General features: G+C 43.0%; 36 protein-coding genes (2 of these 36 cut by a window edge). 16 read left to right on the forward strand and 20 right to left on the reverse strand.

Annotated features, from left to right (window positions below; translation table 11 throughout):
* The 4 genes from L4D76_RS09715 to L4D76_RS09730 all read right to left on the reverse strand — a co-directional run.
* Nucleotides 1-1220, reverse strand: the 5' portion of a protein-coding gene (locus L4D76_RS09715; RefSeq protein ID WP_428440706.1) for an efflux RND transporter periplasmic adaptor subunit. It extends 94 nt beyond the left edge of the window; the window shows 1220 of its 1314 coding nt (coding positions 1-1220); the start codon lies at nucleotides 1218-1220; its stop codon lies off the left edge, out of view.
* A 1-nt stretch (nucleotide 1221) separates the two neighbouring features.
* A complete protein-coding gene (locus L4D76_RS09720; RefSeq protein ID WP_428440707.1) occupies nucleotides 1222-2640 on the reverse strand; it encodes an efflux transporter outer membrane subunit in 1419 nt (472 codons plus the stop codon).
* A gap of 290 nt (nucleotides 2641-2930) precedes the next feature.
* On the reverse strand, nucleotides 2931-4235 hold the full coding sequence (locus L4D76_RS09725; RefSeq protein WP_428440708.1) for a hypothetical protein: 1305 nt from the start codon (nucleotides 4233-4235) through the stop codon (nucleotides 2931-2933).
* Nucleotides 4236-4497: 262 nt separating this feature from the next.
* The gene (locus tag L4D76_RS09730) at nucleotides 4498-5457 is read right to left on the reverse strand and encodes a hypothetical protein (RefSeq protein WP_428440709.1); all 960 of its coding nucleotides are present in this window, start codon (nucleotides 5455-5457) and stop codon (nucleotides 4498-4500) included.
* Nucleotides 5458-6384: 927 nt separating this feature from the next.
* Here L4D76_RS09730 and L4D76_RS09735 point away from each other — a divergent pair.
* From L4D76_RS09735 to L4D76_RS09765, 7 genes are all read left to right on the forward strand, one after another.
* The gene (locus L4D76_RS09735) at nucleotides 6385-6726 is read left to right on the forward strand and encodes a hypothetical protein (protein ID WP_428440710.1); all 342 of its coding nucleotides are present in this window, start codon (nucleotides 6385-6387) and stop codon (nucleotides 6724-6726) included.
* A 40-nt stretch (nucleotides 6727-6766) separates the two neighbouring features.
* Nucleotides 6767-8329 carry a putative glycoside hydrolase gene (locus tag L4D76_RS09740; RefSeq protein WP_428440711.1) on the forward strand — a complete coding sequence of 521 codons (1563 nt, stop codon included), beginning with the start codon at nucleotides 6767-6769 and terminating at the stop codon, nucleotides 8327-8329.
* A 122-nt stretch (nucleotides 8330-8451) separates the two neighbouring features.
* A complete protein-coding gene (locus L4D76_RS09745) occupies nucleotides 8452-9858 on the forward strand; it encodes a sulfatase-like hydrolase/transferase (RefSeq protein WP_428440712.1) in 1407 nt (468 codons plus the stop codon).
* A gap of 167 nt (nucleotides 9859-10025) precedes the next feature.
* Entirely contained in the window at nucleotides 10026-11777 is a 1752-nt protein-coding gene (locus tag L4D76_RS09750; RefSeq protein ID WP_428440713.1) for a methyl-accepting chemotaxis protein, read from the forward strand.
* A gap of 626 nt (nucleotides 11778-12403) precedes the next feature.
* Nucleotides 12404-12577 (forward strand): hypothetical protein, encoded by a 174-nt coding sequence (locus L4D76_RS09755; RefSeq protein ID WP_428440714.1) that lies wholly within the window; start codon nucleotides 12404-12406, stop codon nucleotides 12575-12577.
* A 123-nt stretch (nucleotides 12578-12700) separates the two neighbouring features.
* On the forward strand, nucleotides 12701-13999 hold the full coding sequence (locus tag L4D76_RS09760; protein WP_428440715.1) for an alkaline phosphatase: 1299 nt from the start codon (nucleotides 12701-12703) through the stop codon (nucleotides 13997-13999).
* Nucleotides 14000-14096: 97 nt separating this feature from the next.
* Complete coding sequence (locus L4D76_RS09765) at nucleotides 14097-14930, forward strand: alpha/beta hydrolase (protein WP_428440716.1); 834 nt, start codon at nucleotides 14097-14099, stop codon at nucleotides 14928-14930.
* A gap of 125 nt (nucleotides 14931-15055) precedes the next feature.
* Here the strand turns inward: L4D76_RS09765 and L4D76_RS09770 are convergent, their stop codons facing one another.
* Both L4D76_RS09770 and L4D76_RS09775 read right to left on the reverse strand, forming a co-directional pair.
* On the reverse strand, nucleotides 15056-15568 hold the full coding sequence (locus L4D76_RS09770) for a PadR family transcriptional regulator (protein WP_428440717.1): 513 nt from the start codon (nucleotides 15566-15568) through the stop codon (nucleotides 15056-15058).
* Between the two features lie 207 nt (nucleotides 15569-15775).
* Entirely contained in the window at nucleotides 15776-17227 is a 1452-nt protein-coding gene (locus tag L4D76_RS09775; RefSeq protein ID WP_428440718.1) for a sulfatase, read from the reverse strand.
* Between the two features lie 504 nt (nucleotides 17228-17731).
* Here L4D76_RS09775 and L4D76_RS09780 point away from each other — a divergent pair.
* Nucleotides 17732-20986 carry a hypothetical protein gene (locus L4D76_RS09780; RefSeq protein ID WP_428440719.1) on the forward strand — a complete coding sequence of 1085 codons (3255 nt, stop codon included), beginning with the start codon at nucleotides 17732-17734 and terminating at the stop codon, nucleotides 20984-20986.
* Between the two features lie 164 nt (nucleotides 20987-21150).
* Here the strand turns inward: L4D76_RS09780 and L4D76_RS09785 are convergent, their stop codons facing one another.
* Complete coding sequence (locus tag L4D76_RS09785; RefSeq protein WP_428440720.1) at nucleotides 21151-22005, reverse strand: alpha/beta hydrolase; 855 nt, start codon at nucleotides 22003-22005, stop codon at nucleotides 21151-21153.
* A gap of 984 nt (nucleotides 22006-22989) precedes the next feature.
* Here L4D76_RS09785 and L4D76_RS09790 point away from each other — a divergent pair.
* From L4D76_RS09790 to L4D76_RS09800, 3 genes are all read left to right on the forward strand, one after another.
* Entirely contained in the window at nucleotides 22990-23130 is a 141-nt protein-coding gene (locus L4D76_RS09790) for a hypothetical protein (RefSeq protein WP_428440721.1), read from the forward strand.
* A gap of 74 nt (nucleotides 23131-23204) precedes the next feature.
* Nucleotides 23205-24512, forward strand: coding sequence for a putative glycoside hydrolase (locus tag L4D76_RS09795; protein ID WP_428440722.1), 1308 nt, complete (start codon nucleotides 23205-23207; stop codon nucleotides 24510-24512).
* 344 nt (nucleotides 24513-24856) lie between these two features.
* A complete protein-coding gene (locus L4D76_RS09800; protein WP_428440723.1) occupies nucleotides 24857-26083 on the forward strand; it encodes a serine hydrolase domain-containing protein in 1227 nt (408 codons plus the stop codon).
* 267 nt (nucleotides 26084-26350) lie between these two features.
* Here L4D76_RS09800 and L4D76_RS09805 read toward each other — a convergent pair whose 3' ends face one another.
* The 13 genes from L4D76_RS09805 to L4D76_RS09865 all read right to left on the reverse strand — a co-directional run bounded on the left by L4D76_RS09805 (nucleotide 26351) and on the right by L4D76_RS09865 (nucleotide 49310).
* Nucleotides 26351-26680 carry a hypothetical protein gene (locus tag L4D76_RS09805; protein WP_428440724.1) on the reverse strand — a complete coding sequence of 110 codons (330 nt, stop codon included), beginning with the start codon at nucleotides 26678-26680 and terminating at the stop codon, nucleotides 26351-26353.
* A gap of 106 nt (nucleotides 26681-26786) precedes the next feature.
* Nucleotides 26787-27341 (reverse strand): hypothetical protein, encoded by a 555-nt coding sequence (locus L4D76_RS09810; RefSeq protein ID WP_428440725.1) that lies wholly within the window; start codon nucleotides 27339-27341, stop codon nucleotides 26787-26789.
* 232 nt (nucleotides 27342-27573) lie between these two features.
* Nucleotides 27574-29166, reverse strand: a complete 1593-nt coding sequence (locus tag L4D76_RS09815) for a sulfatase family protein (protein WP_428440726.1) — start codon at nucleotides 29164-29166, stop codon at nucleotides 27574-27576.
* 59 nt (nucleotides 29167-29225) lie between these two features.
* Nucleotides 29226-31400 (reverse strand): glycoside hydrolase family 3 N-terminal domain-containing protein, encoded by a 2175-nt coding sequence (locus tag L4D76_RS09820; RefSeq protein ID WP_428440727.1) that lies wholly within the window; start codon nucleotides 31398-31400, stop codon nucleotides 29226-29228.
* Nucleotides 31401-31537: 137 nt separating this feature from the next.
* A complete protein-coding gene (locus tag L4D76_RS09825; protein ID WP_428440728.1) occupies nucleotides 31538-32014 on the reverse strand; it encodes a hypothetical protein in 477 nt (158 codons plus the stop codon).
* Nucleotides 32014-32838, reverse strand: a complete 825-nt coding sequence (locus L4D76_RS09830; protein WP_428440729.1) for a carbohydrate ABC transporter permease — start codon at nucleotides 32836-32838, stop codon at nucleotides 32014-32016. Before L4D76_RS09830 ends, L4D76_RS09825 begins: the two co-directional genes overlap by 1 nt.
* On the reverse strand, nucleotides 32835-33716 hold the full coding sequence (locus L4D76_RS09835; protein WP_428440730.1) for a carbohydrate ABC transporter permease: 882 nt from the start codon (nucleotides 33714-33716) through the stop codon (nucleotides 32835-32837). The genes L4D76_RS09830 and L4D76_RS09835 overlap by 4 nt, the downstream gene beginning before the upstream one ends.
* A gap of 88 nt (nucleotides 33717-33804) precedes the next feature.
* Entirely contained in the window at nucleotides 33805-35046 is a 1242-nt protein-coding gene (locus tag L4D76_RS09840) for an extracellular solute-binding protein (RefSeq protein ID WP_428440731.1), read from the reverse strand.
* Between the two features lie 143 nt (nucleotides 35047-35189).
* Nucleotides 35190-36176, reverse strand: a complete 987-nt coding sequence (locus L4D76_RS09845; protein WP_428440732.1) for a LacI family DNA-binding transcriptional regulator — start codon at nucleotides 36174-36176, stop codon at nucleotides 35190-35192.
* Nucleotides 36177-36410: 234 nt separating this feature from the next.
* Entirely contained in the window at nucleotides 36411-39791 is a 3381-nt protein-coding gene (locus L4D76_RS09850; RefSeq protein WP_428440733.1) for a GH36-type glycosyl hydrolase domain-containing protein, read from the reverse strand.
* Between the two features lie 53 nt (nucleotides 39792-39844).
* Complete coding sequence (locus L4D76_RS09855; RefSeq protein ID WP_428440734.1) at nucleotides 39845-40954, reverse strand: ABC transporter ATP-binding protein; 1110 nt, start codon at nucleotides 40952-40954, stop codon at nucleotides 39845-39847.
* 754 nt (nucleotides 40955-41708) lie between these two features.
* A complete protein-coding gene (locus L4D76_RS09860) occupies nucleotides 41709-45101 on the reverse strand; it encodes a hypothetical protein (protein ID WP_428440735.1) in 3393 nt (1130 codons plus the stop codon).
* 765 nt (nucleotides 45102-45866) lie between these two features.
* Nucleotides 45867-49310 (reverse strand): hypothetical protein, encoded by a 3444-nt coding sequence (locus L4D76_RS09865; RefSeq protein WP_428440736.1) that lies wholly within the window; start codon nucleotides 49308-49310, stop codon nucleotides 45867-45869.
* 768 nt (nucleotides 49311-50078) lie between these two features.
* Between L4D76_RS09865 and L4D76_RS09870 the strand changes: the two genes are divergently transcribed.
* From L4D76_RS09870 to bglX, 5 genes are all read left to right on the forward strand, one after another.
* Nucleotides 50079-51797, forward strand: a complete 1719-nt coding sequence (locus L4D76_RS09870) for a sulfatase family protein (RefSeq protein ID WP_428440737.1) — start codon at nucleotides 50079-50081, stop codon at nucleotides 51795-51797.
* 233 nt (nucleotides 51798-52030) lie between these two features.
* A complete protein-coding gene (locus tag L4D76_RS09875; RefSeq protein ID WP_428440738.1) occupies nucleotides 52031-53749 on the forward strand; it encodes a sulfatase family protein in 1719 nt (572 codons plus the stop codon).
* Nucleotides 53750-53932: 183 nt separating this feature from the next.
* Nucleotides 53933-54703, forward strand: a complete 771-nt coding sequence (locus L4D76_RS09880) for a DUF481 domain-containing protein (RefSeq protein WP_428440739.1) — start codon at nucleotides 53933-53935, stop codon at nucleotides 54701-54703.
* A 299-nt stretch (nucleotides 54704-55002) separates the two neighbouring features.
* Complete coding sequence (locus L4D76_RS09885) at nucleotides 55003-56328, forward strand: anaerobic sulfatase maturase (protein WP_428440740.1); 1326 nt, start codon at nucleotides 55003-55005, stop codon at nucleotides 56326-56328.
* A 600-nt stretch (nucleotides 56329-56928) separates the two neighbouring features.
* Nucleotides 56929-57671, forward strand: partial view of a beta-glucosidase BglX gene (gene bglX, locus L4D76_RS09890; protein WP_428440741.1) — the beginning only. Its footprint extends 1642 nt past the window's final position; the window shows 743 of its 2385 coding nt (coding positions 1-743); its start codon is at nucleotides 56929-56931; the stop codon falls past the right edge of the window.

A 57671-nucleotide genomic window follows, 5' to 3' on the forward strand; every position in this document is an offset into this window, starting at 1 on the left:
TGGCTGCGTAATTTCAGGTCAATCCCCGCGATAGCGCCGGGAAGTGGCGTGGTGACGATTTGTTCACCTGGCATGATGCCGCTATCGATGAGCACATTGTCACGGCCCCGGTAAATGAGTGAGACATTGCGCGCTTCGAGTTGTGCGTCTTTATTCATTACCCAAACAAAACGATCTTGATGAAGATGGCGTCTTGGTAAACTAATTACGTTTTCTATCGGTTGTGCGTCAATTGTTGCTTCGAGAAAGGCATTAAGTAGTACGCTTGGTTTACCATGATTTTGTGGTAACAGGGCAAGAGGGTCTTCAATTTCGACCAGGACGGAGGCGGTTTTTACTCGGGTATCTAGCTCTGGTAATAGGCTGATCACACAGCCATTGCGGTACTGCCCTGCAGGCCACTCGTTCGGGTTGCGGATCGTCACTTTTGAGCCGCTGCAACCGATTGTGTTGTTGCGCTGTTCGAGTGCTGATGGGATCTTCAGCCAATGAAGGTGTTGTGATGGAATACTGACTTCTAACCAAAAAGTATCAGTCGCGACAATATCGAGCAAGCTGGTGTTATCACGGACCATGCTGCCTTCGTCTACATCCCGTCGAAGGATCTGACCATCAAACGGTGCAGTTATGCGGGTGCGTTCATAATTGATTTTCGCTTTGCTCAGGCCTGCTTCACTGCGGCTGATATCTGCTTCTATCTGGGCAAGCTGAGGTTGACGAAGAACAAGTGTTAAATCCTCCTCAGACAAACTTTGCCCTGAGAGGCGATATTCCAATTCAGCGGCACGTTGGCGGCCAATTTCTGCGCTATAGAGTGCCTGGTAACGTGCCAGCGTCGCTTTGGATTCTTCGATTGCAAGTTGATGATCTCGAGCATCGATCTGAATCAATTCTTCACCTTTAGTCACAAAACCACCAGGAAGAAAGTGTGGCGGCAGTTTTGTGATCACCCCCTTAAGCTGGGACCGAAGATTCACTTTACGCTTTGCTTTGACTTCGCCGTGGGCAATGATTTGCGGTGATTCAGTGATCCATTCAGCCTGTGTAACTTCAACCAACCGGGCGGGAGGGTTGGCGACAGGGGCTCGCCGTTTAGGTTTGCTGTCTAAAAAGCTGAGGGTTGCCATAGTACCACTAGCTAACACCAAGCAGGGAAGCACTATTTTGATCAGGCTGATAATCGGTTTTAATCGTCGATGAGCTGGATTATACGCGGTCATATTATGACGGTTCCCTGTCGTTTAACATGAGATCTCCGAGGCTAGAAATGGTGAGTAAGCCACCACCTGTTGCTTGGTAGACAGCAATACGACGACTATAAAGCTGCCGATGGCTGGTGAGTTTTCGTTGTTGTAATGTAAATAATTTTTCCTGAGCATTGAGTACGTCGAGATAGCCTTGGGTGCCTTGCGAGTAGCGCACTAACTCGACTTCTAAGATGTGCCTTGCCTGTTGTACCTGGCGCTTTAAACTGTCCAGTTGTTCTTGCTGGCTTAACTCTTCAAGAATGCCAGTTTCAACTTCTTTAATGGCCGCTAATACGCCTTGGGTATAGTCGTAGAATGCTTCATCTGCATCGGCCTTTGCGCGTTTTTCTAGCGACTGCAGACGACCCCCCTGGAAAATAGGCACGCTGAGCTGCGCGCCGAGATCAAGTCGCCATAATTCAAAGATATCGCTCCAGCTCTCTGCATTTGAACTGCTTTTTGCCGTAAGCACTATATTGGGCAATTGTGCCGCTTGTGCTGAGGCGATCTGATGAAGCTTTGACTGATATTGATACCAGAAAGCACGGACATCAGGGCGGCGTTCGAGTAATTGTGCGGGTACGCCAGCATCAGGTAGTGGGGGGAAATAGGGCAAAGAGGTATATTGCCAGTTAATGGGTGCCGATGATGTACGGCCAAGTAAGACGTTAAGTTGCTTCTCAAAGATCTGTTGCTGTTTGATCGCTTTTTGGTGACTTGCCTGCAGGCTTTCTATCATCTGTTCTTGACGCCAAAGCGCACTGATGCTGCCTTGCCCGGTACGGTAACGGTGTAGCGTGATTTCAGCAATGGTGCGGGTATTGTCGAGTTGCTGGGTTAGAATAACCAATGATTGTTCTTGTTCGATGAGTTCAAACCAGATACGTGCAATGTTGCCGGCTAAGGCGAGCCCTGCCGCTTGCAATCGTTCTTCGCTGGCGAGCAGGTTGTACTCTGCAGCTTCGGCTTCGTAGCGGTTTTTCCCCCAGATGTCGAATTCCCATCGCGCTTTTAGTCCGGCTTCGACATCGGTGAAGCTTCGTACCTCTTGATTTTCCGTAAAACGCCCTTTCTGATAGTCATTATCAAGTGTGGCATTGAGTTCCGGGTAACGTTTTGCAGTATCGATCCCTGCTTGTGCGGCTGCGCGGTACATTCTTGCCTGAGCTGATTTAAGGGTAAAATTATCACTGAGCGCTTCCGCAATCAGCATATTGAGTTGTGGATCGTTGAACTCTTGCCACCAGTGGTTGGAATGCGTGTGAGAACCTGAAACTGAAAACTGCTCTGCGACATCAGGCTTGACGGGTTCGGTGAGTTGCACGCAACCAGTTAGTAGAATAGCGCTAATAGAGGCGAATAACCGACATGAGTAATGTAGCCAGTGTGGCATTTTTTACCTTTCCTGAAAGGGGATGAAAATTGAAGGCACTGATTAATTGTGTTTTTTCATCATTTAGAATTATATACAAGTCAATATAAACGTTTCGACAGGTGTTGCATGGAATATACCTAAAATAGTTATGCCGTTCAACATGGGATTTTGCACAACTTTAACGTTGCAATAAGCTTTTGGTAGAAACTGTGAATCAGGCCGGTTTTCAAGCCACTTATTAAGTAACGCCAGCCCCATAGCGAATGGAGCTGGCGAATTAGGTTGGCTTAAAAAGGAGTGAGCATGATTTACAGCTTTTGAGCTGGTTTAGACTCGAAGTAATTATTATTCTTGTTGAAGAACTCCATGCCTAAGTGTTCCGGAAGCGCAGCGAGACCAAACAGGAAGGTAGAAAAATCCACCCCTTCAGCAGCATTTGCTCGCCACTCTGGGGAGTCATAACTATAACGCCACAGAATTTCATAACCACCTTGCAACTCGTAACGGGCATTAATGCTGTTGTCACGATAGGTTGCAATTAAATTGCTTTTAGCGCGTTCAGAATAGGGGATGAAACCGGCCATAATATGGGGAGAAACCATCATATTTATGTTGAACTGTCGTTCACCGTCAAAGTGAAAGCGGTCTACACAGTAACCATTAGGACAAGCACCCGCACCACTGCCCCATTCATATTCTTCAAGACCGTCAATATCCTGCTCTCGCCACCAAGTGTAATCGACTGTAGCGGCATTAACTGACGCCGCTTGATATTCTTCAGAGCTTGAATAGTCGTGAATCAGATAGTTATTGAACAGGAAGTTAAACTGAGAGGTAAACCATTTCTTGCCCTCTGACAGCATAGGGATACCATCGTAGTCGGCGATTGGTAAGTTTTCAGTCGTGGCATACCATTTGTCCCAGAAAGCGACTGGCGCTGAATTTTTTCCGGGACCAAAATCCAGAGCTTGCTGTTTCGCAATAGAGGCAACCAGCATATATTCATTATAAGTTTTGGTTGCATATTCTTTAAAGCTGCCATCGTGGTTCTGGGCGAGGTAAATCAGCCCTTTATCGACATTAGCGATATAGTCAGTTAAATCGGTTTTGCGGTAAAGTTCGTCTGCCAAAGCAGCAATTTCTTTGTTATCGCTGAAGTAGCGTTTGGCAAAAAGAGCGCCGCTCAACATAATGGCACTGTCTATAGGACTCCAGTCATCGCCGACCGCTTCACCTGTTTGAGTATTGTAGAAATGGATATACGTATTTGTTTTGTTTTGAGGGACACTGATCTTCGGATCTTTACCGGCCAACATCCTAAGAGTTTGCAAAGTCATTTGCTCTGCTTCAGGTTCCCAGCCGTTTTTATGACCAATTGTTAGTGCGATTAGCCCCATACCTGAGTTTGCAATAGAGCCAACGTAACTGCGCTCCCCATTAAAGAATAACTTATCCTCATAAGAGCCATTTTCATTACGAGCTTGCTGCCAATACGCATAGCTACCACGGTATAACGTTTGAATAACCTCTTCGTCACTTTTTGTTGCCTGGGCTGCAGTTGCTAACGGGAAAAGAGCTGCTCCCAAGAGCAAAGATGCTATTGTTTTTTTCATGAAAATTCCTTTATACACAGCTAGTTATTCGGTTCTTGACACCAAACACATAAGAAAACATTTAAGTTATTAGATGACTAGGGCGATCGCTTACCTATACTAATTATCAACTCAATATAAACGTTTCTACAGAATATACAATAGTCTCTGCAGCATTGAGTAAGTCCAGGTAATAGGAATGGATGTAAGATCAAAAAAACACAAAAAAAGCACCACAGGCATAAACCTATGGTGCTGAGATAGAACCAGGAATAGAAAGATCTTAGAAACCAAGGCTCACACCAAGCTTAGCAGTAATGCCTTCTTTATCTTCACCATAGTATAAGCCAGCCTCGTGAAACTTGACCATTTCATAGCCTACGTTAGCCACAACCTTGACATACTTGTTGAAAGGATAGTTGTTGTTAAAGTTGATTTTGACAGTCTCAGTCCCGGCTAATAATTTGTTCGATTCATTGTAGTTATATGGCACACTCAGCTCGGAAACAATCCCTTTCCAGTGCTTTAATCGAACTGACGGTTTAATAGCAAAGGCACGTCTGCGCTGAAGAGGGTCTGAGTTATCAACATTGCCGTTACGAGTAAGTTCCAGGCCAAAGTTAGCGCGTGAGTTATATCGGTATGTGTAATTGGCTTTCATTTCGAAGGTATCAAACTCTTTTTCTCTGGTTTGCGTTGCACCTAAGTATGTTTCAACTTTATTCCTAGAATAGGTAAAAGTGGTGCTCAGATAATTCTTACCGTAAGTAAACTGCGCGCCAGGTCTGAATTTTAGCTCTGTTGTCGTACCATTATCTGGTCGAGACTGATGCATATAAACAGGTTCGGCAAAAAAGCTGAATCTATGGTTTACCCACTGCTCATAACGAGGTGCAATCGTATAGTTAGTACGTGTAGCAGATGTATTTTGCAGGTTACCTGTTGTAGCCCTGGATTGGCTTAGGACATAACGAAGACGGAAATTGGGATGAATCCTGGTAGAGCCATCAGCCACAATATATTTAATATTTTCCGAAGCTGGCCTGGTATCTGAAACGCCTTCAGCATACTCCATACCCGTGAAAAAGGACGTACGTTTAGGTACCTTGAACGATGGTAAATCTTCTTTACTTTGAACCTGGATTGTATCGACGTCATCATCCATAACAAGTATATCAGCGGTTGCGACAGTACTTGTCGAGAGGACAAGAGATCCAAGGATAACAGGTAATAATTTATTCATACTAATTCCGTCTATTTTTTCTACTGTAGGGACCAATAGGGGCCAAACACAATTCCGCATTACCGTTAGTTTTCTCATCAATGCCGTCACATCACACTACGTCCTTCAAGTAATGATGCTATTAAAACAAAATACTTGTATCTCCTGGTAGAGATGACCTCATTGCATAAAACGAAAAGTAACAGTCCAATATGATTACTCGATTTTCAAAATCAGGATAAACGTTTCGACTGGGGTGTTCAATCCGCAATATTTATAGTGTAAACCATTGTAAAGCGCTCCAGGCAGCGTGGTCTCTGGGTTTGCGAGCAAAAATGTACTTCAATGGAATTTACATTTATATGAACCACATCACATCTATACACACTCATTCGTTAAAGTATGCCATTTTGTTTAGTAATTGACCGTTATTATGTTGCGGCGGCATGAAGTGATGTAAGTCTATGAAATTAAACGCATACTAGTGTGGGGAGAAAGTAGATTTATTGCCCATCACTAGGTAAAGAACTGAAAAATATAAAAAAGAGAGAGTTCTTAGAGCTCTTTGCAGGCCAAAGAATCAGGCTGGCTGGCAGTAATGCTTGATTATAAATATTGCGTTCCAGGGCTGCGCATAATTGGGGTACGGTATGTATTCCATTCATTATCGCGTTAGTAGATACAAACTGGTGACCAGAGCGTGATGTCATGGCAAGTCCCTATACCAGTAAGCGATTCCTTTATGGGTTACTAGTGTATTCATCCAATTTGGTGATGTTTAGCGAAGTGTTATAACGTACATTTTCTGATTTATGTCACAGACTTTAACAAAATACCTTTGTTGGCCAAGGTTTGGTTGCACGCCATATTGAATAGGTTTAATAACTGCGCTATTGTTTCCGTCAATAGAAACGTTTCAATTGCTAGATTGATAAAGGGACATACAACGTGAAGAAACTACTGATAACGCTTACTGCAGTATTTGGTCTATTAGGCTCAATGTCAGCCTTTGCCGCAGCTGAACTTAACGCTGCAGATATAAAGCGTATTGATAAAGAAGTCACCTCGATGGTTGAGTTTTTGAATCTTAGCGATTCGGAAGGACAAACAATTATTGAATTGAAAAAGGGACTCACCCTAAACAATAGAGAAGCGGTATCTAAGTTCGGTCGTGGTTCCGCTGAGTTTAAGAAAGCAAGAAAACAGATAATGAAAGCCTATCAAGCAAAATTATACAAAATAGTTACTAGAGAAGAATTGAAAGGCTGGCAAAAAGCTAAGCGTGGCTAGTAATTATATCTATAGAAAGTTTTTAAGGGAGTTTATTCTGATGAACATTAATAAAAAGTACTTGGCGCTTCTAATCACAGCTGTACTCGGCCTGTCTGGTTGCGTTGAGGATGCTCCGAATACGGGCGGCGAAGGCAATACCGGTAATCCTACTCAGCCAACAAACCCAACAGACCCAACAGATCCTACGAACCCAACAGATCCAACGGACCCGACAGATCCTACGGACCCGACAGATCCTACGGACCCGACAGATCCAACGGACCCACCAACAGATCCTTGTGAAGGCAATACCGACCCTTCTGCAGATGTTGTTCTGTACGGTACGTGTTCAGATGATTCCTTCATTCTAGAGGCAAAAGACGTGAGTGGTCATGCGCAAATCACTGATAATAGTGGTATTAGCCTTGATAATATTCAGGTATCCGGTGACTTTGAGAACAAAAGTGCGCTAACCGTTGCTGCAACAAACAGTGATAACACCGAACTTTTGATGACCACCACTTCTGCTCCGGATCTCTCTCTGTCAGAAGATGAAGGCAAAGGCATCTTGCAATTTAGCGTGAAAGTAAATAGCTATGAAAAGCTATCTGATGCAGACGCTCCAAATCCTGTAACCGTAACGTTACAGTCAAAGAATGGCGAAATCGCGACAGTTGATATCACCAGTGCAATGGCTGCATATCTTGGTGCCAAGGATGCTCCGGATGCCAATGAAAGTCAGCTAGTTAAAATTCCTCTATCTTGCTTTAAATCGGATACAGACCCCGCCGCTGATGTTGATTTTACCGAAATTGAGCAACCATTTTCGTTGCAGATGACATCAGATATTAACTATGACATCAGCGAGATCCAGTTTAAGGGTACTGCTGGCGGCGATAAGCCTGGCATTAATTTAGTGATGGAATGTGACCCGTCGGGTAAGAAGGACGTTGTGACTACTGTTGAGTCTATCGTTAACCAGGCTATTACGGCTACTACGGATCCTCTTACAGGTGACATACTTACAGCAGCAGAAACTGGTTGGGGTCCTCATAAGAACTCAGGAGGCTCTAAAATATTTTTGGAGGCCCCTGATTCGTTACCAGAACTTAAGGATAACGGGATTATTTTCACTGGCATTTTATCATCAGCACCTGCAGGTGGTAAAACTTACTTACCGTTTCTCATGAAAGCGACGGATACTGTGAAAGATTTTAGCCAATATATGGAACACGGTGAGCTTCAGTTCTATCTATATATTGAAACCGATAGTGTTATGGACCACCCGACAGACAACTTGATGGTGAAAATAGATACGCCAACTAAGAAAGATAAAGAGGCTCCTGGCAACTATCCTTACCCGACTTCGCAACTGGTTACCATGGCACGTGCTGATTATCCCGTTGGTGAGTTTCATAAAGTAAGACTCCCACTGAGAGATTTTTTCACCAACAAGCTAGATGGTAGTATTGATATTAACGCGCTGCAGGTTGTCAAAAAAATAACTTTCTTCCCTGAAATTGTTGATGACAGTGAATTTACACCTGCAGGCATGCAGTACTATGTCGCTGATGTAAAACTGGTTATGAATCCAACGCCTGAAGCACCTGCATCAGAATAACATCATAAAACCTCTAGCCCCCCTAAAGCCAATCTACCTCGGTGATTGGCTTTAGGGATTACATATAAAGTATTAATTCTTCTAGGACTAGTATGACTTTACCATCCTTTAAAAAGTGTACAATGGCAACTGCATTCACAGCCGCTATTGTCGCAGCTCAGCCGGTCCTCGCCGACTCGGCAAAATTTCCTATGGTAGACGGGCATCGTGCACCCAACGTGGTAGTTCTTTTTGCCGATGACTTGGGTTACGCCGATGCAGGCTTTCAAAATCTCAGCAAAGATGTCGTTACACCAAATCTGGATCAGTTAGCTCAAGCGGGTGCAATTTTAACCACGGGTTATGTCTCAGCACCGGTATGTGGTCCTTCACGTGCAGGTATGCTGACCGGTCGCTACCAAGAGCGCTTTGGCTACCACGGCAATACGGCACCCTATGTACTGGAAGAAGGAATTGTACAAGGTCTTCCTTTAGACATCCCTACGATTGGTAACCGTTTTCAAGATGCTGGCTACACAACAGGTATGATCGGCAAATATCACGATGGTGATCCGAAGGAATACTGGCCTCACAATCGCGGTTTTGATGAGTTCTACGGTTTTAACAATGGTGCTGCCAACTACTTTGTCGGACCAATAAACCTTAAAAACGCAGAAGAGAAACCTAACTCTTCTATTTATCGAAACGATAAGTTGGTTGAACCTTTTGATGATTACCTAACCGACAAGTTTGGCTCTGAAGCGGTTAACTTTATTGAAAGCCATAAAGATGATCCTTTCTTCCTTTATGTTCCATTCAACGCTATTCATGGCCCTTTGCAAGCTATTGAGAAAGATCTGGCGCGCTTTGATCATATTAAAGATAAGAAGCGTCGTACGTCTTTGGCTATGAACTACAATATGGACAAAAATATTGGCCATATCTTAGACAAGCTAAAAGAACACAAGTTGATGGAAGATACCATTATCATCTTCTTGTCTGATAATGGTGGCAAGCCTAAAGGCAATGCCTCATATAACAAGCCACTGCGCGGTCAGAAAAATACCTTGTGGGACGGTGGTATCCGTATTCCGTTCACTGTGACGTGGAAAGGTAAAATTCCTGCCGGACAACATATCGACGATCCTGTCATCTCTCTTGATATCCTGCCAACGGTTCTGAAGGCTGCTGGTGCAGATATTAAGGACTGGGACATGAACGGGGTAGATATCATGCCGCGATTAACCGGTAAAGTTGATCAGTTAGATAACCGTTTCATGTATTGGGACGTGTCAACTAAAGCTGCTATTCGCGATAATGACTGGAAACTGGTCATGCCAAACATTACGGCTAAAAAGCCACAGGTTCAGTTATTTAAAATCAGTGAAGACATCAGCGAGTCGAATGATTTGGTCAAGAAACATCCTGAACAAGTCGAACGCCTGATGCAGGAATTTAAGAATTGGCAATCTCAGAATGAACCTGCGAAATGGGGATGGAACAAGAAGAAATTCCCTTATGTTACCGAAGGCTTTCGGGGTAAAAAGTAATACTTACACTTAATGTATTATAAATACCAGAGGAAGGACTCTCTGGTATTTATTCTTTAGACAATTAAATAGTTTAAATGATTCCTTTCATCTATAACTTCCTAGTTTGAATTGATCACAATGATATTATAAATATTTTCACATGTTCAGATTTTTTTGGGTGAATTATGAATAGATTAACTTTCAAAGTTAAGATTTTCGCGATATTTTTTTCCGTTATATTAGTTACTCTTGCCGCCTCATACTTTAGTGTGAATCATTATGTAAGTAGTTATATTTATAAAACTGACACAGATAATGTCAATAAAGATATAGATTTTATTACAACCAAAATAACGGATGAACTTAATTATAAAATATCGCTTGCAGAATCACTGAATTCATTAATGTTTACCTTGGTTCAAATTAGAGATATTTCTGCTGATTACGGTTTCACCAACGCCGTGAAAGTTATCGGCGATCGTGTTTTTACTGCTGATGGTTTGATGGAAGATGAAGGTGTTGCACAGCAGTACATCGATATAATGAACAAAAGCAATGGTGATGTAATTGTAAGTGACGTTTTTATGGAAGACGACATACCGATGGTTTACATTACTGTCAATCGTAGTGAAAATATTGCCGATATCTTTTATTTAGACGTTGAAGATATTGTTTACTACCTCGATGATCTTGCTTTTGATGGCATGTTCATACAGCTGGAAGATGGCGCAGAGACTGTTCTTTTTTCAAATCAAATGGCTTCTGACACACCCGTAGTGCGAATACCGATCGACCTTAAAGGTAAACAATGGTTCGTGACCGGATTTATGGATAAGGCATATGCGGAATATAATACCAAAGAATTGAATAATGCGATTACTATTGCTCTGGTCATTGCCGCAATAGTTATAACCCCTTTATGTCTATTTATATTAGTCTTAGCCTATAAACCCGTTATATCACTTCGAAATTTGATTTTAGAGTTAGCGAAAGGAAATGGTGACTTGACTCAACGCTTGGAAGTCAAGAATGAAGATGATTTTGGTAAAATATCTGATGGTATAAACCGCTTTATCATCAGCCTGCAGGCAATGATGTTTGAAATTTCAGAATCGACTGAAACGATTGGCAAGAGAATCATTCAATTAAATCAGCAGACAGATTCAAATCAATCGCTTTTAGTATCACATGCGCATGAAACAGAACAAATTGTTTCGGCTATAACTGAAATGAGTTCCAGCGCTAATTCCGTGACACAAAGTGCAGTCGAAGCGGCAAAGTTAACCCACAGTGCTGATATCGACGCACAAGAGTCCCGTCAAGTTGTTCAAAATGCTGTAGACAGTGTTTCAGCGCTTGTCGATCGAGTTGAACTCATGGCCCAATCGACTGCTTCAATGAGCCTGGATGTTGATAAAGTCGCAGTTATTCTTAGTGTTATCAGTGATATATCAAATCAGACAAATTTGTTGGCGCTAAATGCAGCCATCGAAGCAGCCCGCGCCGGCGAGCAAGGCCGAGGCTTTGCTGTTGTGGCAGATGAAGTTAGATCCCTTGCTGCCAGAACACAAAATAGTACCGAAGAAATTACCGAAATGTTAGAACGGCTAAAAAACGGTACGAAAAATATGGTCGAATCCATGGAAGAAACAAAAGAAAGTTGCCAATCGGCTGCGAGCAATACCGGTTTGGTGACGTCTTCGCTGGATGTCATGGTACAAAAAATTGTCAAAGTTGGTGAACTTAATGATCATATTGCCACAGCGGCGCAAGAGCAAAATACAGTAACCGATGAGATCACACGCAATATTCTGACCATTCAAACTATGATCGAAGAATTAAAAGCGAATGGAAATTCAACGACAGAAAGTACACAGCAATTAAATGCCAGTAATCACCAACTGGAATCGTTGGTCGGTCAATTTCGATTAAGCTGAGGTACTGTCAAGATATCAAGCCCAGAGCTGTATATTTGAGCCACCAGTATGGCATCACAGAAGTTTTAACGAGTTCAGTCACCAAACATCGTCATTCCGTAAAGTGAGGAACGAACTTATACGGAATCTAAGGAACACGCGGTGAGAGCTGGATCCCGGATATCTCGTACCTCGATTCCGGGATGACGTATTTAGGTGATTCAACTTTTCATAATTTATGTGAAAGAGTACTAGTATGGCATCGCAGAAGTTTTAACGAGTTCAGTCACCAAACATCGTCATTCCGTAAAGTGAGGAACGAACTTATACGGAATCTAAGGAACACGCGGTGAGAGCTGGATCCCGGATATCTCGTACCTCGATTCCGGGATGACGTATTTAGGTGATTCAACTTTTTATAATTTATGTGAAAGGGTACTAGTATGGCATCGCAGAAGTTTTGACGAGTTCAGTCACCAAACATCGTCATTCCGTAAAGTGAGGAACGAACTTATACGGAATCTAAGGAACACGCGGTGAGAGCTGGATCCCGGATATCTCGTACCTCGATTCCGGGATGACGTGTCTAGGTGTTTCAACTATTCATAAGTTAAGTGAAAGAGTACTAGCAATTATGGAGTGATGTAATGTGTAAAATAAAAACGTTAGTAGCACCAACACCTGAAGTGTTGCTAGCTTTTTTACAAAACAGACTCGAGTGCGAATATTATATTTATTGCCAATTCAGTGCGGATTTATCTCCAGGTAAGGGGATGCTCAGAGAAGCAATTGGTATTGAATTCCAGCCTGCAGATTCTTAATTTTAAACTTACTGGCTATGATCGCAAGCCGTTGATTTATTGTGTTGCTGGCTTTTATTGAGTTGAGAGCCAAAGTTCGGTTATTGCATACAGTTATAATGAAATAAACTAGGAAAACTAAAGATGAAAAAACTTACAGTAGCCCTTTTGCTATCGTTAGGGGCAGCAGGTATAGCACAGGCTGAGACCGCGCCAAAAAATATTATTATGGTTGTCGGTGATGGCATGGGACCAGCCCACACTGCAGCCTACCGCTATTTCAAAGACGATCCGGCAACCGTAGAGATTGAACAAACTGTATTTGACCGTCATTTCGTTGGCCGCGCCAGCACGTATCCGGCCCGTACTCAGGGGCTCGTAACGGATAGTGCTGCATCGGGCACTGCATTAGCTACCGGCTATAAGACTTACAATGGTGCTATCGGGTTAGACAACGATAAAAACCCAGTACAAAGCGTATTGGAGTATGCTAAGTCCATTGGCAAGTCAACGGGCCTTGTCGTGACATCACAGATCAATCATGCGACACCAGCCAGCTACGTTGCTCATGTAAAGAAGCGTAAAATGTATAACGAAATTGCAGATAGCTACTTCGACGACAAAATCAACGGTGAATTTAAAGTCGATCTGATGCTCGGCGGTGGTTGGAAATACTTCATTCGTAAAGACCGAGACATCGCCCAGGAATTTAAGGACGCCGGGTATCAGTATATTGACAGCTACGATCAGCTGTCTCAGATCAATAAGGATCAAGTCCTAGGTCTTTTCGCCAATGACGGACTACCGGCAGCCCTGGATGACAAGCAGCCAGAGCGATTAAAAACCATGGTTACTGCCGCCGTTGATCGTTTGGAGCGTAACGAAAAAGGATATTTCTTGTTAATTGAAGCCTCTCAGATCGATTGGGCGAGTCATGCCAATGATGTTGCTTCTGCGATGGCTGAAATGGATGACTTAAATAGTACCGTAGAGTGGCTTGAAGGGTATGTGGCGAACAATTCCGATACGTTAGTTGTAGTGACTGCTGATCATAATACCGGTGGTATGACAATGGGGGCAAAAGGAGGTGGTTACCGTTGGGAACCGCAATACCTTCGTAATCTGTCAGCGTCGACCAAAACCATAGCTAATCAACAAATTAAGAATGGCTATGACCCTGAGGAAATTAACAAACAGCTCGGTTTTGAATTAAACAAAGATGAAATCAGTTTGGTGAAAAAAGCGCATGCTAAGGATAAAAAGCAGCTCTTTAAAGCGCTCAAGAGCGTTATTGACAAACGCACCAATACTGGCTGGACGACAAGTGGCCATACTGGTATCGATGTTCCTGTTTTTGCCTTTGGTGCAGGCAAAGATAAATATGCGGGGCAAATTGACAATACCGATATTGCTAAGAACATTTTCAAGCAATTAGGAAAATAACCCGGATTACAAAACGGTAATTTGATGAATATGGCATATGTGCTGTTAATGGTGCATGTGCCTTTTCTATATAACCCAGTAATATATTGGTATGCACATGAAAAATATTCCTTTTTTGATTGTCCTTTTTTTTCTTTTCCCGCTCGCGGTTTCCGCAAAAATATTGCCAGATCAAACGATCACCTACAAAACCATAAATGACGACTCTCTGAAACTTCATGTATTCAACCCACCGGATCACAAAGTGTCTGAGCGTAAACCTGCCATCGTTTTTTTCTTTGGAGGTGGGTGGACTGGCGGCAAGCCTGCACAATTCTACAAACAAAGCGAATATCTAGCCTCGCGGGGAATGGTCGCTATTTCTGCTGAATACCGAATAAAAAACAAGCATAACACTTCACCTAAGGAAGCAGTGACGGATGGGAAATCAGCTATTCGTTGGGTGCGATTGCACGCAGACGAGTTGGGTATTGATCCGAAAAAGATAGCCGCAGGCGGTGGTTCGGCTGGTGGTCATGTGGCCGCTGCTACAGCGACACTTAAGCGTTTTGATGAAGAGGGAGAGGATGCCTCAATCAGTTCTCGTCCGAACGCATTAGTCCTATTCAATCCTGTTTTCGATAATGGTCCGGGAGGCTATGGTTATGACCGCGTCAAGGAGTATTGGGAGGAATTCTCGCCAATGCACAATATTGGGACGGATACACCTCCGACTATTGTGTTCCTTGGCTCCAAGGACAAGCTGATCCCTGTTGCTACTGCAGAGGAGTATAAGAAAAGAATGGAAGTAAAGGGCATGCGTTGCGATTTGCATATATACAAAGACCAATCACATGGCTTTTTTAACAGAGCAAAGTATAACGAGACAGTACGTGAGGCGGATAAGTTTTTAGTTTCGCTAGGCTATCTGAAAGGCCAACCAACGTTATAAAGTAAAATAGACACGCAACGATTGGTTGATTGCTGCGTTACTATGAGCGGGATTTCTCCCGCTCTTCATTCATCAAGATTGCTCACCATTTTTCAACCACAAATTTAAACATCATCTTTCTATTTCTAAGCTGCTATTTGCTTAGCGTTCTGAGCTAGATGCTTTAGGACGTCCGCACAATAATCCAGCTCGGCGGTATGGTGATAAATCTCGCGGGACATGGATAGATACTCGACAGGGCAATCTTCTCTTATCATTTTTGTTTTAATCAATAGAATCTGTTCTTTAAGCTGTTCTGTGAGAGTTTCAAAATATTTTTTGTTGCCAGAATTAATCATAACCGTGCGGATACTGTGCGCCGGAGAAATGACTGGAGTTGTGTTTTTTGCAGCGTCTTCAATAGCAGCTCGACCAGCAGCCGTGATTGAATACGGTTTACGGTTTGGCTTGCTTACTTGCCGGACGGTTGTGAACGTAACCAGCCCCAAATTATCAAGCTTTATCAGTTCACGATATATTTGTTGATGAGATGAACGCCATACGTGGCTTTTTGACATAGCCTGAGTTAATTCATAGCCCGTTGCGTTTCCATTCAGCAGCGAAAATAAAATGTGCATCGCTAGATTATTTAACTTCATTTTGCTCTCCTTTTATCAACTTTGTGTCGGTGTTAACAAGGTAAACAAGGAGCCATCCTCCAGGTTTCTTCGTTAACTTATTTACTTGACTCTGTTAGCTAGTGATAGGAGCGTGAATATGAATGCTTGAATAAGAATTAACAGTGGAATGGTGTGAAGAATAAGTGCCAGGGGGTTCATTCCCTGGCACTTATTCAATTTATTAAATTAGTTTCTACCACGCCAGTCATTGCTGTATGGGAAGAGGTTCTTATTCCATCCCCACTTAGGCTCTTCGTTCTGAGAACTCCATTCATTAAACGCATTCTTTAGTCGTTCAACTTGTTCTGGGTATTTGCTTGCCAGGTTTTGGGATTCGCCAATATCTTCACTGATCTTAAATAGCTGATACTCTTTTTCTTTTTTCGTAATGTCAGGCATGACCAGTTTCCAATCATTGTCGCGGACTGCAGCTTGGCGTGGCATATGCCAGAATAAGTAGCGGTCTTCTAATTTCTCTACTTTACCAGTCAGAAGCGGCATCAGGTCAACACCGTCCAGGTTCCAGCTAGCTTCAACATCAGCACCTACGGCTGACATTACGGTTGGCAGGATATCAAGTGAGATAATCGGATCGTTGATCTGCTGTCCGGCAGGAATTTTACCTTTCCAAGTAATCGTGAACGGAATACGGATGCCGCCGTCCCATACGGTTACTTTCTCGTCACGCAGAGGGTAGTTATAAGATTCATTTCCATGATTGCCTTTGAACTTGCCGCCATTGTCAGACAGGAAGATAATCATGGTATCTTCCATCAGCTTGTTCTCTTCCAGCTTGGCAATAATACGACCAATGTTATGGTCCATATTGTAGTTCATAGCGACAGAAAGACGGCGTTTTTCGTTTTTAATATGATCGAAGCGAGCCAGATCTTCTTCTACTGCTTGTAAAGGACCATGGATGGCATTGAAAGGTACATAAAGGAAGAAAGGTTCGTTTTTATTTCTTTCGATGAAATTAACGGCTTCGGAGCCAAACCTATCGGTCAAGTACTCATCAAATGGTTCAACCAGTTCATCGTTGCGATAAATAGATGAAAAAGGTGTGTTCTTGGCGTTTCTGGTATTCCTAGCGCCTACGAAGTAGTCGGCTGCACCATTATTAAAACCAAAGAATTCGTCAAAACCGCGGTTATGAGGCCAAAATTTCTTTGGATCACCATCGTGCCACTTACCTATTAAAGCAGTCTTGTAGCCCGCATCTTGAAAGCGATGACCAATCGTTGGGATATCAACAGGAACGCCTTGTTCAATACCTTCCTCCCGGATAAAAGGACCAACATTGTCATGAGCACCAAAGCGTTGCTGATAACGACCAGTATTCATCCCTGCTCGTGACGGGCCACATACAGGTGCTGTCACATAGCCTGCAGAGAAAATAGCACCATCTTCGGCCAGGCGATCCAGGTTAGGCGTTCTGACATCTTTACTGATGTTCTGAAAACCAGCATCTGAATAACCCATGTCATCAGCAAAAATTAGTACAACATTGGGTTGGCGCTGTTCGTTGGGGGAAGTGGATTGAGCTGACTTCGCTAGAGCTGGCTGCATGCCAGCTACAGTAACAGCAACCGAACATGCAGCTGCAAGCACACTGGTTTTAAAAGATGGTAACTTCATTCGTTTCCTCTGTGTGTTGTGTTTTGAGTAAAGCATCAAATTCAGTGAAAAAATCAGTAATGGTTGGAGCGAATGGCAGACATTTTTACCTGATTTCGATATAGAACAAGCCGTATATGTATAAACGTTTCACTTTATGTGATTATTAACGCTAAATATGATTCTTGTAATGAATTTTCTGCCTGATATCGGCTTAAAACAATAGATTATCAGTAAATAATGATGCTGATATTGAATTTTGTGACTTGAGTCAAGCTGGTGGAGATTTTGTCCTACACCAATTATTCCATGTCTATTTGACACTTTTTTATGGTTGTTTTTTACTTTATCCCATGATTATAATAATATCAATAGAAACGTTTCGGCGATGTCTCCCATTCACAATCCTAAGCAGGAAAAACGAATGAAACCACTGATGGTCAAGCTAAAACATGATGCACCCAAAGAGCAGTTCCAACGCCTTACCCTACAAGAATGCCTTTATAATGAAAGGAATCATGAACAATGAGATTAAAGCATATATCTACACTTATACTCTCAGTGTTGATCGCTGGCTGTAACGGTTCTTCCGCGACACCGGCTAATAGCTCCAATCCCACTTTGCCAAAACAGCCAGCCGCTGAAAAAGAATTTCCTGCTGAACCCAATGTTAATTCATGGAGTAATGGCAGTGAATCTGACTTGGTGGCGGCAGCTCGGTACGCGGGTTTATATGCGGTAGCTGAGAGAACGTCAGATAGTATTGAGCTGTTTGATGTTCACCAGAATAAAATAGCAAAAATTACCGTCGATGATCTGCTAGCAGTGTTGCCTGCCGGCTCAAATATTGGCGGTGATGCTTTAGGACCGGTAGGGCTCGCTTTTTCTGCTTCCGGTCGCCTGCTTTACATTAATGTTGCCAGAGAAAAAAAAGGATCAATATTAAAATTTAATACCAATACAAAGGCGCTGACCTCTTTTGTTGACTATCTTGATCTCGCGACCCACCCGGAGACTGGTAACCTGGGCTTAGTCCATAATGAAGGTGAATTATGGGTAGGCACCGGAAATGGTCAAATCCTGCGCTATCAGGCAGAGCGAAATGATGAAGTCGGCAAGATGCTGTCCAGCTACGATCTGGATGGAAAGAGTGTTAGGGATATAACCATCGATAGTGCTGATGACAAAGGTTACATTAGTACCTCGCAAAGCCTTTACCGACTGAACACTACCTCCTCATCCATAGAACATCTTATCGATATTGAAGGCCTGAAAGGTTCATCTTTCGGTCGTACCTATGGGGCAGAGGATCAGGGCGGACTCTATCTTCTGTCAGAAGATACACCGACTGACGACCGATTGCTTTTTATTCCGACTGAACAGCTTCGTCAACATGACAGTGTTACGCCTCAGCTATATACAAAGATAGATATAACTTCCGATATTGCGGCAACCGCGGATGGACGTATGCTTCTTGCTGGTGATAACAGCGGGGTCATGAATGATAACTCGGATCAACGGCTCAGTTACGACGAGTGGCTAAGAGACGAATACGAACAGTACATGACTTACTTCCGGACTTTACTCTGGCCTGACGGGCATAGAGAAGGCTGGGTGGTTGGCTCTGATGCAAATCCCGATAAAAAGCGATACAAGACTGTGAGCACCGGCGGAGCAGCCTGGACAATACTTGCTTTGATCACTGATGAGGTGATGTTTGAGCGCTCTGCTGAGCAGGAGATAGAGTTGATTTTGACTCGCCATGCCGGCTTGCACCCTGACGGAATTGTTCCGGAAATCACGGTTGATGGCTTATTTTTTACCAGTTATGAATCAGATACCGGTAAAGGGATCGCGACTGCAGCGAGCGGTAGAAAAGATACAGCCTCTATCTATACCACGGCAAAAATGGTCCATGCCGCTATTCGGGCCAAAGAGCAGTATCCCGACAATGAAAAGATCATAGCCGCTGCAGATAAAATCATAGGTCAGCAAAAAAACTATGCCGACTATTTACGCAGTTATGCGCAAGTTGAACAGCGAGCGACGATATATGGGCCTTTAGGACGTGACACACTGAACACCGCCAAGCCATACCAAGAGGCATACCTCTTTGCCGAACTTGCGCCTATTTTTGACCCGATGGCATATTGGGCTTACGAGGACTGGTGGAAACATCGGGAAAACCATCGCTATTTAAGGACCTGGCTTGATACGGAACCCGTGATAAAATTTAATCAATCCTCTTTTGTTGAGCTGTATGGGCATACCCTGTTCAAGGATCGCCGTCAAAGCGAGGGTTGGAGAGAGAATTTTAATAATTTTTATTCCCACCAGGCAGCGTGGACCGACGATAATAATCCGGATTACCTAACAGCATTTTCCGCTGGCCCGACTGAAAGCGACGGTTATAACGCCGATAATATAAATGACCATCCGGGAACCATTACTCACTTCCCGGCTGTACTTGGCTTTGGTATGTACGGTGACAGTGCACCACTTGTTGGTGGCTATATGGCCTACCGGGACGGCCGCCGCCAGAGACTGCAAGGAACACCTGATGTCCCTGGCCCAGATGGTACACCTGGTGCAAATATGCTGACGCGTTATTCTAATGATAACCCTTTATGGCAGATGCAAAGAATAGGTATCCCTGACTCAGTGTTTGCTCTGTTTGGTCTGGCAGAGCACTTAACAGACAGCCTGGGCAATAAAGGGATTATTGATCGTAAGATTGCCAGGGACAGTACCCCTGATGATGTTCCGGCAAAACCTGGCTATGGCTTTGGTCCTTTTGACTTTGAATCAGACGGTGAGCTCGTCACTATTCCCAATGCAAGCTTCGATAATTCTTTGGAAGACTGGGAAAAAGTTCAGAGTGGTTTTGAGTTCTATGCGGTGACAGCTGATAAATCCATTGATGGACACAGTGCAGAAATTCGGAGTACCAAAAACACGTTATCCGACTTTGGTACGCTGCGTCAGACGCTGGACCTTTCTCATTTACCCACACCAACCCCACTCGTGTTGCGCGCAGAAGGAAAAATCCTGATGGCGTCTGCTGATGATAAGGCTTATCTTAAAATTCAGTGGGACAGCGATAATGATCCAAACAATGAAAACGTGTTTGTACCAGAACGTAGCAATATGATGAATAATGAGCACAGTGAGGTGGATTTTGAGCTCATTACCCGAAAACCTGTTGGTGCCAATTATATCCATGTCAGTTTTGAGGTAGAGCGAAATCTAAATGTAGCCCCTAAATATATGCGTTATGTTTTCGACAACCTGACTGTGCGTAGAATGGCGATTGAGCTAGACGATGCGGGTAGTGGTAACTGGATGCCGACAGACGGTAGCCAGGTCAGTGTCAATATTTCTGGTTCGGATATTAACTTTACCATGCCCATAGGGACGCCTGGAAAGGACTATGCCGAGGTTTATCGCGATTATATTCTCGATCAGAATGACCCATTGAGTACACGTTATATTGTGACAGCCGATGCAACAACCTCTCATAAAGATGGATCTGAATTGACCGTCTATACCCAGATGTTCAGTGGTAATACTAAAGTCAGGGAAGAAGGGGGAGATGCGATCAGCTATAGCGTGACCGACCGTGAAATACATTATTCTGGCCGGCGTCTGGCTGAAGATGAAGGTATCGACAGGCTGCGGGTTATCTTCCGTTTTGCGCGTCCGGACAACAGTAGTGCAAACAAAGATCAGATAGCCACGGTTCGCAATATTTCTGTGATTAAACAAGACCCGGATTTGTAGCCGAGTAATACCAATTGGTATGAAAGACTCTAGTTTGGTAAAAAGCCCAGTTTCTATAAAAACTGGGCTTTTTTATGGTACTGAAAATAAAAAACTGAAACTCGAAAGGATCATCGGCAGGAAACGTCACTGCTGGTCAGACACGCTCGCAGCAATGGTTATAGCTACCCCTTAATTGCAAATGCACCCTGCTTGCGCAGTGCGTCATTCATGAACTGCATTTGATATGCAATCGCATTATTCCAGTAATCCCAGTTATGTTGCCCTTGACGTTCGGTGTAATCGTGCTTGATGTTCAATTGGAGCATTGTATTGTGGAGTTCTCGGTTAACATCTAAGAAAAAATCACCAACTCCGACTTCAAAGGAAATTGGAACGCGTGTATCGACTTTACCATCCATTTCGTATTCTTTAATTTTATGAAGATTATTTATGATCGCGTTTTGATGCCAAACTGTTTTATTCTCGTCGTACTTGCCGAGAACCTCCGAAATACCCCAGTTGTTAGGAAACGGTGTAAAGTCAACACCGCCAGAAATTGCGCCTATAGCTCCGAACGTATCAAGGTGATTAAAACCGATACTCATTGCACCAAATCCGCCCATGGATAAGCCGGTAATACCACGACCATCAACACGGTTGATAGTGTTGTAATTTGTATCAATGTAGTTAACGACATCTTTTGAAATATAAGTTGCGTAGTCAGAATTACTTTTGAGTTTTGAGTCTACATACCAGGAATCGCGGTTTCCATCGGGCATAACAATGATTATGTTATGGTGGTCAGCGAGGCTTTCAACGCCTGTCAGGTTGGTCCAGTCTCGATAATTACCACCGTGGCCGTGTAGTAAATAGACTACAGGGTAGCTTGTGGCTTCATTGTAAGAGCTCGGTAATACCACTGCTGCTTTGTTCTTAATGCCCGTTATAGGCGCATCAACCGTAACAGTTTCCATGGTGTAAGCAGAAGCTCCGAACGTTGTAAGTAAAGAGGCGGTTAGTAAAGTTTTACGTAACATGGCGTGTCCTTACACTATTTTCTATATGTGTGTGGGTTTGGGGTGAATTGCACTCAATATAAACGTTTCGATTTTGGTGTGCAACATCATTCCACCATTTGGATATAGCTTAGAGTTAAGATATAATCCTATTATATCAATGTGTTAGTTATTTTTAGGATGCGGTGGAAATCTCATTGAGTTGAGCTTGGTCACATTTACGACATGTTATCTGACATAACACATAGTTTATTAAGAAAAAGCAGCCCAAGCTTCCGTTCTATGGGGCAGAAACCAGAATGTATTGCAGCGGTGATATAGCGCTTGCTTAGATTTTTATGGCTGTTTTCAGCATGAACAGTTCCAGTCGGTGAATACTTACATTCTTGGGCTTACCGTTAGACTTCGCTAAGTCAGTACGCAGGCAACGCTAATGAAATAACCGTTATTCTTGAGTTGCTTGAATTGATGAACTATCGGAGTTCTGCCTCAGATAAAGATGGCACGTAAATAACTATTACCTGTTTATTATTAATAATCTTTTATTATGGTCGTCATATCTTATCTTATTGTTTTTAAAGTGTTTATCGGTTGCGCTTTCTAAGCGTGGTATGAGTTTTTAACTTAACAGGAAAGCCGTAATTGAAAGGGAAATATAATAAAAGTTTCAAATAATTGAAGTGAAACACCAAATTTACTTTTCCTTATTTTGGTTGTTTTTAAGTGGCAGTATGTGACGAAGCCATAAATAAAGTGCGGCCAGTTTACTGACGGTGACCATTTACTAACATCAAATGCATGAGCACATTCTGCTATGTTAATGTGGTTCTCCTCACTGATAGTAAGGGGGATTAAACGATTGAAATCACATATTCTATTAAAACATGATCATGCCGAGCACTTCCTTCATGCTTTGCATTGAACAAAGCAAATAACTACTGTATGTTTCAATTCTGTACACGAAACGTTTATATTGAAAGTTGGTTAGACAAAGGAACAGTCATTATGAGAAAATTTATTATTGTTTTTTCTGCTACTTCTGCTGTCCTGTTCACTTTACTGATTTCCTTTGCTCAGGCCGAACCTGATTCAACAGCTTTGCTACGAATCGACCTTGAAACAAGATTCGAGACAACTAACGTATAATGCGACACGAGCAATCATATAGGCAGAATCTTTCTATCGAGAACTCAGTTATGAAAAAAAACATGAAACATAATGTGAAAAAAATAGTACTTGCTACCTCTGCACTGATGGCTTTATCCGGCTGTCTTGATGACACTTTTGATTATGGCGGTAGTGGTAACAGTGGAACTACCCCTGGCCTTCCTGTAGGCGGTGAGGTCACTCAAATATATGGTGAAGGTTCAACTGGCGCCTTTGCAATGCAAGCCACTGATAAAGATGATGCCACCGCAGATGTTGACGGCCAAGAGAATTCAGCGCTTAGCAATATCCAAGTCATTGGTGATTACCAAAACCAAGGCGCTCTGAATGTTACAGTGACAGAGAGTGCTAAGGCATCAATTCAGCTTTTCAGCAATTCTGGTATTGACCTTGCTGCACCAAATAGTGATGGTGCCGGTACATTAATTTTTGATGTTAAGGTTAACGAACATACTAAAATCTCCGCAGATACCAGCAAAGTAAATCCTATTACTGTAACCTTACTCTCTGATGGTTCTCCCGAAGCATCTGTTGACATCACAAGCTCAATTAATGCATTCCTTGGTTCTCCAACTCAGTCTGTAAGACTTCCACTGAACTGTTTCTCAGACCAAGGCGTTGACTTTAGCAAGACCACTCAGCCATTTTCTATGAAAGTTAACTCTGATATTAATTTTGATATCAGCAATATCCGCTTTCAGGCCGAGTCTGGAGGGGACAAGCCGGGTTCCAACCTGGTCGTAGATTGTTACAAGCAGGAGAAGAAAGAAATTCTTACTGACGATATATCTACTGTTTTTGAATTTGATGGTGCCGCTAAAACAGGCTGGGCGAGATTTCAACCTACAACGGCTACTGGTTTAGACTTAGAACTTAGCGGTGTTCATTTCAAAGGCATTACTTCAGTTGCTACCGGCACAAAAAACTCTTTTCTGGGGCTTATACTGGATGAAGAGAAGTTGAAGGATCTCAGCCTGTACCTGGAGCACGGTAAACTGGAGTTTGACTTCTACGCAGACTCGAACAGTGCTACAGCCCATCCGACAGGAAACGTGATGGTTAAAATGGAAACGCCGAACAAACCTGATGCTGAAGGTCCAGCGCAAGGTGAATACGGTTACCCAACCTCACAACTTGTAGTTGCTCATAACTATAATAGCGATCCTTTGCAAGAGGTACGTAAAGTATCACTTCCACTGAAACAGTTCTTCACCAATACAGACGGTAATATTGACATCAACGCTCTGAAGTATGTCAAGAAAGTCGTCATCTTCCCAGAGCTAGTCGACAAAGCAGAGAATTACAATCCGGGTGGTATGACTTACTATGTGGCTGATGTAAAACTGGTTATGAATCCATAACAAATAGTAACTTTTACCTACTCTGACAGTTGCCGATATCTTTGGCGCAACTGTCAGATTAAAAACAACCTACCCTATTGGTTGTCTTGGTTTCGCGGCAGAGAGTGTCGCGAAGCCAATTAATTGCCCCATCATGTTGTTCCACTATCTGTAAAAAGCATGTTCAATGAATGTACCCACTTACCTACCAGTGTATTGTCATGCATCTATTCTGATTTTTTTGAAACCCATAGTTTGCGAATTAGATGTGGTTCAATGCGAGCTTTTTCGTCTGTGCCTTCGGTGAGTCGCATTCCTAATGCATGCTTCTCTGTTGGAAGGTTTAAATAAAGGAATGTTAGAGAATGAAACCGCAGTTTATTACATTAGGTGCCGGAGTATTATCACTGTCGGTGCTGATAGGAAGCTTGCTTCAACCTGCTTACGCCAAGGAAAGTGACGGGACGGCTCCGGAAGTTACGACGCTAAATATCCCATCTAAGCTCCCTTTTGTCGACCGGACTCAGTTTGCCATTCGGGGCGAAATTAATTATACGGTTCCTCTAGCCATTAATGACGGTCTTGAGGTCGATGATGCCCGCAAGTATGGCGATCTTGATGAGATAATGACTTTCCTTAACGAGATTGAAGAAAAGAATCAAAAGTTCCGTATCGGGAAGGATGTCCAGTTCAAGAAAGGGAAGGGGAAGAAAAGGGTACTTGGCAATATCGACAGTGTATTGATAGCCAAAGACGGCAAGCTGGTCTTGGAAGAATACTTTGCCGATGCCCGCCAGGATAAACTGCACTACCAGATGTCGATCACCAAGAGCATCGTGGCACACTGTATCGGAAAGGCTGTCGAGCTTGGTAAAATCGGTAGCGAAAATGATCGCATTTTAGATTATCTTCCGGAAGTTGATCGCTCAAAGGTTGCGAGGGGCGTTGATTCACTGACTATCAAAGATCTGCTGACCATGAACTCGGGTATCCGTTTCAAGGCACCAAAGCAGAAAGAAACAATCACTAAAGACAATCATGCAGAACTGTATTTAGTTAATACCAAGCCGATCACTGCGAGTAAGGTTTACAAGTACGACGGCACAAATGTCGATCTACTGGTTCACATTCTTCACAATACTACCGGGATGACGCTTAAAGAGGCTGCAGCTAAATACCTCTTTGCACCAATGGACATTGATAACTATCGATTTGAGAAGTCGTCGTGCGGTCTGGATAAAGGGGCAGCCGGTATGGGGCTTACCTCTCGTGATATGCTCAAGATTGGGCTGATGACAATGAACTACGGTAATTACAACGGTACTCAAGTGTTGTCAAAAGACTGGATAGAGCGTGCCACAGCCGTTCATGTTAATGAGGATAAGCCGAGCAGTTACGGTTACCTGTGGTGGAGTAATGACGTAGAGGTGAATGGGAAGAACTACCGTGTTCGTTCTGCTCGTGGTGCTGGTGGCCAGTTTATCTTTATGGTACCGGAGCTTGATCTCAGCGCTGTATTTACCAGCTATTATGCAAATAACCATCCGATCCAGCATTTCGCAAATATCATTATTCCAGCATTCGTGAATTAGTACCCTTTCACATAAATTATGAAGAGTTGAAGTTCCTAAACATGTCATCCCGGAATCGAGGTACGAGATATCCGGGATCCACAGTCCACTGAACCAGCCGTGCATGATGGATCCCTGATAACCGCCAGATGAGTTTTGATAAAGCCTGCAAGTTCAGTGCTTGGCGGTTTCTGGGATGACGGACTTTGGCTGTTTCAATTAATCAGCCTCATTGTGTTTAGGTACTAATTAAAAAGGCAGAGGATATTCACCTCTGCCTTTTTGCTATTATAACCACTCATCATCAAGGTTAATAATTTTGCAGGGATATTTCTTTTCGTACTTTTCATTGCCACTTCTACATATAGTCAACGCATGCTCAATAGCATCTTCTTGCGAAAACCTCTGTATAGCCCATGCCGCTCTTCCTGTTTTAGAGCGCGCCCAAGCTTTATGATAATCACCATCTGCATAATTTACTATATAACTTTCCAATGCATTTTTTGAATGAAGATGTTTTTTTGCAAGGTCAATCTCTTCTTGGCTTATTGTTGGGGCAATTGTACAACCGGTTAAAGCAATAGCAGCAGCTACTGCTAATATCATCTTAAGTTTCATAATGACCCTGTATTAAGTTGAAAATTTAAAATAAAATATTTAAGTTTTGTTTTATAAATCTAACTCGCATTAAGCAATATATTCACACCTCAAACACAAATACATTTTAATGAGTCTGAGAACCTTGACTAGTCATATCTTTAGAATAGATATAAACACCGTCTTCGTTTTTTCTGAAATTAAGGAAGTTTTGATAGGGAAATAGTTTCTTTTTCAATATAACCACATATGCAAGTAACAAGAGGCTAATACTTACACCAATCCAAACACCTGTAGGATCTGTCTCAAGATCCTTGAGGGAGTCAATTATACCTTGAAAGAGGATAAACGAAAGAATCAAATAACCAGTGGCATATTTCTTGTGTATGCAGTATATAATGAACCCAGGGAATAGTATTCCAAAAATCAGTAAACCAGCAATGGCAATAGTGGGAAGATCAGAAACGAGGCCAATAGTTACAATTATACCAAATAGAGACATTACTGAGTAAAGAGCAATCAGAATGTTATTCGCTCTATTGTATTTTCCTGATAAATCTTTATCGGGGAAATTCGCGAGATATTTTGACACTTTCTTCTTGTCTAAACCAGTTCCAAGAGCATTTTTGAATACCTCTTTCTTTTCTAGGCCTTGTTTTACTTGTAATTTTACGATTTTCATTCTTCTTCCTTATCAAGATTATATTAGATAACTAATGTCTCTATCAGCATTACTGTTACTCCACTTGGATTTATATACTTGGAGTGCCTGATAGTATCGAGGTGCCACACTTAATTTGATTTTCCTCAAGTCGGATAACTCATTTCTGGCAATAACAAATTTAAATTAAGCAATATACATAACGCGCTCACTAGCGCAATTCTATTGCGCTAGTGAGCGTTGTTTTCAGTCGTTAATGTTCCGCAATAAGATAACTTTCAGGGTACAGCTCTTGTAATGTCGGAGCAGGGCTATAGTTAAGAGGTGCGCTAGCCCATTCTGCCATTGGCGGAACGTCGTATTGTTTCTCCAGCTTTTTGATTTCTTCTTTTAGTCTCTTAATTTCACCGGTATAGCGCGGATCATTGATTGCGTTATTCATCTCGGCTGGATCTTCCTGCAAATCGTAAAATTCCCATTCGTCGATCTGATAATAGAAGTGCATCAGTTTATAGCGCGTATCACGCACACCATAATGGCGACAGACATCATGCATCGCAGGGTACTCGTAAAAATGGTAGTAAAGTGAGGTACGCCAGTCCTCGGGACTATCGCCACTGAGTAAAGGAACCATAGATTCGCCCTGAATTTCTTCAGGAATGGTCACACCTGCATACTCCAGAAAAGTAGGGGCGTAATCGATGTTTTGAACCAGTTGGTTAACCACAGTACCTGGGGCAATTTGGGCCGGGTATTGTATGAGAAGCGGAGCCCGGAAAGACTCTTCATACATAAAACGCTTATCAAACCAGCCGTGTTCACCCATGTAAAAACCTTGATCAGAGGTATAGACAACAATGGTATTTTCCGCCATTCCATGCGCTTCGAGGTAATCTAATACTGCGCCTACTGACTCATCAACTGAAATAATCGTAGCCAGGTAATCCTGGAGATAACGTTGATACTTCCAAATAGCCATTTCTTCGTCTGTCCAATTGGCTTCATTGGCGTTCATCTCGTCATTACGGGCTTGGTAAGCCAAGTCCCACTCTTTGCGCTGTTCTGGTGTTAATCGAGCTAATAGGAATGGCCAAATGTCTTCACGCCATTCGGTTTCCCCAACACCGGTTGTCATTTTAAGATCATGTCCCTCTTGAGCATCACGATAGATTGTCATGGTTTGCAGCGACGCTGCCACGCGACCCTCGTAAGTATCAAAGTAGTTCTCAGGAATAGGGAAGGTGGTATCCTCAAAAGCACGCGTATGTTGCGGAGCTGGCATCCAATTACGGTGGGGAGCCTTATGATGCATTAACAAAGCAAAAGGATTATCGTTACCCTGTTGCTCATCAAGCCAGTTTAAGGTTTTTTGAGTAATAAGCTCTGTTGTGTAGCCCTCTTCGCGCTTGACTCCGTTCGCCGTAATAAAGTCAGGGTTGTAATATTCGCCCTGATCATTGAGTATTTCCCAGTGGTCAAAATCAATACCATCAGGCGTTAAATTGATATGCCACTTTCCAATGCAAGCTGTTGTGTAGCCATGATTTTTTAATAAACGAGGCCACACCACCTGATGTCCATCGAACAACTGGCCATTGTGATTAAAGCCATTCTTATGACCAAACTTACCCGTTAACATTGCGGCTCGGGACGGACCGCACAGTGAATTGGTAACGAAAGAGTTATCAAAGCGCGCGCCGTTGCGAGCGAGACGATCAATATTAGGCGTTGGTGCCAAATGAGCAATATCACTCTGATAAGCACTGATGGCTCTTAGTGCATGATCATCAGACATGATGTAAATGATGTTTGGACGCTTTTTGACGTTATTGTTTTGTTTAACCATGGCAATAAATCTCTTGAGCTTCAGATTTCAATGACGTTATTTGTTGAAAACAGGACTCATTAAGAGACCAAATCAAAAGTGCGTTTTAGCGTCGTGGTACAGTCACTACCCACATAAACTTCAATGGTTGAAGCTTGTTGGGCAAAACACTTATCTTCGCCATAGAAAGCAAGTTTCTCTGGTGTTAACGTCATCACAACGTCTTGGCTTTCACCTGGTTTCAAAGTGACACGTTTAAAATCTTTCAGTTCTTTTTGCGGACGGGTAGTGCTCGCGACCATTTGGCGAATAAAGCACTGTACTACTTCCGTTGCCACTCGCTGACCTTCGTTAGTTATTCGTACTTTCACCTGTTGAGTGCTACCTATCTCCAACTCAGCAGATGAAACCTCGAAATCATGGTAGCTAAACTGACTGTAAGTTAAACCAAAACCAAATGGATAAAGCGGGGTTTCACTCTGATCTTTGTAAGGGAGGTAATCTTGAAAATCACGCATCTTACCAAGCGGTTTGCGGGCGTAATAAATTGGGATCTGTCCTGTGGAACGTGGAACAGATATTGGCAGGCGGCCAGATGGTGAAACCTCACCAAATAGCAAGCGGGCAACGGCTCGGCCGGTTTCAGTTCCTGATTGCCAGGCATACAATAGTGCATCAGCGTAGAGTTCAGTAGCCATAGAGGGCACAGGTCGGCCGGTGCATTGGACAACAACAAGAGGTTTGCCGACTATGCCAATGGCTGAAATCAATTCTTCTTGTCCTGCTGGTAACGTTAGTTCTGCAATGTTGCGGGCTTCACCGGTTCTTCGGTGACTTTCGCCGGTACAGAGAATAACGACATCAGCTCGGCGAGCGCACTCGACCATCTCATCACTGAAAGATGCCTCTTCAGTGATTACATCAATATCAACCCCGGCTTTTTCTGCAATCGCATTTATCCCTTCAAAAATGCTGGTGACGTCTTGAGCCCGGCCATCTAAACACCACGACCCAAGGTGTTGACGTTTCGTATGAGCATGAGGGCCAATAACAGCTATCGTCATCGCCTGTTTAGGCAGTGGTAGAACATTGTTCGTATTCTTTAGCAGTACCATACTCTGTTCAGCGAGCTTTAATGCTTCAGCGACATGAACTGGATGACGCAAAACAGCCTTATGCCTAGTCTCGTCTACGTATGGATGCTCGAATAAACCAGCACGAAATTTAGTACGTAAAACGCGCTGAACGGCTTGGTCAATTTGTTCGATACTAATGTTATTATTTTCTAATAGCTTTTGAAGGTGATTTTCATAAGCTTCATTGGTCATCGCCATATCTACACCGGCTTCCAGTGCTTTAGCTGCGGCACCATCGGCATCATTTACAACCCCAAAATACGCTAAATCTGAAATAGAACCCCAGTCGCTGACCACCATTCCATCGAAGCATTGATCGGTTTTCAGCCAACCTTGGATCAATTCTTTACTACCAGAAACGGGAGTTCCACCTAAGTCATTAAAACCTGACATGACAGTACACACACCAGCGTCAATAGCTGCTGTAAATGGCGGCAAATACACATTATGCAGCGTATTGTCTGATATCTCGGTGGTATCGTAGTCTCGTCCACCTTCTGAGGCACCATAACCCACAAAGTGTTTAGCACACGCTATTAGTGAGTCTTCATTGGAAGGGTCATCCCCCTGGAAGCCTTTTACGACTGCTTGAGCAAATTGGCTGGTTAAATACGGGTCTTCGCCACTGCTTTCGATAACACGTCCCCAGCGAGGGTCGCGAACAATGTCCAGCATGGGAGCAAAGGTCCAATGGATACCTAATGAAGCCGCTTCTTTAGCAATGCAGCGATAAGATTTTTCAACTTGCTCTGGGTTCCATGAAGCGGCTTGGGCTAGGGGGATCGGTAATACCGTTTGTTGACCATAAATTACATCTCGGGCAATTATGATTGGTATTCCTAAACGACTTTCTTCAACGGCAGCTTTTTGAATTTCATTCAGTTGCTTGGGATTAATAGATTCTCCCGGTGCATTTCCCGCCCACGCAGTATCGGCAAGGATTCTTGAGCCCCAACGACCTTGGCGCATGCCAACAAGATAACATTCACTTCTTGTGTCGTAGTCCAACATTGGTGTTTGACAAAGCTGACCAATTTTCTCTTCGATGGTCATACGGGATAACAAATCGGATACGCGTTCTTCAATGGACAACTGTTTGTTCTGATATGGAAGAGTCATAATCTTCTCCGGCAGTATAGAGCCCCCGAAGGTTTAATGGTTTCCAACGGGAGATCTTGATGTAAAAAATGCCGGCCTCATTATTACAGAGAGGCGACGGCATTATTAAAAGGGGGATATATCGGTGGCGCTAAAAACTAGCTTTGGTATTGATAATCTGGAAATGCTTCTTTTAAGAATTCATCCATTTCTTGTGCTAGTTTTGTATTCCCATTCATTTTAGAACGATTCAATAGCTCCAAGGCAGCATCAGGTACGTATCTGGTATCAAGTTGTACATATATCTCAATAAAAGATAATAATTGCTCTTCTGTTAGCAAAGGAATAACGAGCTTAGATTCTTCAAGCGCCTTTTCATAAAAATCTGGCTTCAGGCCAACTAGGCTGGATTCCCAGGTTTCAATAACTTGTTGGTAACCACCTGAGTACTTGTCTTCAATTCTAAGCTCTAACTTATTCATGCCTTTTAGTGCATACGTTAGGTTACCGCTATCTTTCTGTTGTTGAGCGTACTCATAATAGTCACTCGATTGAAAGTAGACTTTCACCCAGGCAGAACAATAAGTAAAAAGTACAAACAGGAAAAGGAAAGATAATTTTTTTAATGTACTCATTATTTAACTCCCACGCCTGTAAATGCCTTAATAAAGTTCTTCTGCATAAAAAAGAAAGCAAAAACAACGGGTACGGCAATCATAGTGGTTATAGCCCAAACTTGTTCCAGATTTCCGGCAGGAATATCTTGCTGAAATTTAAAGAGTGCCATTTGCAGCGTCAGCATGGAGTCATCACGGATATATAGTAAAGGCCCCATAAAATCATTCCATGCCCCCATAAAGGTCAGAATACCAACTGTAGCCAAAGCGGGTCTCATCATCGGTAGCACTACCTTGAAAAAGATTCGGAACTCGCTAGCACCATCAATTCTTGCTGCTTCAAGGTATGCTTTATCAATTTGCTTCATAAATTGATAAAGGAGGAAAATGTTATAAGCACTGATCGCACCCGGTATGATAAGTACCCGGTAAGTATTTACCCAACCCCAATCATACATCATCATGTAGACGGGGATCGTGAATAAAATAGCAGGAACCATCATCGAAGATAGGATCAATCTAAGCCATAAGTCCCGATTTGGCATATTCGTTTTGGCAATTGCAAAAGCAACCATTGCTGATAACAAGCAATTTAGTACCATCACCGAAACGGAAACAAAAATGGTATTAAAGAAAATACGGAATAGATTTATGCTTTCAAATACCTCTATATACCCCTTAAGCGACCAAGCTTTAGGCAGTGCATTCGGAGCATGCATGATCTCAGAGCCGGATTTAAACGAATTTATAATCATAAAGAAAAATGGATATAGCACTATCGCACTGGCGGCCATTAATCCCGCATAAATCAGCCATTTGTTATTACCTTTTATGCCATTCATTTGTCGTCTCCACCATTGGTGATTTTTAGCTGTAGTGTGGTTAATGTGAAGATCACTAGAGTCAACAATAGACCCGCAGTAGAAGCTTCACCCATCTTCATCTGTTCGAAACCAATCTGATAAAGATGCAAAACAGGCGTCAATGCTGAGTTATGTGGGCCACCCTGTAAGTCAAAGTTCATAAAGACTTCGGTAAACATCTGCAAGCCGTTAATTACGTTAATCGTAAGTACAAAGACGATTTGAGGCTTGATTAGTGGCAGGGTGATTTTAGTGACTTTTCGCCACCAACTTGCCCCATCAATATCTGCGGCTTCCAACAGTGATTTGTTAACGCTGGCAATACCACCCAAGAAAATGATCATCTGGACACCGAACCACTTCCAAGAACTGAACACCGCAATGACAGGCATTGGCAGCCATTCTTCAAACTTCCAAAAAACAGGTGAGTTAATCAGATCTAGATCAACCATCATATTTTGTATCGGGCCGGTAGGGCCAGCAAGGAAATCGAAAATCACCATTGCAACGGTAACGGATGTCACTACAGGTATAAAAAGAATGGTTCTAAATAAACCTGATAAAAAAGTAATTTCATTCAGCATTAATGCTGCTGCAATTGCAATCACAAAGCTAAGACTAATAAAAATAATCTGATTGAAGAATACGTTAAAAATAGACTTCCAAAATTTATAATCAGTAATCGCGGTTACCCAGTTTCCCATGCCGACAAACTTAGTGTTTTCTGGGTTTAATATATTTATATCCAGAAAGCTGTTTTCAAGAGACAAGAAAAAAGGGTACATCATAAACACTAAGAAATAGGCAATCCAGGGCATCATAAAAAGATAGGAAACCCAATAACGTTTAAAATTCATGACTATTGTCCCATTAAAAAATATGTAGAAAACTAATAACTATCGTTCTAAATACGATGTTATAAAATCAAGATGAAAATTAACTGATTTAATTTCTCATTATCAATTTAGCTTCCTCACCTGCCTTGGTAACTGCTTCTTGTGGTGTTACTTTATTCATAATGACGGATTGTGAGTAATAATTAAGAATAATGTTTGATACTTCTGAAACATACACAGAAGACTCGTTCATCACCGTATTCTGTAACTGCTCAACAAAAGGTTTCACATCCGGTGTCTGAAAATATGGATGATCTTGGAGTGACGTCAGCGTTGGCAAGTTTTGCAAAGCCATATTTGCTTTTAAGTTGAAATCATCTTCCATAAGAAGCTCAATCAGCTGCCAGCTGCGCTCTTCTACAAGTTTGGTATTTTTAAATACCATTAGGGCGCGACCATCTAAGTTTGAGTAGTGCACACCACCTTTATGTCGACTTGGGATAGGAGCAATGCCAACATCTTCGCCAATGACCATAGGAGATCCGGCAGCATCTTGAAGATTTACTTGCCAGGCGATTCCGTACTGTGGCCACATACCAATTGTTCTCGAGAAGAAATTTTGTTCCATCGTCAACGGGGCGAATTGTTGAACTTTCTTCATCACTTCTAAAAACTCTACCATTCCAGCTTCTGGTTTATCGAAGACTGGATGAGTACCATAGCGGTTTAGTAGCTGGTATTTTCCGTCATTAAAGTTGTAATAAATTTGCGACAGCATATTCCAGTACCAACTTCCCCCTGCTAATGCATCATTCCAAAGGGCAACACCATGTACTTTTGTTCCATTATCTCGTGCAGGTAAATTGCTGATTTTTTCAGCCGCGACAAGCAACTCATCCCAAGTTTCTGGCGGCGTATCTGGGTTTAAGCCTGCCTCTCTGAACAAATCCTTGTTATAAATCATCATCTGGGTGGTGGCATGCCAGGGGATGTAGTAAGAACGGCCAAAGTTATTACTCATGAACTGAGGGTCAATTTTACTTTTTAACTCATCAAAACCAGTAAAATCATCAAGGTAAGTTAATCGCCCCAGTTTGGCATAGCGGGCCACCATATATCCGAATATTCCTGCATAAACATTCGGATAATCCCCTGCAGCCATACGGGTTTCAAGGTTACCATCATTAGTTAATACAAGTTCTACATCCGAGTAGCGACGTTCATATTCTGGCTTAATAACCTCATTAACAAAGGCCATCTGATCGCCAGATGAAACCATAAATTCTATCCGTTCCTTTGCCTGCGCAGAGAACGTGAAGGCAATTAAGCCTATTGTTAACCACTTGTACATCTAGTTTTCCTTGATAATAACTGTGGGGAGTTACATTAGTAAAACCCCAAAAAAATAATACTAAATAAACAATAACGTTTAAAAACTGTTCTCAATACTACTTAATTCAATGAAAAACATAAGGAACCCAACTCACGCTAAAACTATAACGTTTCTCTTTCTACTAACTTAGTAGGCAACATTGTCATTGGTTCAATATCCTCTTCACCATTCATAGCATCAAATAATACTTCTGCGGCTTTAACTCCCATTTCAAACTTTTGATGTGTAACCGTACTTAATGCGGGAGCCGTTCTCTCAGACTCGCGAATATTATCAAAACCGATTATTTTAAGTTCATCAGGAATTGAAATATTATGCTCTCTCGCCGCTCTCAAAATCCCGATAGCCATTTCATCGTTACCCGAGAAAATTGCCTTGGGTTTAATACCTTGAGCCAAAAGGGCGTTCATTTTTTCATAGGCATCTTTTTCCGTGAAGTCAGAGTGAATAATAAAATCCTGACTAAACTTGATTTTAAAGAATCCTAATGCCGCAATATATCCATCTAGGCGTTTTTGGTTATCGTATGAATCTTCTGGACCACTAAAGTAATAAATTTCTTTACAGCCACTGTTTATTAAAGATTTAGTTGCTGCAAAACCGCCACCAAAGTTATCAATCAATATGCTGTAAATATGGGGGGCGTTAATTTCACGATCGAGAACAACGAATGGTTGATTTTTGTTAGCAGCAGCTGTCAGAAACTCATCATCGAACGAGTTACTCAATATGATTGCACCATCAATCATATGGTCTTTAAGGTATTTATGGGCTGTAGATTCAGGCCCACCGAAAAGGCTGCATGCAATTAAGTCATAACCCATTTCATGCACTTTCTTTTCAATTCCCTGGATTAGTTCGCTGTAAATCGGTCCAAACCAAGAGTTGAAAAAGATACCGATGGCTCCAGTATTTTTTTGTCTCAGCCGCTTTGCATTGCTATTGGCCGCATAATTCAGTCTTTTGGCTACCTCTAACACGTGTAGGCGGGTTTTTTCACTTATACGATCACTGTTGTTTACTGCGTAAGATACAGTGGAAATAGAAACATTAGCTTCTTTGGCTACATCTTTAATTGTAGGTCTCATAACGAATACCTCCCTTGATTACATGCTACGTTTGTCTGCTTCATTTCAAACCATCCATCAAAACTGACTCGAAATGTAAAAGAGTGATTATAGCCGAATCTGTAAAACGTTTCTATAAACGGTAGAAATGAAAATTTATTCTATATTCAAAGTAGTTAGGTTAACTTCAACCTAACTCATTGATACCTTTCTACCTGGATGATTTTATAAAAAAACCAGGTAGAAGGGGGCGGTTTACAGCCAGATTTCTAATGTGTTCTGGTCGTTACCTAACAGGCTATCCAGTAGAGATTTTTCAATTAATACACCACCGGTTCGATAAGTGTTGCTCATGTTTGTCATGGCTAAGTTCTGGCCATTTAACTCGACACGTTTAGGTGTAAAGCACCCTTCTTCCGGATTAATCACTAGTTGGCATGGTTTACCATACAAGCTGAAATTCAAAGTAACCTTACCTAGGGACTTAGAAATAATCGGGTCCAGCACCAAAGATTCATTGTGATAGCGAATACCTAAGACGCTGCTGATAACCTGGTTGATGTAAATACCAGGGCCACTAGAGTAAATTCTCCAACCACCTTTAACTTCAACTTCACCTGATTTCAGTTTGTCAAAGTTATCGTATGCTTCATAACGGTCGTTAAATTTACCATCAGAGCTTGAGAAATAAGCGTTAGACTGACGCACTTCTGCATTCGGTACGGATTTTTGAATACCAACTGGAACAATCTTATAAAGATTGTCATAAACTTCATCGGCTTTACCCATTTTACAAAGTGCTTCAATAAAGCGAATGTGTGCATGGCAATACTGTAAACCCACTTCTCGTCCCAGGTTCGCAGCTAGCTCAGCGCGCTTAAAGTAACTTTGCTTACCTGCGTTATACTCGGCCATACGCTCCATCAATCGTACACCGTCAGGATGAACTAAGTGTTGATTGATGATCTCCATATGGGATTCGGCCATTTCTTTATCAAACGTTTCAGAGATGATAGAGCGTGAAGCCGGCAACAGACGGTATTTGATCCCAGTCTTTACATCAGAAGGGTGTAACAAGTATTCAACTTGCTCAACGTCTTTATCTGCGAGGTGGATAAAGCCAGCAATCACGCCGTCTTTAATGAGCAAACGGTGGTAGTCAGCTTCCATCTTCTCGGTAAGATCCTGGATTTTGGCGACAAAATCGTTGTATGTCTCCTGACCATCCAGTGCACCGCTCAAGGTTTTTAATGCCTGAAGCGTAAGAGGAATTGTCCAGCCACTTACCATGTTTTCACGAAGCGCTTGATTCGCAGGCTGCAGCGTATCATCCCAGTCACCGTCACCGTAACAAGATAGGTGTGTGCCCGGAATTAAGTTATCGATAATGTGTTTTACCTGGCGCTGAACGTGCGCGAATACAGTATAACTTTCAGTTGTAAATTCGAAGCCACTTTCAATACTGGTATACGGGACGGTTGCGTTCAGAATATCCAAATCGCCCGTCGCAGTAATGTAATCAGCAATTGCTTTCAAAGGCCAAACAACAATGTCTCCATGGCAATCCTCTTGCTGAACCTTGCTGTATTTATCGAACATAAACCACTGTGGCCATGTGCCCGTTTCAATATGCTGATGACTATAGATATTCTTAAGCAGATCAACGGCTTTATCGTAATGTTGCATTGACATGAAGAACTCAAATGGCCCCTGAGAAACATCTCGAGTTCCCCAAGCGGCTCCAGAGTACTGCTCTAGACCATGAGGCGTACTGTAATGAACAAGTGCATTATGAGTAAACCATTGAATAGTATCGTTTAACTTCTCGGCATTATAATGATCGTTTTCAAAATCAATGCTGAAGTTATTGATCAAATTATTTTGTGACTGCTGATAATGCTTTGCTTCTAGCTCAAAGTCTAACTTCTCTACATCATGCTGAGATTGAGAATCTAGCGCTCCAGCTATCGTGATACTGGCTTTGCTCGAGATCTGTCCTTGAAGCAGCAAGTAGCGAACAGAATCATCTGACTTGATTACCGCCAGCTCGTCTAATTCAGGGTCAACTAACCATTGATATTCCAATTCAGGGTAGGTGTCTGAAATCATCTGATTGTCACCGGTGACATGAATCAGTCGATCTTCACGTGTTACCGTAACATTAGTATCTTTCTCATTATTCCCCATAAGAAGCTGGTTGGTAATGATGACTTCCAGTGACTGCTCCAGGTTCAAAAGCTCAATGTCCGTTTGAATAGACGGTGTATTTTGAGCACTAAAGCTAGTAACTTGAATGTAGCCTTGCTTGTATTTATAAATCCAGCGAGAGTAGTTTGCACCAACCTCATAAGCAGAAGGCATCGTTAAATTGCGGTATTCATCCCCATCTTTAATCCAAATGCGCTGACCACTGAACTTAAATAGGTTAAGTGAAGTTCTTTCTACACCAAGCAGCTTGTTGAAAGAGGTATTACCCACAACAATATGTGAGTTGAACACCCCGTACATGCAGTGTGTAGAGCTCATTACTGCATTGGCAAAGTCTTGGTTATTACCGGACGAAATCATATGACCGGTAGATCTTTCAAGCAGGCGTTCTTTAGCTGGCAGAGTAACGTAACGACTCTCTCCAGGCTTCTTGCTATAGAAGAATGATAAAAGCGCATTGTCACTTTCTTCTACGAAGCGTCTTTCATCACCAAAGAAGTTGGTCACTTCTTCAGGCGATAGAGCCTCACCTGCTAGAATAGCGTCACCTTTGAGGAAGAAAGAAGGCAAAATCACATCTTCGACTGCTTCAGAAGATGGAGCCTGGTAAGACTTTTTAATAGCGGCAACTGGGCTGGCTTCAGCGACATTAGAATCGGCGATATGGTCTTGATATTCTATATAGAAAACCGTCTGATTTGTCTGGCCGCTTTTTAAAGTAATGTCTTCAGTCTGAAGTGCAATGTACCCCATTTCAAATTGGTATTTTACATTCTCAAGGTTCGGCTTGAGTAATGCTTCTGGCTTGTTATCGAAACGGTAATTTTTACCAAAGAACTGGTAGCCGTCTGTAGAGAAACCTACGATATTTGAGAATGAACCGACCTGCGTCCAAGGGTTCCCTGTGCTTTGTGGCAAGTTTTGACGAGAGCAAACAACATAACCGGTCGACTCAACAGAAAATACTTGGTGATCGAGGTACTGGCTGACATAACATTCATTACTTTTTACCGCTCCCTCATCAGCCAGTGCGATATCCTGGCCAAAGATTAGGTCAAAAGTGATGTCGCTTGATTGCAGGTTTTCAATGTCAGCTGTGAAATAGATTGTATCCGTGTCAACACCGATACTTGCCATCACTTTAGCGCGGAATTGAGATGTTGTGGTTTCCCAGCCTACTTGTCCGTTAGCCGTTCTGAATGTACGCATATTGTCGTTAAACGACATCAGTGGCGTGTAGGAAATTGATGCTTCCTGTTTTACTCGTAAGTAAATATTAGACAGTGCCACTTCAAATTCAGTAGGTTCATATAAATTAAGCATAACGTTATCAGCTTTGATATTCTGAAGAGTATTATGCTCATTAAACGCCAATTTTAGATGGCCATTTGTCATCACATGATGAGAGTCAGAAATTGAGAAATTCATGTAAACTGTTTACCCATGTTTATCAAATAAAAAATTCTTTAATGGTGAGAGCATTAAGGTTGTGAAATATTTTCACCGGTTTCTTTATCAAAGATATGGCATTTATCCATATTGAAACGAATGCTTTGAATCTTATTCTTATTGAGTGGTTTTTCAGGGTTGATTTGCTTACATATAAGTTGCTTACCAATAACGTCAAAGTAAATAAAAGATTCAGAACCCATTTCTTCGATATCAAGAATAAAGGCTTGCATGTCCGCATCTTTGTCGTCAATTAGAATGTGTTCAGGTCGTAACCCAATGATAACTTCCTTGTCGACCCAAGCTTCTACCAAAGCTTGTTTTTCCCTAGACAAACATAAACGCTTATCTTTTATCTCTACCATGATCTCGCCATCATGATTGACCAACTTACCATCCAGCATATTCATTGATGGCGAACCAATAAATTCAGCAACAAATTTATTTTTTGGTTTATGGTAGACATTCATTGGCGTATCAACCTGCATAATTTGGCCTTTGTCGAGAACGCAAACGCGATCTCCCATGGTCAAAGCTTCTACTTGGTCGTGAGTAACATAAACCATGGTGGCAGGGCGTTCGCTTTGCTTAAGTTCCTGGTGCAAACGACTGATACGCATACGCATCGATACCCTAAGTTTGGCGTCAAGGTTAGATAACGGCTCATCAAAGAGGAACACCTCTGGTTTACGAACCATGGCACGACCTAAAGCAACACGTTGGCATTGACCACCGGATAATTGACTTGGCTTTCGATCTAACAAGTCTGACATTTCAAGCAGTTGAGCAGCCTCTGCTACGCGTTTCTCAATTTCAGCCTTAGGTTTTTTTGCAGTTTCAAGTCCAAAAGCCAAATTCTGCTTAACTGTCATATGTGGATAGAGAGCATAGTTTTGAAAAACCATGGCAATACCGCGATCTTTAGGTGGGATATCGTTACAGTTTTTATCGCCGATGATTAACTCACCACTGGTGATGCTTTCTAACCCTGCCATCATTCTTAAAGTGGTGGATTTGGCGCAACCAGAAGGGCCGACCAGAACCATAAACTCACCATCCTGAATATCTAGACAAACATCATGAACCGCATGAAAGCCATTCTTGTATATCTTGTTTAAGTTTTGCAGTTTGACCTGTGCCATAAGGATTCTCTTTGCTAAGTTGCCTGCTTCCGTAGAAACGTTTCAATAGATAGTATTCAATGCTTTTTACGGTGTCAACTATTCGTAGTTGTACGTAAGCATAGATCACATTTTTTAAAAAAATATTGCATTCGATTTAGGTTGTTCAAAAAATAGCCGTCACGAATAAGGTATTGATCTTACTTTACATACTTGGCTGATATCAATCTTAAGTTGTTGATATATATAGGTATGGCTTTGCTTGCGTGTCTTTTGATGTGGTAAGAAAAGACATTATCAATAAGTGATGGAACTAATTGAGGAGGATAGTGTGTTACAACGTCAAATGATGCGAGTAGTACCAGATTTCTTTACTTTTACTTTAAGAAAATAACATGATTATTGGATTCAGAAGTGAAGGTGGTGGTGGTTATTTCAATAGAAACGTTAAAATTCGTGTGAAACAGAGAAATAACACGACACGATTCAGACAGAACTATCTTAAAAATGTAGTCATGCTGACTGAAACTGGTCTGATTAAGTAGGGTATTTGGGCTATTTAAACAGTGATATCACAGCTTTGTGCCATCTCCTTGTCCGTGTTTGTATGCATTGATTTCATTACGTCTAATATAGCCATAAAAAGATAGAGCACCGAAGTGCTCTATCTGGTTTATGGGCATCCATTATTTCAATGATACTTATCCCTTCCACCAAAAGATGATGAGTCAGGGTTAATGGCAAATGCCTGTTCGAAAAGACAGCAACGCCAAGTCTAGCAGCCCGTCACTGATCCGGTACACTCTTCTACCCGGAAAAGTCTTTGCTTGTAGACTTTGATGTTGTCGAGCACCACGCGATCAGTCGCCACACTCTCATTACTGTTTTGACGCATTCTGAAAGTCACATGGAAATTCGTTTCCCCCGGACGCTTGCGCATCGTAAATGCAATCTCGTCAGGAGAATCTGCCTCTATCGATCCGACTCCCGGCCAATTCACAATTTCGCCGTTTCCATCCGTGATATCAACCATGATTTCAAATTCAGAATCGGTAATGGCATGATCGCCCAATGTCGCCTTAAAGATGTAGCGCGTACCGTCAGGATCATTCGAAATATCAATGTCAGTTTCGGCTCTACGCCACGATCTCAGCCCGCCTGACAGCACGAATTGAAGTGCCTGCTTGCCTTCAGGAACTAACTTTGAGTCATTGGTAACACTGACTTGGCCGTGAGAGAATGTCCAGTTACGGCTGCCATCTTCAAAATCGCCATTGTCGATTTCTTCCAAGGCACCAAACAGCTGAAGTGAAGTGTTGTCAAAGACAAACGACTGTCCGGTTTCTCCCTCAACGACATACTCGATGTGCAGATAGTTGGCTCCAGCCGGCTTGATCGTATCGACCGAAACAAGCTGACCAGCATCACCCGCAGCAATCAGATTACTGTTCGCAATATCGCCCAGTACTGCCTCGCTGTCACCGGCTTCGGACCAATAGACGCGAATACCGCCAAGGGCTGAAGTGACCTGTTCCGGACGAACAAAGGCTGATACCCTGTATTGGCTGCCATCCATTGCTACAGATTGATCAACCGCCTGGGTCAATGTTGAATTGCCCGTGGCAGATGAATGGATTTTCACACCCAGTCCGTTAATGCCTTCTGAAATCTCTACAAATGCATCACCGTTATACTGCCAGCCCTGTAATCCGTTTTCGAAATCCGGGTTGGAGAAGGTGCTGTCCTTACCTTCTTTGACACTCACAATATCATCTAGCTCCACCCAGTCACCTTTAGGATCTTCAACTGCAAAATCAGCAAAGCGCTGTTCGCCCGGCACAGTAAATGGCGATCGCTGGAAACCAAACGACTGCTTGCTGCCGTCTTCCTTGACACCAAATACATGGCGCGGTGTCAGGGCCGAGAAATTAACGACCTGATTGCCGTCAAAATCTGTTTCCCATGATACATCGGGGCGGTAGAACGTATTTCTGAGCTCTGCGGTGGTTCCTGGCGCAATGGTTTCTGCCAGCCCAATAGCACCAAACCAAAAATCCGCGATACCGACAGAGTCCATCAAATAGTTCGGATCATCCATCGACCAGCGTGTCAGCAACGTAATATCATCGCCGCCAGCGCCGTTGATCATCGCTTGTCGCACGCCATCCCGGTAGGCAAAATAGCCACCGACCATGGCTCCGAGTTTATTGTGCTGGCCGAAACCTAGCAGCGCCGGGAAGTGCAAGTAATTTCCCGGATGATCTGATGGACCGTCATTGTAGTAATTCCCTTCCTGAGTCGGGTTGTTACCGGCAGAAAACGCTGCAAAGTATGGGGCGCCTAAATCGTCTGTCTCCGCCTGAGTTACGGCGTAGTAATTGTTATTTTGTGCTTTCCATTTCGGATCATCGAAATGGTGTTCAAGGACGAGAGTCCCTCCCATCACAATAAAGGCTGCGTGGGATGCCAAAATAACAGGCTCGCCTTCCAGCCAGTTGTCGGTTTTGAAATTTTCACGATCATAGACATAAGAGGCATAGTTGTACGTCGCACGTGGATCCTGAGCCGCGCCTAAGTCGCCATATATCCAGGTTTCATTTGCCATGCCGTTATTGTTTCTAAGTGGCCCAAAATCGTCCCCTTGCCAGGTTATTCTCTGGTTCGCCCGGATCGTGTCACTCGAGCGTACAAAGACCTGCTGCAGGTAGCGCTTCGCTTCCGCGATTGTTTCATTCTCAGGGTATATCTCTGCGGCTTTGATCACTGAAGGAAGGAACTTCATGCTGGTATACACTTGTGGCAGAGGTTTTGCCACATTTGGACTTCCGTCAGTCTCGTATTGTCTGACAAAGTGACCATCAACCGTTTTTAAGCCGCCAAGACCATCACTTTTTAATCCTGCATGGCGTTCAATAAGAAGCTCAATCAAAGGTTCGATTTCTGGATCCGGGTTGACCTTGTCTGCTGCAAGAAGCAGGTAAACCGCCCAACCAACAGTATCAGCTATCGGTGTAGTATTTGGATTAGTACCTACTCGCTGTATTTTTCGGTGTAAAAAGCCATCAGGTGAAAAAGTGTTTGTGGATGCAAAATCATCAGATGCAATCAGGCTTTTTACTGCCGTTACATATTGAGCCAGTTCATCGCGAAGCCAGTCCTGGTATGACAGTCTATCGTCAAGCAAATCGGACAAAGTGAAAGCCTGACCATCAGAGTATAAAATTTTGCCGTCAGCCGTGGTGGTAAAATCCAGCACTTTGCCCGCGCTGATATTCAGAAGTTCGGGCGTATAAGTAGCGCGTTTTCTTACCTTATCTTGCGGGACAAATAAAAACTCAGTGTCATTATCGTTGTCTCTTGTCAGATAAAGTCCTGCAGCCGAATCACTGCCAAACACCCGACTAAAGCTGATTCTGGAAAGATTGCTTCCCTCATACATGCTAGTCAGGCTCTGTTGCTTGTACGGAAGCCGGTAAACGGTATCTTCCGTCAGGATATAAAGGCGGGTATCAACCATATCCAGGGCGATATCTATAACTGCCTTCGGCGTGGGAATAAGAGTTGGTTTCGCTGATGGGCCACCTTGGAATGCGCTATTGCGATCGGCATTTAATCGGTATACCCCGAGATCACTGCCCACATACAGTTTAGAAGCAAAATAGCTCATACCATAATGTGCCTGGGGAGTGCCGGTTTCGGAGCGAAGGGATAGACGCTCAAAGACAGAAAGTTTGCGAGTATTGACGTTCAGCGCCAGTACTGCATCTTGTGCTCCGCCTGCCTGGCTGTTGCATACCGCAATGTAGAGGAAACGACCTGAAGGGGTGAAGGTCATGCCGCAAACAGGCGACTCATGTGATAGGGTCATATCTGGCAGAAGCTGATGAATATCATCGCTGTTTATAGTTTGCAGGACGGTCTTTGAGATATCCCGTATTTCAATGGTCATTGAAGAGGCATTGGCAACTGCGTAGTAACCGGCCACCTTGGCCGCCGCAACAACATCACTTTGCTCTTTCTGGAATGGCCAAGCTTCTGACTGAAACCCCGGCATTTCTACCGCGGTCTTTGGCGTGGAAGTCTCAAGGGCGTTAGCTTCAAAACAACTGCCCAAGGCAATTATCTGAAGCCCCAACCCTAACAGTTTCTTATTATTTTTTATCTTCATACTATCTCTTTTTATATCTACACGTAGGTGTTGCACATGGCATGTATCCACACATTGTGTTTACACGTTTATGGAAATTTTTCAGGAGGGGAAAAGGACTATTTACTGTCATTTTCTGGGGCAGGATCGAAGTCATCCTTGTCAGCGGTAAAGAACGCCATTCCCAAATAGTCAGCACGGCTTATCCAGACCGAAAAATTGAGAGTACTGGGAACTCAATTCTTCCGTGAATCATTCGTGTTGCTTGTATTTTTCAAGGAAATATAAACGTTTCTATTGGTAACGTCACGTAACGGTTGTAACAATTGTTACATTCGTCCAGAAAAGGGTGCCCAGCTTTCTGAACTATGGACCAATAATTAACTTTACATCGACCAGGGGAGTTTAAGTGAAGATAGGGCAGTACATAACTCATGTAAACCTCAGTATTTTCAACCGAATACCAAGTGGTAACTTGAACATAATTAGGTAGATAAGAATTTTTACCGGTATATATTCTGATGGAGATGTTCATCTGGAGCAGTTTGATGAAATAGCCCGGTTTGTACGTGCCGGTGAGTTGGTTGCAGTTCAAAGTATGGTGTAATGGCACATAACCTTGCTGAATTTTGTCGAATCGTTCAAGCAATGACAACGGTCGGCATATGGATGGAGTTTACAGCAGGACGCCTGTTGTTTGCTGCTGACTGGGGGTGGTTCTAATAAGAGAGGGCGTATAACGCCCTCTACTGGTTAAAGATGATGTGAGCGGGTAAAACTAGATATCTAACACCCCGTCACAGAGCCGGTACACTCTTCTATCAGGAAAATCCTCTGCTTATAAAGCCGAAAGTTGTCAATTACAACATGATCGGTCGCCTGACTCCCATCGCTTTGGCGCATCTTGAAGATCACCCTGAAGTTCGTCTCGTCCGGGCGCTTGAGCATGACAAAAGCAATCTCATCCGGCGAGTCAGCCTCAATCGTAGCAACAGTCGGCCAGTCCACTGTCTTTCCATTCCCATCCGTGATTTCTATATCGATATCAAATTCTGAATCATTAGCAATGGCATGGTCACCCAGTGCTACCTTGAAGATATAACGGGTACCGTCAGGGTCGTTCGAAATATTGATATCGGTTTCAGCTGTTCTCCAGGAAGTCATCCCTCCCGATAACAAGAATTGCAGCGCCTGTTTGCCTTCAGGGACTAAAGCCGGATCATTAATGATGCTGACCTGGCCATTAGAAAATGACCAATTGCGGCTGCCACCTTCAAAGTCACCATTGTCGATTTCGACTAAGGCACCAAAAAGCTGCAGTGCGGTATTGTCAAAGACAAATGACTGTCCGGCTTCACCCTCGACAACATACTCGATGTGCAGGTAATTGGCTCCTGCTGGCTTAATCGTCTCGACTGAAACCAGCTGTCCGGCATCCCCCGCAACAATCGCATTACTGTCCACGATGTTGCCTAGCACTGCATTGCTGTCGCCCGATTCAGACCAATATGTTCGGATAAAGCCTTGAGCCGTTGTTACCTGCTGCGGACGAATGAACGCCGAAACTCTAAATTGGCTGTTATCTAGTGCCAAAGGTAGATAGACGGCTTGAGTTAATGTTGAGTTGCCCGTTGAAGACGAAGGGATTTTTGCGCCCTTTCCGTTGACTCCCTCCGTGATTTCGACCGACCCATCGCCGTTATACAGCCATCCGACTATCCCGTCTTCAAAATCAGGATTTGAGAAAATAGTTTCTTTGCCGTCTTTGGCACTCACTACATCGTCCAACTCCACCCAGTCCCCTTCAGGATCTTCTACCTTAAACGTATTAAACTGTTGTCCGTCAGGGACGGTAAAAGGTGAGCGCTGGAAACCAAATGACTGCTGGCTGTCATTCCCATTAATACCAACAACATGGCGCGGTGTCAGGGCCGAAAAATGAACAACCTGATTGCCGTCAGAGTCCGTATCCCATGACACCTCGGGACGGTAGAAACTATTTCGGAGTTCTGATGTTGTTCCAGGGCGGATCGCTTCTGCCAAGCCAATGGCACCGAACCAAAAATCAGCGATACCGATAGAGTTCATTAAATAATTAGGGATATCCTCCTGCTTCGACCAGCGTGTCAGCAAATGCATATCATCACCACCAGAACCATTGGTCATGGCCTGTCTGACATCATCTCTATAGGCAAAGTAGCCACCGACCATTGCTCCTAGTTTGCCATGCTGACCGAAGCCAAGTAGTGCCGGGAAATGTAAAATATTCCCCGGGTGACTGGATGGCCCGTCATTGTAGTAGCCACTTTGCTTTGTTGGGTTATTACCTGCAGAAAACGCAGCGAAATAGGGCGAACCCAAATCATCGGTTTCCGCCTGTGTCACCGCATAGTAATTGTCATTCTGCTCTTTCCATTGCGGATCGTCGAAATGGTGCTCCAGGATGAGGGTGCCTCCCATCACGATAAACGCTGAGTGGGATGCATTTATGACAGGTTCGCCTTCTAACCAGCTGTCGGTTCTGAAATTATCCCGTTCATAGACATAGGAGGCATAATTGTAAGTCGCGAGAGGATCTTGGGCGGCCCCTAAATCACCATATAACCATGTTTCATTCGACATGGCGTTATTTTTTCTTAGCGGCCCGAAGTCGTCATTTAGCCAGGTGATTCTCTGCCGAGCCCGGATCGTATCGCTAGATCGCACGAAGATCTGCTGCAGGTAACGTGTGGCTTCCGCAATTCTTTCATTACCCGGGTACATCTCGGCAGCTTTGATGGCAGCAGGAAGAAATTTCATGCTGGTATATACTTGTGGCTGAGGGTTTGACTCCGTGGGGGTACCGTCTGTTTCGTAGTTACGGACAAAGTGGCCATCAAAGGTTTTTAAGCCCCCTAATCCATCCGTTATTAACCCGGCATGGCGCTCGATAAGAAGCTCGATCAAAGGTTCGATCTCAGGATCCGGATTGACTTTATCTGCGGCAAGTAACAAATAAATCGCCCAGCCTACATTGTCTGCCATTGACAAAGTACTTGGTTTATTACCACTTCGAAAAATTTTTCTATGCAAAAAGCCTTCTGGAGAAAAAGTGTTTGTTGTAGAAAAATCATCTGATGCGATTAAGCCTTTTATTGCTGCCACATATTGAGATAATTCATCCCGCAGCCAGTCATGGTATGACAGTTTATCATCAAGCTGATCTGTCAGAGTAAATGCCTGCCCGTCAGAATAAAGCAGTTTTCCGTCAGGTGTAGTCGTAAAATCCAGCAATTTACTGTCATTAACAGTAAACAGCTCGGGAGAGAAAGTCCCCGCGTTTCTTACCTTATCCTTCGGGACAAACAGTACTTCTGATGCACTATCTGTATCTCTTGTCAGATATAGTCCGGCGGTAGAATCACGGCCAAATACCCGGCTGAAACCGATTCTGGAAAGATTGGTTCCCTCATAAACTTTTGACAGGCTCTGTCCATCGTGCGGAAGCCGGTAAACTGCCTCTTCTGTCAGGGTATAGAGCTTCTTGTCGACCATATCCAGCGCAATATCTTTGACCGGGTCAGGTGTTAAAATAAGAACACTATCTTTTACCTCTTGTCGGTAAACACTATTACGATCCGCATTATAGTGGTATACACCCAACTCACTGCCGACATACAGTTTCGACTCAAAATAACTCATACCATAATGTGATTGACCACCAGCAGAAGCCGAGCGGAGTATAAGGCGATCAAAGAGCGACAGTTCTCGAGTGTTGACGTTGAGCGCCAGAATCGCATCTTCCACTACGCCGGACTGGCCATTACATACCGCAAAGTAGAGGAATCGGCCTGAGGGGGTGAAGGTCATGCCACATAGAGGAGTATCGTGTGTCAGCTGCATATCAGGCAATAGCTGGCGAATATCACTGAAACTAACAGTGTGCAGGACAGACTTGGAGATATCTCGGATTTCAATGGCCATCGAAGATGCATTAGCGACAGCGTAGTAGCCAGCCACTTTAGCCGCTGCGACAAGATGGCTCTGTTCTTCCTCAAAAGGCCAAGATTCAGGCTTGAATTCAGATTGTTCTACTTTAGGTTGTTCTGCTTTAGGTCGCTCTATTACAGTATTATTATTGTTGTTATCATCAATGTGGTCTTGAGCATTGCCGCCGGAGCCATTACATCCAGACAAGGCAATTATAGGAAGCATCAGTCCTAACAGCTTCTTCTTACTCTTGATACTCATACGATCCCTCCAATAGCTGTCCATAAACGTTATTCATGTCGTGTATCCTCACAATGTGTTTTCTGTGTGTGGGAAATTTTATTGGCGAAAAGTGAGCTACTCACCGTAATTTCGGCTCAAGACTGAAGTCGTTTTTGTCTGAGCCTGTTTATCTTTCAGCCGTAGCAATGTTGAAAGATAAACAGGCTCTGGTAGTAAAAAACTCAATTTCCTAGTTCACTGGAGCACGGTTAGCCCATAAAAGAAGGCTGAGAGCGCTCGGCGGGCTTAATCATTATCAAAGAACTATTGATTGATGCGGGCTATGAACTTGCAAGTGAATATAAACGTTTCTACATATACTGTCGCGTGACACGACAAATAATTGTGACAATAGCCCTGTGAAAGAGTGATGGACGATTCCTGAGCGGCATTTTTTGGTTGATTTATCGACATATGGACAGTGAGCTGCGACGTGTGATGCCAATATCTGATGTATGTCATATTTACAACATAAAAAATATAGTGCTGCACGACTTCAATTGACGGTATCACTCGAAACGTTTATATTTCTGATGGTAGAATGACTCAATTACCACATTCTATTGTCAATCATCAAAATTGAGTGCTTATAGCGAGCTGCTATGTAGCGGTTTCTATTAGGTCTGATTTAACCGGTGAAGTCACTCATCCTGCGCTACGGTATCCGGATGGTAAAGCTGAAGTCTATTTTCATCTTTGACAAGTACTTGACCGCCAGTTTAATTTTGAAATGAAAGCAAGGATAATATGAAAATTTCACGCTCTACATTAGCTCAGGGAATAGGCGCACTTATAACCGCTAGCTCCCTTACGGCTCAAGCAGCTCCCGTGACTGAACAGCCTAATATCTTATTTATTTTTTCCGATGACCACTCCACACGAGCTATTAGCGCGTACGGTGGCGACCTGGTTAAAACACCCAATATCGATCGCATTGCCCAAGAAGGTGCCATCTTTGAGAACGCATTTGTTGGCAACTCAATCTGCCAGCCAAGTCGCGCTTCGATTATCACTGGTAAACACTCTCATCTAAATGGTGTTATCGACAATTCCTCCCGATGGAACCCGGACCAAACTATTTATCCGAAATTGATGGAAAATGCAGGTTACCAAACCGCATTGATTGGTAAATGGCACATGAATCCGGCCCCAGTTAATGAGTTTGGTTACTCTAATGTACTTAACGGCGCAGGTGGACAGGGTACCTACTACCAGCCTGAATTTATTGATAATAAAGGTAAAGTAACCACTGTTGAAGGGTACTCAACCGATATTATTACCGATAAGTCCATTGACTGGCTGGAACAGCAACGAGATGCTGATAAACCATTCTTGCTGCAAGTTCAGTACAAGTCTCCGCATACACCGCGTCGCCCGCCGCTGCGCAACCTAGAGTTATTCAAAGATACCAAGTTCCCTGTTCCTGCAACACTCTATGATGACTACAACACACGTGGCCAGCATGCTAAAGAAGCGTGGATGGAGCTATATGGTATGACAGCGGAAGGGATCAACGCTTTCCCACCTGCCGCAACAACACCAGAAAAGAAAAAAATCCGCGAAGATTGGCTAGCGAGTATGAACAAGCCTGATCGCGCGGCCTTCGATAAGTGGATGAATCGTTTGACTGATGATCAACGTAAGGCATGGCATGCAGCGTACGATGATATCAATGTTGAATATTGGAATAAGATCCAAACGCCAGCGTATAAAATGCGCTACGGCTTTGTTCCGCCAGAAGAGAAAAAAGCACGTACTGAATACAACTATCAACGTTTCATGAAAGAATACGCAGCAGCAACTGTTACTGTTGATGAAAACATTGGTCGTATTCTTAATTGGCTAGATGAAAACAACATGGCAGAGAACACCATTGTTGTATACAGCTCGGATCAAAGCTTCTATATCGGCGAACACGGCTGGGCCGAAAAACGCTATATGTATGAAGAAGGGATGAAAATGCCTTTCGTCATTCGTTGGCCTGACGTCATTCCTGCTAACTCTAAGCCTCAGGCTATGATCCAGAATATCGATTTCGGTCCTACCTTCCTTACGGCTGTTGGTCTGGATGTTCCGGGTGAAATGCAGGGTAAGTCATTTATGGATCTGCTGAAAGGTAAGCAGAGCGATTCCCAGTGGCAGAAAGAACGTCCTTACGTCTACTACCACTACTACATGGAAGGTGCCCATAATGTTCCTCGTCATGATGGTGTCCGAAGTGACCGTTATAAGCTGATTAACTTCTACTCAGAAAATGGCGGCAAGGGTCTGTTCGAAATGTATGACCTTAAAGTTGACCCTAACGAAGTGAACAACGTCTTTGATGATCCTAAGTACAAGGAAACTCGTGACACTATGGTGTCTGAGCTTGTCAAAACACGCCAGGAATATGGAGTGCCTGAAGATGCATATGAAGCGCCATATCCGTTTATGACCAGAGACGAGCGTAAAGCGTTAGGTTTCTAACTGGATGAACCATAGGCATCCTTTTGCTAAATCGGATGCCTATGAATTGAGATTTTCATCAAAATTGAGGGCTTATAGTGAGTTGCTCAGGGGCAATTTTCTACTAAGCCAGAGCAAGCCCGGTGAAGTCATCCATCCCGCATTACCGTGTCGGATGATGAAGCTGAAATCTAGATTTCACTTATATTATGTACTTGGCCGACTGTTTAATTTTGAAATAAAGCAAGGTTAATATGAAAATTACTCGCTCTACTTTATCAATGGGCATAGGGGCACTTCTAACCGCCAGTGCCATGACGGCTCATGCTGCTCCCGTGACTGAGCAGCCCAACATTTTATTTATTTTTTCTGATGACCACTCTACTAAGGCTATCAGTGCTTATGGCAGTGAGTTTGTAAAAACGCCTAACATCGATAGAATTGCTAACGAGGGTGCTATTTTTCAAAACACGTTTGTAGGCAATTCCATCTGTCAGCCAAGCCGCGCTTCAATTCTTACGGGTAAGCACTCTAATCTTAATGGTGTTATTGATAACTCTTCTCGATGGAATCCGAACCAAACCATTTATCCACATCTACTAGAAGATTCGGGATACCAAACAGCACTCATTGGTAAATGGCATATGCGACCAACACCGGTCAATGAGTTTGGTTATTCAAACGTCCTCAATGGTCATGGTGGCCAAGGTTCATATTACCAACCTGAGTTTATTGATAACAAGGGCAACATTACCACTGTTGAAGGTTACACAACCGATATCATCACAGATAAATCTATCGAATGGCTGGATAATCAGCGAGATGCTGACAAGCCCTTTTTGCTGAAGGTACAGTTCAAATCTCCGCATACTCCTCGCCGCCCGCCTCTGCGTCATTTAGAACTGTTTAAGGACAAGACTTTCCCTCTGCCTGATACGCTATTTGATAACTACAACACCCGAGGTGAGCACGCAGATAAAGCCTGGATGAAGATGTATGGTATGTCTGGTGAAGGGATCAATGCCTTCCCTCCTGCGGGTACAACGCCAGAAAGGGAAAAAATCCGTGAGGACTGGCTGGCAAGCTTGAGCAAACAGAAGCGCGCTAATTTCATTAAATGGATGAAGCGTCTTACCGATGAGCAACGTACAGCTTGGCATGCCGCTTATGATGATATCAACGTAGACTACTGGAAGAAGATCCAGTCGCCACCGTTTAAAGTACGCTACGGTAAGGTGCCTGAAGACGAGAAAAGAATCCGCGCCGAGTATATTTATCAGCGTTTCATGAGAGACTACATGGCCGCAGTGACAACTGTCGATGAAAACGTAGGTCGTCTGCTGGAATGGTTAGATGAAAACAACATGGCGGATAACACCATCGTCGTTTATAGCTCTGATCAAAGTTTCTTTATTGGTGAGCACGGCTGGGCTGAAAAACGTTACATGTACGAAGCAGGGATGAAAATGCCGTTCGTGATCCGCTGGCCAGGAAAAATTCCGGCGAACTCCAAACCAGAAGCGATGATCCAGAATATTGATTTTGGCCCAACCTTCCTAAGTGCTGCCGGTGTTAAGACTCCGGGTGAAATGCAGGGCAAATCGTTTTTGGATGTACTGACTGGCAAAAAAACGGATGCCGAGTGGCAGAAAGAGCGCCCAATCGTCTACTACCATTACTACATGGAAGGCGGTCATAACGTGCCTCGCCATGACGGTGTTCGAAGTGATCGTTATAAGCTGATTGACTTTTATTCTCAAAATGAAGGCAAGGGCTGGTTTGAGATGTACGATCTGAAAGCTGATCCTAATGAAGTTAATAACGTTTATGAAGATCCGAAATACAAGCAGACGCGTGAATTCATGACTGAAGAACTTGAAAAAGCCCGTCGTGATTACGAAGTGCCTGAGGATGTATTCGAAGCACCATATCCTTATATGAATAGGAAAGAAAGGAAGGCATTAGGTTATTAATTGAATAAGTCATAGGTGTTCAATACGGTATTGGATACCTATGAATTTAAATATTCAAAAAAGTAAGCCAACCTTTGGGCTGCCTCGTTAAGGGAACCATATTTCTTAACGAGGTAAACCATTACAAATGTAATGAAATAAGCGATCCCTCCATCCTCCCCACGAGATACCCGTTCACATAGTATGAAAGTTTTGGATTATAAAAAATGGCTTCTCAGCTTAGGACTGTTATTAAGTATAACGTCCTATGCTGAAGAGGTGACGGATAACGACATTCCTGTAATATCGCCCTTAGCCACCGAAGTGGAGTTTGGTTATCAAGCTTACTCTGGTAATTCTGATTCCGAGTCCCTAAATGCACGCTTCAGTGTGGAATATAAGGCTGGACGCTACCGCTCTACAGGCGAGTGGAAATATTTCATGTTGTATAAAGATGATCTAGAGGAGAGAAGACAATCGACTTACCAAGCACAAGTTGACTATAAGCTAGGAGCAAAAAGCTATTTATATGGCAGCTTTAAAAGGATCGATTCTAAGCACAGTGCTTACTTTAAAAACTATACGTTATCCAGCGGATTAGGTTATCAGTTCTCTTATACAAAAAGGTTTGTATTTGAGCTTGAGCTTGGTCCTGGATTTCGTTATCAAGAACCTAATTTAAGTAAGATAGGTAAAAAAGACATTATCTTTTCCGAAAAAGTTGAAGAGGTGATATGTCGAGCTAATGTTAATACGACTTGGCAGGCTCTCGATAACTTAAGCCTATCCGCTAACCTAACGATTGTTTCAGGTAAGAGCAATACTCAGACAGATACTGTGTTAAGTGCCACTAATAACATCACAGAAAGCATTGCCTTAAAGCTGTCTCACAGCAGCCAATACTATAATAAAGTCCCAGACGGGTTAAATAAACAAGACAGTATTTTCTCCGTGAATCTGCTCTTCCTCTTCTGATCGTACACTGATCTCCCGTAAGTCAGACCTATCATTTTGACCGTGCTTTGTCAGTCAAAATGGTTGAAAATTCGATGAAGATCACTTGGTAGAAACGTTTCTATTGAGTTCGCAATCACCTTGAGGTAGAGTGCAAAAAGTTATTGATTTAACGTTAAATGACCATTGCCACGGCCTGCTTTTTTTTTGCCATTCAGCTTCTGAGGTTCGTGAAAATAGTCATCAGAAAAGATAAATATTATTATAAGCAATGAATATTGCCATTTTACCTAACAATTAGAATCGTTTTCGAGGAATAAATGTCTAACCAGTCTCGCTCTACTCACAGTCAATGCCATGTCATGGCAAAACCTAGCAGCTCTGTATGTAATCTAGATTGCGAATACTGCTTCTATCTTGAAAAAGAAAACTTATATCCTGAACGTAAAAAAAATTGGCGAATGTCTGATGAAACGTTAGAAGCTTACATCAAACAAAATATTGATGCCCAGGATAACGTTGATGTGGATTTTTCTTGGCAGGGTGGGGAACCGACCTTGCTGGGGCTTGAATTTTTCCAGAAAGCCATTGAACTTCAAGAGAAATATAAAGGCAGCCATCGTATTCACAATGCCTTTCAGACCAATGGTATTTTACTGAATGACGAATGGTGTCAATTTCTAAAAAAACACAACTTCTTGATTGGCATCTCGATTGATGGCCCTGCCGAGTTACATGATAACTATCGCGTTAACCGAGCCGGCCGCCCTTCACATGCCAAAGTGATGGATTCTATTGCGCTTCTCAAGAAGCACGGTGTTAATTTCAACACCTTGACGGTTGTGAATGCAGAAAACGTGAAACACCCGGAAAAGGTATATGATTTTCTGACCGGTATCGGCTCTACCTTCTTGCAGTTTATTCCGATCGTCGAGAGGAAGTCGACTGAGGTCACCAAAGACGGATTGCAACTGGTTAATCCTAACTTTGAGTATGAAGCCAATGTGACTCCCTGGTCTGCACCTTCTAAACAGTATGGTGAGTTTCTAAATCGTATTTTTGACCACTGGATAAAAAAGGATGTTGGCCGAATTTTCGTCAATATCTTTGATAATACGCTTGCGACCTGGTGCAAAGAGCCAGCTAATCTTTGTACCTTTTCTGAGACGTGTGGTCATGCCTTTGTGCTAGAAGCAAATGGTGACCTGTATAACTGTGATCACTTCGTATACCCCGAACATTTGGTCGGAAATATTCACGAATCGAGCATTCGCGAACTTAACCAAGATGATAAAGCGTTCACCTTCGGACAAGATAAAAAAGACAAATTGACCAAGCAATGTGTTGAGTGTGAATTCCGTTTTGCTTGCCATGGTGGCTGTCCTAAGCATCGATTTATTACATCAAAGTCTGGTCAACCGGGACATAATTATTTCTGCGAGGGTTATGAGAGTTATTTCCGTCATACCGAGCGATATATGAAAATGATGCGTGACTTATTGATTAGTGGTCGACCAGCATCCGATGTGATGATGCAACTTTATCAGCAACAAATATCGGTTAAGAAAAATAGCCTTGGACGAAATGCACCTTGTCCATGTGGTAGCGGTAAAAAAAGTAAGCGATGCTGTAGCAATCTTTTTTAATTGAGTTGTTTTTTGTTTTGAGTCGTATTTGTTGTTATGGAGAATAATGATGTATTCGAATGATAGAGTAAAAAATTTAACCAGGGCAATATCTGAAAAAACGAAGAAAAAACATCTTAGAAAGTTATTAAAAGATGCACCAATGAATGAAAAGTAACGACCCATAGTTTTAAGGGGTTCTGTTCATTGCTTTGCAATCATAATAATTATGCGACTTAAGGCTTGTTTCCAATAATGACTGGATATTGGTTGTTATTGGAAATGCCGAGAGTCGCACAGTTATATTTAGTTTATATCATCAATAGAACCATTATTACGAAAAGAAATCCCCTATAAACCTGAAATGAATCGCATCGGGTTTATTGCTGTCGATATAGGTAAATAATCTATTTCAGGTACATCGTCAGTAATAATGTTATGTGATGGTATGAGGGCTATTCATTCATCAGCCTATTGGTATTTCAAAGACTATCCGGCAATAACTGATATTTTGACCAATACTGCTTTGTTTCGCCAGTAATTAATCGGCTTGTTCTTAACGAGCAGCAGCAGAACATGCAACATCGGCGAGAGTCGTTAGAAAATTTTAATGGAGTATTTATGACACCAGCTTGGAAGCGTTATTTATTGATGCTGAGTGTATCACTTAGTTTACCTGTATTGGCGCAGAATACTTTTAGCTCTGCTGTACAAGTGGAGAAAGCCCCCCCTGCTTCAGTGAAGCACTGGAATGACGAGAAGGCAGAAATGGATAGTTTTATTAGTGATCTGATAGCTCGAATGACGCTAAAAGAAAAGATTGGTCAGTTAGATCTTCAAAGTGGAGGGCATGCAGTTACAGGTTCTGTGCTCAACGATGATTACATGCAACAGCTTCGCGAAGGCCGAGTCGGCTCGGTATTTAACGCTTACGGTGCTGAATTTACCCGTGAACTACAGAGAATTGCTGTAGAGGATACTCGGCTAGGTATTCCTTTGCTTATTGGCTTAGATGTCATTCATGGTCATAAAACAATTTTCCCTCAGTCGATTGGGGAAGCGGCATCCTGGGATTTGGAAACAGTTAGAAATGGCGCCCGTGTAGCGGCTCGAGAAGCTGCGGCAGAAGGCATCAACTGGACCTTTGCGCCAATGGCCGATATCGCCCGAGATCCGCGTTGGGGACGTGTAGCCGAGAGTGCCGGTGAAGATCCGTATCTGAGTACTGCAATGGCAGTTGCAAGAGTTCAAGGTTTTCAAGGTGATGACTTGAGCCAGCCTGATACGATTATGGCAACGGCTAAGCATTTTGTTGGTTATGGTCTTGCTCAGGGTGGCCGGGACTACAACACGACAGACGTTTC

Origin of the sequence: Photobacterium sagamiensis, assembly GCF_050337085.1 — a bacterium.
GTDB classification, from domain to species: Bacteria; Pseudomonadota; Gammaproteobacteria; order Enterobacterales; family Vibrionaceae; genus Photobacterium; species Photobacterium sagamiensis.

Excerpts from the sequence above, each read along its gene's own strand:
- L4D76_RS09720 (WP_428440707.1), bottom strand. The coding sequence starts at position 2,640 with ATGCCACACTGGCTACATTACTCATGTCGGTTATTCGCCTCTATTAGC.
- L4D76_RS09725 (WP_428440708.1), bottom strand. The coding sequence starts at position 4,235 with ATGAAAAAAACAATAGCATCTTTGCTCTTGGGAGCAGCTCTTTTCCCG.
- L4D76_RS09730 (WP_428440709.1), bottom strand. The coding sequence starts at position 5,457 with ATGAATAAATTATTACCTGTTATCCTTGGATCTCTTGTCCTCTCGACA.
- L4D76_RS09740 (WP_428440711.1), top strand. The coding sequence starts at position 6,767 with ATGAACATTAATAAAAAGTACTTGGCGCTTCTAATCACAGCTGTACTC.
- L4D76_RS09745 (WP_428440712.1), top strand. The coding sequence starts at position 8,452 with ATGGCAACTGCATTCACAGCCGCTATTGTCGCAGCTCAGCCGGTCCTC.
- L4D76_RS09750 (WP_428440713.1), top strand. The coding sequence starts at position 10,026 with ATGAATAGATTAACTTTCAAAGTTAAGATTTTCGCGATATTTTTTTCC.
- L4D76_RS09755 (WP_428440714.1), top strand. The coding sequence starts at position 12,404 with ATGTGTAAAATAAAAACGTTAGTAGCACCAACACCTGAAGTGTTGCTA.
- L4D76_RS09760 (WP_428440715.1), top strand. The coding sequence starts at position 12,701 with ATGAAAAAACTTACAGTAGCCCTTTTGCTATCGTTAGGGGCAGCAGGT.
- L4D76_RS09765 (WP_428440716.1), top strand. The coding sequence starts at position 14,097 with ATGAAAAATATTCCTTTTTTGATTGTCCTTTTTTTTCTTTTCCCGCTC.
- L4D76_RS09770 (WP_428440717.1), bottom strand. The coding sequence starts at position 15,568 with ATGAAGTTAAATAATCTAGCGATGCACATTTTATTTTCGCTGCTGAAT.
- L4D76_RS09775 (WP_428440718.1), bottom strand. The coding sequence starts at position 17,227 with ATGAAGTTACCATCTTTTAAAACCAGTGTGCTTGCAGCTGCATGTTCG.
- L4D76_RS09780 (WP_428440719.1), top strand. The coding sequence starts at position 17,732 with ATGAGATTAAAGCATATATCTACACTTATACTCTCAGTGTTGATCGCT.
- L4D76_RS09785 (WP_428440720.1), bottom strand. The coding sequence starts at position 22,005 with ATGTTACGTAAAACTTTACTAACCGCCTCTTTACTTACAACGTTCGGA.
- L4D76_RS09790 (WP_428440721.1), top strand. The coding sequence starts at position 22,990 with ATGAGAAAATTTATTATTGTTTTTTCTGCTACTTCTGCTGTCCTGTTC.
- L4D76_RS09800 (WP_428440723.1), top strand. The coding sequence starts at position 24,857 with ATGAAACCGCAGTTTATTACATTAGGTGCCGGAGTATTATCACTGTCG.
- L4D76_RS09805 (WP_428440724.1), bottom strand. The coding sequence starts at position 26,680 with ATGAAACTTAAGATGATATTAGCAGTAGCTGCTGCTATTGCTTTAACC.
- L4D76_RS09810 (WP_428440725.1), bottom strand. The coding sequence starts at position 27,341 with ATGAAAATCGTAAAATTACAAGTAAAACAAGGCCTAGAAAAGAAAGAG.
- L4D76_RS09815 (WP_428440726.1), bottom strand. The coding sequence starts at position 29,166 with ATGGTTAAACAAAACAATAACGTCAAAAAGCGTCCAAACATCATTTAC.
- L4D76_RS09820 (WP_428440727.1), bottom strand. The coding sequence starts at position 31,400 with ATGACTCTTCCATATCAGAACAAACAGTTGTCCATTGAAGAACGCGTA.
- L4D76_RS09825 (WP_428440728.1), bottom strand. The coding sequence starts at position 32,014 with ATGAGTACATTAAAAAAATTATCTTTCCTTTTCCTGTTTGTACTTTTT.
- L4D76_RS09830 (WP_428440729.1), bottom strand. The coding sequence starts at position 32,838 with ATGAATGGCATAAAAGGTAATAACAAATGGCTGATTTATGCGGGATTA.
- L4D76_RS09835 (WP_428440730.1), bottom strand. The coding sequence starts at position 33,716 with ATGAATTTTAAACGTTATTGGGTTTCCTATCTTTTTATGATGCCCTGG.
- L4D76_RS09840 (WP_428440731.1), bottom strand. The coding sequence starts at position 35,046 with ATGTACAAGTGGTTAACAATAGGCTTAATTGCCTTCACGTTCTCTGCG.
- L4D76_RS09845 (WP_428440732.1), bottom strand. The coding sequence starts at position 36,176 with ATGAGACCTACAATTAAAGATGTAGCCAAAGAAGCTAATGTTTCTATT.
- L4D76_RS09850 (WP_428440733.1), bottom strand. The coding sequence starts at position 39,791 with ATGAATTTCTCAATTTCTGACTCTCATCATGTGATGACAAATGGCCAT.
- L4D76_RS09855 (WP_428440734.1), bottom strand. The coding sequence starts at position 40,954 with ATGGCACAGGTCAAACTGCAAAACTTAAACAAGATATACAAGAATGGC.
- L4D76_RS09860 (WP_428440735.1), bottom strand. The coding sequence starts at position 45,101 with ATGAAGATAAAAAATAATAAGAAACTGTTAGGGTTGGGGCTTCAGATA.
- L4D76_RS09865 (WP_428440736.1), bottom strand. The coding sequence starts at position 49,310 with ATGAGTATCAAGAGTAAGAAGAAGCTGTTAGGACTGATGCTTCCTATA.
- L4D76_RS09870 (WP_428440737.1), top strand. The coding sequence starts at position 50,079 with ATGAAAATTTCACGCTCTACATTAGCTCAGGGAATAGGCGCACTTATA.
- L4D76_RS09875 (WP_428440738.1), top strand. The coding sequence starts at position 52,031 with ATGAAAATTACTCGCTCTACTTTATCAATGGGCATAGGGGCACTTCTA.
- L4D76_RS09880 (WP_428440739.1), top strand. The coding sequence starts at position 53,933 with ATGAAAGTTTTGGATTATAAAAAATGGCTTCTCAGCTTAGGACTGTTA.
- L4D76_RS09885 (WP_428440740.1), top strand. The coding sequence starts at position 55,003 with ATGTCTAACCAGTCTCGCTCTACTCACAGTCAATGCCATGTCATGGCA.